This window comes from Zhongshania aliphaticivorans, from assembly GCF_902705875.1.
Lineage (GTDB): Bacteria > Pseudomonadota > Gammaproteobacteria > Pseudomonadales > Spongiibacteraceae > Spongiibacter > Spongiibacter aliphaticivorans_A.
This window is the reverse complement of the sequence record NZ_CACSIK010000001.1, coordinates 2,249,183-2,306,853: the sequence shown is the minus strand read 5'-3', so window position 1 is coordinate 2,306,853 and position 57,671 is coordinate 2,249,183. Positions and strand designations below refer to the sequence as shown.

Annotated in this window: 54 protein-coding genes (2 of these 54 running past the window's edge); 43 read left to right on the top strand and 11 right to left on the bottom strand. The window is 45.6% G+C overall.

What is annotated here, in order from left to right:
* Positions 1–1,070, top strand: the 3' portion of a protein-coding gene (locus AELLOGFF_RS10535) for a protein-glutamate methylesterase/protein-glutamine glutaminase (RefSeq protein WP_159268705.1). Its footprint begins 37 nt before the window's first position; the window shows 1,070 of its 1,107 coding nt (coding positions 38–1,107); its start codon lies beyond the left edge, outside the window; it ends in the stop codon at positions 1,068–1,070.
* A gap of 19 nt (positions 1,071–1,089) precedes the next feature.
* On the opposite strand, the gene AELLOGFF_RS10530 is transcribed toward AELLOGFF_RS10535, so the two are convergent.
* Positions 1,090–1,371, bottom strand: a complete 282-nt coding sequence (locus tag AELLOGFF_RS10530) for a late competence development ComFB family protein (RefSeq protein ID WP_159268704.1) — start codon at positions 1,369–1,371, stop codon at positions 1,090–1,092.
* Between the two features lie 113 nt (positions 1,372–1,484).
* Entirely contained in the window at positions 1,485–1,898 is a 414-nt protein-coding gene (gene arfB, locus AELLOGFF_RS10525; protein WP_159268703.1) for an alternative ribosome rescue aminoacyl-tRNA hydrolase ArfB, read from the bottom strand.
* Positions 1,899–2,065: 167 nt separating this feature from the next.
* On the opposite strand from arfB, the gene AELLOGFF_RS10520 reads away from it, so the two are divergent.
* The 6 genes from AELLOGFF_RS10520 (at position 2,066) to eda (ending at position 8,554) form a co-directional block, all read left to right on the top strand.
* Positions 2,066–2,977 (top strand): alpha/beta hydrolase, encoded by a 912-nt coding sequence (locus AELLOGFF_RS10520; protein ID WP_159268702.1) that lies wholly within the window; start codon positions 2,066–2,068, stop codon positions 2,975–2,977.
* Between the two features lie 302 nt (positions 2,978–3,279).
* Positions 3,280–4,617 (top strand): hypothetical protein, encoded by a 1,338-nt coding sequence (locus tag AELLOGFF_RS10515; protein WP_159268701.1) that lies wholly within the window; start codon positions 3,280–3,282, stop codon positions 4,615–4,617.
* A gap of 156 nt (positions 4,618–4,773) precedes the next feature.
* A complete protein-coding gene (locus AELLOGFF_RS10510; RefSeq protein WP_159268700.1) occupies positions 4,774–5,751 on the top strand; it encodes an HlyD family secretion protein in 978 nt (325 codons plus the stop codon).
* Positions 5,744–6,673, top strand: coding sequence for an ABC transporter ATP-binding protein (locus tag AELLOGFF_RS10505; protein ID WP_159268699.1), 930 nt, complete (start codon positions 5,744–5,746; stop codon positions 6,671–6,673). Before AELLOGFF_RS10510 ends, AELLOGFF_RS10505 begins: the two co-directional genes overlap by 8 nt.
* Positions 6,670–7,824, top strand: coding sequence for an ABC transporter permease (locus tag AELLOGFF_RS10500; protein WP_159268698.1), 1,155 nt, complete (start codon positions 6,670–6,672; stop codon positions 7,822–7,824). Before AELLOGFF_RS10505 ends, AELLOGFF_RS10500 begins: the two co-directional genes overlap by 4 nt.
* Positions 7,825–7,936: 112 nt before the next feature.
* Positions 7,937–8,554, top strand: a complete 618-nt coding sequence (gene eda, locus AELLOGFF_RS10495) for a bifunctional 4-hydroxy-2-oxoglutarate aldolase/2-dehydro-3-deoxy-phosphogluconate aldolase (protein WP_159268697.1) — start codon at positions 7,937–7,939, stop codon at positions 8,552–8,554.
* A 52-nt stretch (positions 8,555–8,606) separates the two neighbouring features.
* Here the strand turns inward: eda and zwf (AELLOGFF_RS10490) are convergent, their stop codons facing one another.
* Positions 8,607–10,067 carry a glucose-6-phosphate dehydrogenase gene (gene zwf, locus AELLOGFF_RS10490; protein ID WP_159269363.1) on the bottom strand — a complete coding sequence of 487 codons (1,461 nt, stop codon included), beginning with the start codon at positions 10,065–10,067 and terminating at the stop codon, positions 8,607–8,609.
* Positions 10,068–10,247: 180 nt separating this feature from the next.
* Here zwf (AELLOGFF_RS10490) and AELLOGFF_RS10485 point away from each other — a divergent pair, with 180 nt between their 5' ends.
* Positions 10,248–10,841, top strand: a complete 594-nt coding sequence (locus tag AELLOGFF_RS10485; protein ID WP_159268696.1) for a GNAT family N-acetyltransferase — start codon at positions 10,248–10,250, stop codon at positions 10,839–10,841.
* A 12-nt stretch (positions 10,842–10,853) separates the two neighbouring features.
* On the opposite strand, the gene flgN is transcribed toward AELLOGFF_RS10485, so the two are convergent.
* The 3 genes from flgN to flgA are packed head-to-tail and all read right to left on the bottom strand — an operon-like array spanning position 10,854 to position 12,300.
* On the bottom strand, positions 10,854–11,279 hold the full coding sequence (flgN, locus tag AELLOGFF_RS10480) for a flagellar export chaperone FlgN (RefSeq protein ID WP_159268695.1): 426 nt from the start codon (positions 11,277–11,279) through the stop codon (positions 10,854–10,856).
* Between the two features lie 5 nt (positions 11,280–11,284).
* Positions 11,285–11,587, bottom strand: a complete 303-nt coding sequence (flgM, locus tag AELLOGFF_RS10475) for a flagellar biosynthesis anti-sigma factor FlgM (RefSeq protein ID WP_159268694.1) — start codon at positions 11,585–11,587, stop codon at positions 11,285–11,287.
* A 59-nt stretch (positions 11,588–11,646) separates the two neighbouring features.
* A complete protein-coding gene (gene flgA, locus AELLOGFF_RS10470) occupies positions 11,647–12,300 on the bottom strand; it encodes a flagellar basal body P-ring formation chaperone FlgA (RefSeq protein ID WP_159268693.1) in 654 nt (217 codons plus the stop codon).
* A 378-nt stretch (positions 12,301–12,678) separates the two neighbouring features.
* Between flgA and flgB the strand changes: the two genes are divergently transcribed.
* The 11 genes from flgB (at position 12,679) to flgL (ending at position 22,562) form a co-directional block, all read left to right on the top strand.
* Positions 12,679–13,092, top strand: coding sequence for a flagellar basal body rod protein FlgB (gene flgB / locus AELLOGFF_RS10465; RefSeq protein ID WP_159268692.1), 414 nt, complete (start codon positions 12,679–12,681; stop codon positions 13,090–13,092).
* Between the two features lie 3 nt (positions 13,093–13,095).
* Positions 13,096–13,497 (top strand): flagellar basal body rod protein FlgC, encoded by a 402-nt coding sequence (gene flgC / locus AELLOGFF_RS10460; protein WP_159268691.1) that lies wholly within the window; start codon positions 13,096–13,098, stop codon positions 13,495–13,497.
* A 10-nt stretch (positions 13,498–13,507) separates the two neighbouring features.
* Positions 13,508–14,173: a flagellar hook assembly protein FlgD gene (locus tag AELLOGFF_RS10455; RefSeq protein ID WP_159268690.1), complete on the top strand. Its 666-nt coding sequence runs from the start codon at positions 13,508–13,510 to the stop codon at positions 14,171–14,173.
* A gap of 56 nt (positions 14,174–14,229) precedes the next feature.
* Positions 14,230–15,447 carry a flagellar hook protein FlgE gene (gene flgE, locus AELLOGFF_RS10450; protein WP_159268689.1) on the top strand — a complete coding sequence of 406 codons (1,218 nt, stop codon included), beginning with the start codon at positions 14,230–14,232 and terminating at the stop codon, positions 15,445–15,447.
* Between the two features lie 34 nt (positions 15,448–15,481).
* Positions 15,482–16,225: a flagellar basal body rod protein FlgF gene (locus tag AELLOGFF_RS10445; RefSeq protein WP_159268688.1), complete on the top strand. Its 744-nt coding sequence runs from the start codon at positions 15,482–15,484 to the stop codon at positions 16,223–16,225.
* Positions 16,226–16,238: 13 nt separating this feature from the next.
* Positions 16,239–17,024 carry a flagellar basal-body rod protein FlgG gene (gene flgG / locus AELLOGFF_RS10440; protein WP_159268687.1) on the top strand — a complete coding sequence of 262 codons (786 nt, stop codon included), beginning with the start codon at positions 16,239–16,241 and terminating at the stop codon, positions 17,022–17,024.
* A gap of 75 nt (positions 17,025–17,099) precedes the next feature.
* Positions 17,100–17,801, top strand: coding sequence for a flagellar basal body L-ring protein FlgH (gene flgH, locus AELLOGFF_RS10435; RefSeq protein ID WP_159268686.1), 702 nt, complete (start codon positions 17,100–17,102; stop codon positions 17,799–17,801).
* Positions 17,802–17,812: 11 nt separating this feature from the next.
* Positions 17,813–18,946, top strand: coding sequence for a flagellar basal body P-ring protein FlgI (locus AELLOGFF_RS10430; protein ID WP_159268685.1), 1,134 nt, complete (start codon positions 17,813–17,815; stop codon positions 18,944–18,946).
* Between the two features lie 27 nt (positions 18,947–18,973).
* Positions 18,974–19,396 (top strand): rod-binding protein, encoded by a 423-nt coding sequence (locus AELLOGFF_RS10425; RefSeq protein ID WP_159268684.1) that lies wholly within the window; start codon positions 18,974–18,976, stop codon positions 19,394–19,396.
* A 10-nt stretch (positions 19,397–19,406) separates the two neighbouring features.
* Positions 19,407–21,296: a flagellar hook-associated protein FlgK gene (flgK, locus tag AELLOGFF_RS10420; protein ID WP_159268683.1), complete on the top strand. Its 1,890-nt coding sequence runs from the start codon at positions 19,407–19,409 to the stop codon at positions 21,294–21,296.
* Positions 21,297–21,374: 78 nt separating this feature from the next.
* Entirely contained in the window at positions 21,375–22,562 is a 1,188-nt protein-coding gene (gene flgL, locus AELLOGFF_RS10415; RefSeq protein ID WP_159268682.1) for a flagellar hook-associated protein FlgL, read from the top strand.
* An 81-nt stretch (positions 22,563–22,643) separates the two neighbouring features.
* Here the strand turns inward: flgL and AELLOGFF_RS10410 are convergent, their stop codons facing one another.
* Positions 22,644–23,114, bottom strand: a complete 471-nt coding sequence (locus AELLOGFF_RS10410; RefSeq protein ID WP_159268681.1) for a hypothetical protein — start codon at positions 23,112–23,114, stop codon at positions 22,644–22,646.
* Between the two features lie 791 nt (positions 23,115–23,905).
* Between AELLOGFF_RS10410 and glk the strand changes: the two genes are divergently transcribed.
* From glk to AELLOGFF_RS10380, 6 genes are all read left to right on the top strand, one after another.
* A complete protein-coding gene (glk, locus tag AELLOGFF_RS10405; RefSeq protein ID WP_159268680.1) occupies positions 23,906–24,877 on the top strand; it encodes a glucokinase in 972 nt (323 codons plus the stop codon).
* A gap of 29 nt (positions 24,878–24,906) precedes the next feature.
* Positions 24,907–26,577: a glucose-6-phosphate isomerase gene (gene pgi, locus AELLOGFF_RS10400; RefSeq protein WP_159268679.1), complete on the top strand. Its 1,671-nt coding sequence runs from the start codon at positions 24,907–24,909 to the stop codon at positions 26,575–26,577.
* Between the two features lie 182 nt (positions 26,578–26,759).
* Positions 26,760–28,571 carry a phosphogluconate dehydratase gene (gene edd, locus AELLOGFF_RS10395; RefSeq protein ID WP_159268678.1) on the top strand — a complete coding sequence of 604 codons (1,812 nt, stop codon included), beginning with the start codon at positions 26,760–26,762 and terminating at the stop codon, positions 28,569–28,571.
* 84 nt (positions 28,572–28,655) lie between these two features.
* A complete protein-coding gene (gene zwf / locus AELLOGFF_RS10390) occupies positions 28,656–30,125 on the top strand; it encodes a glucose-6-phosphate dehydrogenase (protein ID WP_159268677.1) in 1,470 nt (489 codons plus the stop codon).
* Positions 30,125–30,829, top strand: a complete 705-nt coding sequence (gene pgl, locus AELLOGFF_RS10385) for a 6-phosphogluconolactonase (RefSeq protein WP_159268676.1) — start codon at positions 30,125–30,127, stop codon at positions 30,827–30,829. The genes zwf (AELLOGFF_RS10390) and pgl overlap by 1 nt, the downstream gene beginning before the upstream one ends.
* 113 nt (positions 30,830–30,942) lie before the next feature.
* Positions 30,943–31,572, top strand: coding sequence for a bifunctional 4-hydroxy-2-oxoglutarate aldolase/2-dehydro-3-deoxy-phosphogluconate aldolase (locus AELLOGFF_RS10380; protein ID WP_159268675.1), 630 nt, complete (start codon positions 30,943–30,945; stop codon positions 31,570–31,572).
* 6 nt (positions 31,573–31,578) lie between these two features.
* Here the strand turns inward: AELLOGFF_RS10380 and AELLOGFF_RS10375 are convergent, their stop codons facing one another.
* A complete protein-coding gene (locus AELLOGFF_RS10375; protein WP_159268674.1) occupies positions 31,579–32,472 on the bottom strand; it encodes an SIS domain-containing protein in 894 nt (297 codons plus the stop codon).
* 231 nt (positions 32,473–32,703) lie between these two features.
* Between AELLOGFF_RS10375 and gap the strand changes: the two genes are divergently transcribed.
* Together gap and pyk are read left to right on the top strand one after the other, a co-directional pair.
* A complete protein-coding gene (gene gap / locus AELLOGFF_RS10370) occupies positions 32,704–33,747 on the top strand; it encodes a type I glyceraldehyde-3-phosphate dehydrogenase (RefSeq protein ID WP_159268673.1) in 1,044 nt (347 codons plus the stop codon).
* Positions 33,744–35,192: a pyruvate kinase gene (pyk, locus tag AELLOGFF_RS10365; protein ID WP_159268672.1), complete on the top strand. Its 1,449-nt coding sequence runs from the start codon at positions 33,744–33,746 to the stop codon at positions 35,190–35,192. The genes gap and pyk overlap by 4 nt, the downstream gene beginning before the upstream one ends.
* A gap of 84 nt (positions 35,193–35,276) precedes the next feature.
* On the opposite strand, the gene AELLOGFF_RS10360 is transcribed toward pyk, so the two are convergent.
* Complete coding sequence (locus AELLOGFF_RS10360) at positions 35,277–35,684, bottom strand: methylglyoxal synthase (protein ID WP_159268671.1); 408 nt, start codon at positions 35,682–35,684, stop codon at positions 35,277–35,279.
* Positions 35,685–35,853: 169 nt separating this feature from the next.
* A complete protein-coding gene (locus tag AELLOGFF_RS10355) occupies positions 35,854–36,663 on the bottom strand; it encodes a polysaccharide lyase family 7 protein (protein WP_159268670.1) in 810 nt (269 codons plus the stop codon).
* 782 nt (positions 36,664–37,445) lie between these two features.
* Here AELLOGFF_RS10355 and AELLOGFF_RS10350 point away from each other — a divergent pair.
* The 7 genes from AELLOGFF_RS10350 (at position 37,446) to AELLOGFF_RS10320 (ending at position 48,270) form a co-directional block, all read left to right on the top strand.
* Positions 37,446–40,487 carry a TonB-dependent receptor gene (locus tag AELLOGFF_RS10350; RefSeq protein WP_159268669.1) on the top strand — a complete coding sequence of 1,014 codons (3,042 nt, stop codon included), beginning with the start codon at positions 37,446–37,448 and terminating at the stop codon, positions 40,485–40,487.
* A gap of 89 nt (positions 40,488–40,576) precedes the next feature.
* Positions 40,577–42,796 carry a polysaccharide lyase 6 family protein gene (locus tag AELLOGFF_RS10345; protein ID WP_235035657.1) on the top strand — a complete coding sequence of 740 codons (2,220 nt, stop codon included), beginning with the start codon at positions 40,577–40,579 and terminating at the stop codon, positions 42,794–42,796.
* Positions 42,789–44,975, top strand: a complete 2,187-nt coding sequence (locus tag AELLOGFF_RS10340; RefSeq protein WP_159268668.1) for an alginate lyase family protein — start codon at positions 42,789–42,791, stop codon at positions 44,973–44,975. The genes AELLOGFF_RS10345 and AELLOGFF_RS10340 overlap by 8 nt, the downstream gene beginning before the upstream one ends.
* The gene (locus AELLOGFF_RS10335; protein WP_159268667.1) at positions 44,962–45,138 is read left to right on the top strand and encodes a hypothetical protein; all 177 of its coding nucleotides are present in this window, start codon (positions 44,962–44,964) and stop codon (positions 45,136–45,138) included. Before AELLOGFF_RS10340 ends, AELLOGFF_RS10335 begins: the two co-directional genes overlap by 14 nt.
* 10 nt (positions 45,139–45,148) lie before the next feature.
* Complete coding sequence (locus AELLOGFF_RS10330) at positions 45,149–46,432, top strand: MFS transporter (protein WP_159268666.1); 1,284 nt, start codon at positions 45,149–45,151, stop codon at positions 46,430–46,432.
* 126 nt (positions 46,433–46,558) lie between these two features.
* Positions 46,559–47,311: an SDR family NAD(P)-dependent oxidoreductase gene (locus tag AELLOGFF_RS10325; RefSeq protein ID WP_159268665.1), complete on the top strand. Its 753-nt coding sequence runs from the start codon at positions 46,559–46,561 to the stop codon at positions 47,309–47,311.
* 11 nt (positions 47,312–47,322) lie between these two features.
* Entirely contained in the window at positions 47,323–48,270 is a 948-nt protein-coding gene (locus AELLOGFF_RS10320; protein ID WP_159268664.1) for a sugar kinase, read from the top strand.
* Between the two features lie 130 nt (positions 48,271–48,400).
* Here AELLOGFF_RS10320 and AELLOGFF_RS10315 read toward each other — a convergent pair whose 3' ends face one another.
* Positions 48,401–49,153 (bottom strand): FadR/GntR family transcriptional regulator, encoded by a 753-nt coding sequence (locus AELLOGFF_RS10315; RefSeq protein ID WP_159268663.1) that lies wholly within the window; start codon positions 49,151–49,153, stop codon positions 48,401–48,403.
* Between the two features lie 478 nt (positions 49,154–49,631).
* Between AELLOGFF_RS10315 and AELLOGFF_RS18125 the strand changes: the two genes are divergently transcribed.
* The 9 genes from AELLOGFF_RS18125 to fliF form a co-directional block, all read left to right on the top strand.
* On the top strand, positions 49,632–51,116 hold the full coding sequence (locus AELLOGFF_RS18125; protein ID WP_159268662.1) for a flagellin: 1,485 nt from the start codon (positions 49,632–49,634) through the stop codon (positions 51,114–51,116).
* A 140-nt stretch (positions 51,117–51,256) separates the two neighbouring features.
* Positions 51,257–51,754 carry a flagellar protein FlaG gene (locus AELLOGFF_RS10305; RefSeq protein WP_159268661.1) on the top strand — a complete coding sequence of 166 codons (498 nt, stop codon included), beginning with the start codon at positions 51,257–51,259 and terminating at the stop codon, positions 51,752–51,754.
* Between the two features lie 161 nt (positions 51,755–51,915).
* Positions 51,916–53,313: a flagellar filament capping protein FliD gene (gene fliD / locus AELLOGFF_RS10300; RefSeq protein ID WP_159268660.1), complete on the top strand. Its 1,398-nt coding sequence runs from the start codon at positions 51,916–51,918 to the stop codon at positions 53,311–53,313.
* A 104-nt stretch (positions 53,314–53,417) separates the two neighbouring features.
* The gene (fliS, locus tag AELLOGFF_RS10295) at positions 53,418–53,855 is read left to right on the top strand and encodes a flagellar export chaperone FliS (protein WP_159268659.1); all 438 of its coding nucleotides are present in this window, start codon (positions 53,418–53,420) and stop codon (positions 53,853–53,855) included.
* 76 nt (positions 53,856–53,931) lie between these two features.
* Positions 53,932–54,279, top strand: a complete 348-nt coding sequence (gene fliT, locus AELLOGFF_RS10290; protein ID WP_159268658.1) for a flagellar protein FliT — start codon at positions 53,932–53,934, stop codon at positions 54,277–54,279.
* 196 nt (positions 54,280–54,475) lie between these two features.
* Positions 54,476–55,570, top strand: coding sequence for a sigma-54 interaction domain-containing protein (locus AELLOGFF_RS10285; RefSeq protein WP_235035656.1), 1,095 nt, complete (start codon positions 54,476–54,478; stop codon positions 55,568–55,570).
* A gap of 458 nt (positions 55,571–56,028) precedes the next feature.
* Positions 56,029–57,024 (top strand): sigma-54 interaction domain-containing protein, encoded by a 996-nt coding sequence (locus tag AELLOGFF_RS10280; RefSeq protein ID WP_159268657.1) that lies wholly within the window; start codon positions 56,029–56,031, stop codon positions 57,022–57,024.
* Between the two features lie 11 nt (positions 57,025–57,035).
* A complete protein-coding gene (fliE, locus tag AELLOGFF_RS10275; protein ID WP_159268656.1) occupies positions 57,036–57,383 on the top strand; it encodes a flagellar hook-basal body complex protein FliE in 348 nt (115 codons plus the stop codon).
* A gap of 42 nt (positions 57,384–57,425) precedes the next feature.
* On the top strand, positions 57,426–57,671 hold the 5' end (the start) of the coding sequence (gene fliF / locus AELLOGFF_RS10270) for a flagellar basal-body MS-ring/collar protein FliF (RefSeq protein WP_159268655.1). Its footprint extends 1,389 nt past the window's final position; the window shows 246 of its 1,635 coding nt (coding positions 1–246); it begins with the start codon at positions 57,426–57,428; its stop codon lies off the right edge, out of view.

Genomic DNA, 57,671 nt, shown 5'->3' with positions numbered 1-57,671 from the left:
GCATTAAAGTCCTAGTGATTGATGACTCGGCACTTATGCGGCATGTTTTGTCGGAAATTCTTAGTTCCGATTCGGGCATAGACGTGATCGGCGTCGCCTCTGACCCCTATGATGCGCGTGAGAAAATAAAGCGCCTAAACCCTGATGTGCTTACCTTAGATGTTGAAATGCCTAAGATGGATGGTCTCCAGTTTCTCAAGAACTTAATGAGATTGCGGCCGATGCCGGTGGTAATGGTGTCGTCATTAACACAAAGAAATGCGGCGGTTACACTAGAAGCATTAGCCCTTGGGGCTGTTGATTTTGTGAGTAAACCTGAAATCGATATTGCCAGTAAGTTAAAAGAATACGCGAGTGAGATTATCGAAAAGGTGAAAGTCGCTCGCTTAGCCACTGTAACCCAGTTAGTCGATGATGGAGCAATACTGGGCAGAAAACACAGCACGTCGATTTTATCGGTGGCGAAGACAAGTAATCTACATTTCAAAACAACAGATCAAATTATCGCTATTGGTGCCTCTACCGGAGGTACTGAAGCAATACGCGAAGTATTGGAACGCTTACCGATTGATACCCCGGGCACTGTCATTGTTCAGCATATTCCCGGCATGTTTAGCGGACCTTTTGCCGAAAGGATGAACAAGTGCAGCGCTATGACGGTTTGTGAGGCGCAAGATGGTCAGCGTGTTTTACATGGTCACGCGTATATTGCGCCTGGTGATTCTCATTTGAGCTTGCGACGCGATGGCGCGAGATACTATTGTGTGTTGAGCGACCACGATCCGGTAAATCGTCACCGGCCCTCTGTCGATGTGTTGTTTAATTCAGTGGCGCAATATGTCGGTAAAAATGCGGTTGGTGTCATTTTAACGGGCATGGGAAAAGATGGTGCTGCGGGCTTAAAAGCGATGCGTGAGGCAGGAGCCAATACCGTTGTGCAGGACGAGGCGTCATCGGTAGTCTGGGGTATGCCCGGCGCTGCTGTCGCGTTGAATGCCGCAGATGAGGTGTTGTCGTTGACGAAAATTCCGAACAAAATAATGGCCCTATATCAAGAGAAGCGGCCGTAAAAGTGGCCTGTTTTTACATTTAGTTATTGCGCACAGTGCCGCGACGATTAGCGTGTAATATCTCATGACCCATATTCATTGCAGTGGTTATTTTTTGTGCAAGTTCACCGCGGTGTTCCGGTGTAAGGTTAATTCTTACATCTATTGTGCTGCGCACATAATGGGGAGGTAGCTGGTTTAGGGTAATACAAAATAAGTCTTGAACATATTCGGTATCGTGCTTGTCAGCAATTCCCTGAGCGTCAAATTCTTCTTCGACTAATATCTCAATAAAGTTAGTAATATCTTCATTTAAAAGCATGGTAAAGCCTTGTTGGAAAGGTTGTTATGCCGTTATTTTGGGATGGATATTGGGGTTCGGCTATACGATAAAACCGAGGGGTGATATTGAGGTTCAGGGTTTTGCCAGGTTCCTTAGTCGTCTACTCTGCCTCTGAGGGCTTTGATTTTTCCGCGTTGAGACTTGCTGTCCATGCGTCGGCGTTGAGAGCCCTTGGTTGGCTTTGTTGGCCGTCTTGGTGGAAGAACTTTACTCGCTTGTAGAATCAGTTCTTGTAGTCGCAGCAAGGCATCGTCGCGGTTTTTCTCTTGGGTGCGAAACTGCTGGGCTTTAATAATAATAACGCCCTCTTTATTTATTCGTTGGTCGCGTCGTTCTAGCAATCTTTGTTTATAAAAGTCGGGGAGCGATGAGGCCTTTATATCAAACCGCAAATGTATTGCAGATGATACTTTGTTAACGTTTTGGCCGCCGGAACCTTGCGCACGGATAGCGCTTAGTTCAATTTCGTCGTCTGGAATGGTAATTGACGGCGATATGGTAACCATACTTGTTGCTCCTCAGTGTTGTGTAGCTTTTGTCTGGTGCATGACCGGCTGACATTGCTAATAATCGTTCGATAAATCAACTTCACAGGTGTTATTGTAACAGACGGATTTTCGTGGGTGGCGATTCATTGAGAACAATAAGGTAGTGATTAATAGGGATATATAAAATGAAACAGAGCATTCGCAGTAGGTTGTTTAATTTGTTGCTTAGGTTAATACGGCGGCCGATTTCGAATATGCGTCAATTGACGGCACTACGCCTACGTTTCGCTAAAATAGATAAGCGCGCTGAGGGTAAGGCAGAGCGTTTATGTCGAATTAAGCAGATAGCACAAACCCATTGCCAGGTGGATGTTCTGCAACCGTTGGACTTTGCAGAAGAAGAGTGTTCGGCCAAGCATGTATTGTTCTTTCATGGTGGCGCGTATTGCTTACGATCTCCCAATAGTCATAGAGAAATGCTGTCAGCGGTCTGCACTAACCTTAGTGCGATAGGTGTCTTGCCGGACTACCGCTTGGCCCCAGAAGATCCGCATCCTGCCGCGATTGATGATTGCTTTGAAAGCTACCAGGCGCTTCTTGATCGCGGCGTATCGGCTGATCGCATCGCCCTGCTGGGAGATTCTGCCGGTGGCGGTTTATTACTGTCAATTTTGGTCAAAATTCGTCTTGCAGGCCTAGCCATGCCGTCGTCCGCTAGCTTGCTGTCGCCGGCTGGTGATTGGACGCTTTCAGTCCCTTCGCTTTATGAGAATGAAGGTCGAGACCCCATGTTTCGACTCAGCTCATTTCTATTTTTCCGTAGTCTGTATCTGGCGGGCTATGATGCAAATGACCCTGTGGTTTCCCCATTGTTAGCCTCTTTTGATGGCTATCCGCCAATGTATTTCTCCGCGAGTAGTACAGAATTACTCCGCGATGTAGCCGTGTTAGGTGCACAGAAGGCCCGCGAAGCGGGTGTGCCTGTCGAGATAGATTTATGGCCTGGGCATTGCCATGACATACAGTTAATGGCAATGCTGCCAGACAGTAAGATTGCGCGTAATAAACTTTGTGAGTTTATTGCCAAACATTGGTAAGGTTTCTGTGCCAGATTAAGGCCACTATTTCACTTGGTGTATTGAGTTGGTGCTTCATGCTCTTTAATGAAAAGTTACGTGCGACGGGGGCTGTAGGGTTGTTTGAGGATTCATGCTAATACTCTACGTAACATGAGGTGTGATTGTGTTGTTTTCCTTCAACTTGGTGAATTTTTAAAGTGTGAACTAGAGCACATTTTTGGGTAGGTATAAACCCTTACTATCGCAGCACAGAACAAGCGTCAGTCATTTATACTGTGCAGGACGCAACACGATAAAAATTTAATATGAGCGCGCGAATCATGAAAAAAACTCAGTTATTCAAGAAAACATTAATGGCAGGTTTAATCGGTACAGCTAGCGCAGTGCAAGCTGGTCCATTGGCTGTTGTCATTACGCCAATCTCTGATGCTACCGCTGGTACACCTATAGATGCATTGGTAATCCAGCTGGTTGAGATCGATAACCAGCTTGGTGCTTTATCCGATGGTGGCTTGCCAGGCTTAGACTCGCTACCAGGTTTGGATGCATTACCCGGCCTTGACGCCTTACCAATTCCGAGCGGCGACGACAGTGGCGATGCAGGATTACCTGGTTTAGATGCTTTGCCAATCCCAGGGCTTGATGCTTTAGCGGGTGGCGGCCTTCCAGGTTTAGATGCGTTGCCAATTCCAGGGTTGGATGCGTTGCCGATTCCAGGTGCTGATGGTGGTGGCTCTGATGGCGGTGTACCCGGATTAGATGCCTTGCCTTTTGATCTTGCTGCCGGTACAGAAAAATTATTGCAACTGACATCAACGCTAGACATTGCACTTAATGATGTTGCGGGTATTGATGGTATTACCGACAATGTGACTGACCTTATCGACTCATTGCCGACGGGTGATGTAGAGCTGCTTCAAACCGACTTTTATGAAATCGGCGTGCAAACTAGAGCAACCGTAGATCACTTAACGTCAAATCTTATGGAATTAGGTGGTGGCGATGCGATTCCTGGTCTAGATGCCTTGCCTGGTTTAGATATTCTTACTGGATTAGGTTTACCTATTCCTGGTTTGGATGGCGGCGGTGCTGAAATGCCTGGTTTAGATTCACTACCCATTCCAGGGCTTGATGCGCTTCCTTTAGACTCATTAGCTGTTGCCGGTGATGCAGATGCGGCTGCCGTACCTGGTTTAGATGCATTACCTATTCCAGGGCTTGATAGTCTGGCAGATGGTGGTGTGCCAAGTTTAGACGCGTTGCCAATTCCAGGCTTGGATGCTTTGCCTATTCCTGGTTTAGGCGGTGATTCAGGCGGAGTTCCGGGTTTGGATGCGCTACCATTTGACCTGGCTGCTGGTACTGAGAAGCTACTGCAACTTACCTTCACTTTAGATACTACACTAAATGATGTTGCTGGCTTCGATGGTGTTACTGACATGTTGACTGATGTTGTTGACGCATTGCCAGGTGCAGATCCAGCAGTGATTCAAGCTAATATCTTTTTGGTTGGTGATCAGCTTCAACTAACGGTAGATCACTTGACCACTAACTTGATGGCGTTAGGTGGCGGTGCTGATATCCCAGGTTTGGACTCACTACCTGGTTTAGATTCACTACCTATTCCTGGCTTAGATGCACTACCTCTACCGATCTAAGCCTGAACGTGGGGGTATCTTAGCCCACGTAATAGCTTAGTCATTAAAAAGGCCAGACCGGTAACGGTCTGGCCTTTTTGATTTTAGCTATCATCACATAGTTTAATACTTATAGCCTTCAGAGCGGTGCTAAGGTGAATAGAGTATAGGTAGCTTATGAAACGTGGATTGGCTTTTTTAAAGTATCTCGCTGTATGTATTGCAGTCATTACCCTGTTTGCTTGCGAACACTCATCACCAGAGAACCAATTTAGTGGCTATATTGAGGCTGAATATGTATACGTTAGCGCCTTGGAATCAGGTTGGATTACCACGAACGCGGTACGTGAGGGAGATATGGTTGAAGAGGGTCAAGTCTTATTGACACTTGATGAAACTCGCCAATTTATTGAATTAAAAGCAGCTAAAGAGCAAGTCGAAAAAGCGCAGGCACAATATCAAGACTTGGTAACCGGCGCGCGTCCTGATGAGATTAATCGCCTGAATGCTCAGCGCAAAGAAGCGATTGCTGCAAGGGCGCTGGCAGGGGTAGAGCGGCGTCGATTAGCAGCATTGCGAACCAAAGGAGCGACAGCTCAGTCTAGTGTTGATCAGGCCATCGCAGAGTTTAATGCCGCAGATGCGCGGGTTGATAGTATTGATGCAGAGATTCGCTTAGCCAAGTCAGCTTCCCGTGAAAATACAATAGTCGCCGCAAAAGCGGCTTTAAATATTACTAAAACAGCGGTTGATAGCGCGCAATGGCGTTTAGATCAGCGGACTGTTTACGCAAGACGCGCAGGTAGAGTAGAGCAAGTTTACTTTCGACAAGGTGAGCAAGTCGCAGCCGGAGCGCCAATACTGGCACTGCTCCCCGACGATGCCTTAAAAGTAAGATTTTTTGTGCCGCAATCTAAGTTAGCCAATTTTCCCATTGGTATGACAGTATCTGTAAAACAAGATGGCGTGACTGAGCCTGTAACAGCGCAGGTAGCCTATATCGCTAACGGCCCAGAATACACGCCCCCCGTTATTTACAGCGTGGCCTCGCGACAAAAACTGGTATTTTTAATTGAAGCGGCTTTAAAGCCTGGCAGTGCTTTACGGCCAGGGCAGCCAGTTGATGTGCTGTTAACGGGCATGAGCAATGACTGAGCTTGTCATTGATGTTCAGGGCTTGAGTAAGCATTTTGGCAACAAAGTAGCCGTTAATGATGTGAGCTTAAAATTGCCTAAAGGGCAGGTTTGGGGCTTTCTAGGGCCAAATGGATCCGGCAAAACTACGACAATAAGAATGCTGTGTGGGTTGCTAAAGGCAAGTTCGGGGGAAGGGCGTTGTCTTGGCTATGACCTCCGTCGAGATGCCGAGTTAATTCGACGTCACACTGGGTATATGACCCAGAAGTTTTCATTTTGGAATGAACTAACGGTGAGGGAAAACCTAGAGTTTGTCGCCCGTATTTACGAGTTAAAACATCGCCGCCGCTGTGTAAATAACACCTTAGAAGTTCTAGGTTTAGAGCACCGTCAGCATCAATTAACAGAGGCTTTATCTGGGGGCTGGAAGCAACGCTTGGCATTGGCTGCGGTTACCATGCATGAACCCGAATTGTTATTACTTGATGAGCCTACTGCAGGTGTTGACCCTCAGGCGCGTAGAGATTTCTGGGACCAGATACATAGGCTGTCAAATCAAGGTATGACCGTGCTGGTGTCCACTCATTATATGGATGAAGCGGAGCGCTGTGACCATATCGCTTATCTCGCACATGGCAACTTGATCACAGAGGGTACGGTTCCGGATATTGTTGATCAATCAGGCTTAATTAGTTTTCGCGCAGAAGGACCACAGGTTCGGAGCTTGGAACCATTGCTGGCTAGCCGAGAAGGAGTTGAATACGCTGCTTATTTTGGGGCAGGTCTACACATCAGTGGCCATGACCGAGTTTTATTAGAACAGGCTATGCAGTCTGTTGCCGATAAAGGTTATCACTGGCAGGAAATTCGCCCTAGTTTAGAAGATGTGTTTATTGCTTTGATGAGTGAGTCTGGAGCGGATCAGCGGAGTCACGTATGAGTCGCCAGCACGTTCGTAAGCGGGGATTAAATTTTACGCGAATCAATGCGGTGTTTGTTAAAGAGCTAATTCAAATGCGCAGAGACAGATTAACCTTTGCGGTGATGTTAGCTATCCCTATTTTAGAGTTGGTATTGTTTGGTTACGCCATCAACACCGACCCAAAACATTTACCAACGGCGGTACATATAGAGGAATACACCCCGCAAGTTCGGAGTATTGTTACCGGTTTAGTGCATTCTGAATATTTTGATATAAATACAGAAATTGCAGATTCACGTAGTGCCGAGCATTTGCTTGCCAGCGGTGACGCGGTATTTGTTATTGAAATTCCTAGCGGATTTACCAAGCGTTTAATCAGAGGGGAGCGGCCCTCGTTATTGGTGGCGGCGGATGCCACTGATCCGGTGGCAGCCTCGAACGCTATAGGCAGAATTAATACCATTGTCAGCCAAGCTTTGAGTAAAGATTTAACAGGTGCTTTATCGCATTTACAGGGCGATGCCGGTCCCGTGGAGGTGGTAGTTCATCCACGTTATAACCCTGAAGGTATCACTCAATACAATATTGTTCCTGGCCTGCTTGGCGTCATATTAACAATGACCTTAGTGATGATTACGGGGGTCGCCATGACGCGGGAAACCGAGCGCGGCACAATGGAAAATCTATTGGCTATGCCAGGCACTCCCTTAGAGGTGATGATCGGTAAAATCCTACCCTTTCTGGGTGTCGGGGCCGTACAGACAGTGATTGTTTTATGTGTTGCGCACTGGATGTTCTCCGTACCTTTCGTTGGCAGCATTGGCTTATTGTTGATCAGCGTTGCCCTTTTTATTATTGCTAATTTGGCGCTGGGATTTACCTTTTCGACGATTGCTAAAACACAAATTCAAGCCATGCAATTGACGGTGTTTTTCTTTTTGCCCTCAATGTTGTTGTCTGGTTTTATGTTCCCGTTTCGAGGAATGCCTTTGTGGGCACAAATCATTGGCGAGGGTTTGCCCTTAACCCACTTCCTTAGAGTTGTACGTGGGATTATGTTGAAGGGTGCTGGTTTTAATGACTTACGAGGCGAGTTAGTCGCGATTGTTGTTTTTATGGTGGTCGTCGTTTTAATCGCAATGCTTCGTTATAAGCGAACTTTAGATTGATCCTTCTCTGAGGTTGCTATTGCTGCCCCTCAATCTGTAGAGTGGTGCAAGACAATGTGGCAGTCATTTAAATTAATGCCTGCGAGCTATAAATAGCCCTGGGAGGATTTTGATGAGCGATGCGCTGAGAGTTTTACAAGGCGCAGCACCGGTGATGGCCGTTGCTAACTTTAGTTCAATGGGTCATGCACAAGCTTGTGCTGAGTTGTTTGCCGAGGCCAAAATACCCGCGATACAAATAACACTTAGCGATCGTCAAGCTTGGCAGATGGTAAAACTGTGTAAAGACATGATGCCCTTTGCCAAGGTCGGCGTTGGGTCAGTGCTAAGTCGCAGGCAGATGTTGCGGGTAGCAGATGAAGCTGATTTCGCCGTTAGCCCGGGTTTTTCTCAAGAGTTGTCGATACTCGCTAGAAAGACCTTAACGCCCTATATTCCCGGCGTAGCCACTGCCAGCGAGATAATGGCTGCGATGAATGAAGAGCATCGTGTACTTAGTTGTTTCCCTGCTGCAAATGTGGGGGGCGCTAGCTTATTAGAGTCACTTTCTGCTGCGTTTCCCGATGTCACTTTTTATCCTGCAGGTGGTATATCCGCCACTGATTACCTCGATTATTTGGTGCTTGAAAAAGTGGCCTGTGTAGGGGGGAGTTGGATGGTCCCTAGTGAGCAGGCAATTACGAGTAACCGTGATGATATTTTAGCTATGCTCAGGCAGATATATGGCTAAACCTCTGCCAAGTTTAAATGGCCACCATGACACAGCGTCTTTGTAATAGGGGTTATTCGTGCCAGCTCCTCCCACTTTTTTCGGGTAAAGCGAGAGACGCATTGGGCCCCATAGAGCCAGCCGAATAAGGCTTGGCTTTAGTGCCCGCATTTTGCCAAGCGTCAATAATACTATCCACCCATGCCCAACAGGCTTCAACTTCATCACGGCGCATAAAGAGGGTCTGATCGCCCTCTAATACATCCAGCAACAGCCGTTCATAAGCTTCATGTGCTTGCAGCTCGTCGTGTATGTCGGCGTCTAGGTTGAGCTCAACCTGTTCAAGTTTCAATTGTCGGCCCAGCCCCGGTTTTTTATTCACTTTATATAGGGTGATATTTTCTTCAGGCTGTAAGCGAATCACCAATTTATTTGGCAGGTCATTGGGGTCGCCTTCAAATAAGCTGAAAGGGTGCTTTTTTAACTCAACAATAATCTCAGAATAGCGTCGCGTTAAACGCTTGCCCGTGCGCAGGTAAAATGGCGTGCCTTCCCAGCGCCAATTGTGTACATCGGCTTGCAGCGCGACAAAGGTTTCTGTGTTGCTGCTGTCTTCAAATCCGGCTTCATCCAAGAAGGCGGACACCGCCGTTGTTTTTACCACGCCGGCTGTATATTGCCCACGTACGGTTTTGGCTTTGACATTGTCAACGGTGATTGGACGAAGCGCCTGCAATACTTTGACTTTTTCATCGCGAATCGTGTCTGCGCGAAGGTTGGCGGGAGGCTCCATGGCGACTAAACACAGCAGTTGCAAAATATGGTTTTGTACCATGTCCCGCAATGCACCGGTTTTCGCATAAAAATTACCGCGGCCTTCTACCCCAATATCTTCTGCTACTGTGATTTGAATGTTGTCTATATATTGACTATTCCACAAAGGGCCAAAAAGCGCATTGCCGAATCGCAAAACTAATAAGTTCTGTACGGTCTCTTTGCCAAGGTAATGATCGATACGGAAAATATTACTCTCGGGGAATACCTGTAATACCTCGTGGTTTATTTCAGTACAGCTAGCTAAGTCATGCCCTAAGGGTTTTTCTAGTACAACACTGGAGCGGGGATCTACTACGCCGATACTGTGTAAATTGCGGCATATGCTGGTATACAGTGTTGATAAGGTAGCAAGGTAAAATACCGTGCGGCTATTAGGGTATTGATGTATGGCGTCGGCTAATACGTGATAGTCCTTCAAGGTATTAACGTCCAAGCTGATATAGCGTAATTTTGCGGCGAAGGCTTGCCAGTGCTGTTCGCTCCAGAAGTGCTTAGGTAAAAACTCCTGCATCTTAGTTTTCACTTGCGAGCGGTAGTTGTCGTTGCTATTGGCACTGCGACCTAAGGCAATAATCGTGGTGACATCATCAAGTAGGCCTTCGCGTTGGAGTTTGTAAAGTGCGGGTTGGAGTTTGCGTAGCGCTAGATCGCCGGTGCCACCAAAAATAACCAGTTGGGATGCAGAGGAGTTATTCATCACGATGTGCTTCCGTTTTAACAGGGTTAATCGTAGTACTGAGAGTTTGTTGCAAGCGGAAAATGACTGTCATTTTATTTCAGCATAGAATGTTTTTAGGTTTATTAACACTATCAATAAGCGTTTTTGGCCCTCAAACTAGACATACCATCTACAGGGCTTGGACCCTAAAGAGACGCTATGATGATACGAAAAGCTGTAAGCAGTGATAAGGAACAGGCTTGTGGTCTAGTTTATTCTTCTGGACCTGCCGCGTTTGAGCATATTTTTAATCGTCGTCACGGACCAAGCGTGATTGATTTTTTGAGTGCAGAATTCGCTAAGACAAAAACGATGTTTAGTCACCGTCATCATTATGTGTATGAACTTGATGGTGAAGTTGTTGGCACAATTGGGTGTTTTGATGCCGCGAGCCACGGCGGAACCTTCTTGGCTAACGCCAAGGCCGTTTTTAGCAATTATGGTTTGCGCGGTATTTTGAAGGGGCTATTATTTGAGTTGCGTTTAATGAAAGCGCCTCGGAAGCATTGTTTATATCTTTGTCATGTTGCTGTCGATCCAGCTTATCAAGGGAAGGGTATAGCGGCTAAGATGATTAATTTCATGAGAGCCAAGGCAGAGGAGAAGGGAGCGACTTACCTTAGCTTGGACGTTGCTGAACAAAACACCAACGCACTTCGTTTGTATCAGCAAATGGGGTTTAAGCTTGTTAATAGAAATAAAAGCTACAGTGCGAAATTAGATAATCATTTATATATGGAGTTAAGCCTTTAACGCAAACTAGCGTTAGGCTTTACCTAGTGCCTGTCCAGCGCTGACAGTGCGAGTGGCGCCACTGGCACTATACAGCGGGGTTTCTGTTCGCGCATTACTGAGAATATCCAAGGCACGTTGTTTATAGCGTGACTGTACCGCAATGTCGGCCCCAGCTTGATTGTTCAAAATTTGGCAGCGAGCCAATATGGCTAGGGTGCTTTGCCAATCAGTGTCCTGATTTTGTAAGTCGAGATTAGCGGGTACTTGTATTAACTGTTTGCGGCGGACCGCTAATTGATCCAGGGTTTGTACCAAGTCCATTTTTTGAGTCGCCAAAGTTTCAATTTTCTCAACTGAAGTTGGCTCTTTTAGGTGACCTGCCTCTTCAATTAACACTGCTTCTAGTGCATTGGCGTGTTTATGAATTAATTGAAGTACATCGCTGAGTTCAGTCATAGTGATTAAGCGCCTGTCAGTGTTTCCATGTTAACCATTGCTTCTGCTACTTTAGACGCATCGATATTAAACTCACCGTTGCGGATAGCGGTTTTAATGGCGTCAACTTTCTGGCGGTCTACACCGTCGCTATTGTTTACTTGCACGCGGGTACGCTCCATGAGTGGGGTTTCCGTGATTGATGACGGGTTGCCACTGCTTGCTGATATGGAATCAGTGCTTACGCTGTCCGATTTTTCGCCATTGCCTCTTCCACCCTCGATTTTGCGGAGCTGGCTTAGCGATGAGCCATCTATTCGGTCAACCATGTCAGAATCCTCTTTTAATTTAGCCTATGCACGTAATATCGGCAGCACAGCAGTAAACTTTAGTTAAGTAGTACAATATTTTCAGATTTCACCACGCCCTCTAGTTGTTTACCAGAGTTTAGATTTTTGACCAGTATTCGCGAACCCAAAGAGCCACTTTGCATCGCAACACCCATCATACTGACGCTGACTGGGCCGGTACTACTATTGAGCTGCACACGTTGGCCCTTGCTAACGATGTCGCTTGCTCGAACCATATTGGGTGTTAATACCGCGCCCTGTGAAATGCTACGTCGGCTGCGGTAACCACCGTGTTCTCCTAAAGACTGCAGATAGCCATACCCAAGTGCTGATATATCACGTTGCGACCAGCTAATATCGCGGGCGGTAATGTCAGTGTTCGGTGGAATAGGATGACGAGCAACCATGACCTTGGCGAAGGCCTCAACTGTTACGGGTAAGTAAATTTTCCATGGTTTACTTCCTTTGCAGCGCACACCCACCGTAGTACGACGTTTGATTCTTGCTCCCGTCGATAAGAATGCCTCTAGTTTGGTAGAGCATTTAGCAAGCTTGGTCCTAGGGTCTAATTCTTGAACATTAATAGTATGTTGCATGTGCTGCCAAGGGTGACGGGCGGCAATATAAGCACGCGCTGTGCTGGCTATCCGCGCATGACTTTCAGTGGCCCCCGCAGTTAGTGGGGGGCTCATGGCCACGAGGAATCCAATAACTAAAGTGGCTGCAATATATTGTTGATGTTTTGTCATAGCAATAATAGACGTCAAAGTTTTGTCGTTTGCGTGTGTGTTGCAATGCCTATGCCAGCGTTATGTTGAAACGGGCTTAAAAAGTAAGGGTTTATACGGAGGATGGGGGCTGCCGGAATTTTGCCATTGTTGGAAAAATGGCGCCGTATTTTTGGCGTGAACTACATAATAATAATATAACTATTTGAATAATAAAGATTATTTTTTATGGCACGAGCCTTGCCTTAGGTGTTAGTAGACGGCGAGTATTGCCGATATGAGTCACCGTTACACTATATAGCGGCAGTGACCATAAAAACTTTAGAAAGAATGGGTTAAAAAATGTCTATTAATTTTGACAAGGCACTGGGGATACATGAACAGGCGCTGAAGGTACGGCAGCAGCGACATGATGTGCTGGCGACGAATATAGCAAATGCGGATACCCCTGGATACAAAGCGCAAGACATAGATTTTAAAGCTGTGTTATCTCAGTCGGCAGCGAGTAGTCAATCTCAGTTGGCACTGAAGACCACCAACAGCGGCCATATGCAAGTGGGGCAGGCAAATGCGGATGGTTTGCCGATAGATTTAAAGTATCGCGTTCCCACCCAGCCATCCGTAGATGGTAACACCGTCGATACGCATTTAGAGCAAGCTGAATTTGCTGATAACTCTGTGCGTTACCAGGCGACTTTACAATTTCTAGGTAGCCGTTTTAGTGGCATGAAATCTGTTCTTCAAGGGGGTAATTAATTCATGGCGAATTCATTGAACGTTGCCGCATCAGCGATGAATGCACAAATGCTAAGGCTAAACACAGTTGCCAGTAATATGGCTAACGCAGATACCGTGGCGGGCTCTGAGGCCGAGGCCTATCGATCTCGACAGCCTGTCTTTTCAACCGTATTGGATCAGCAGCGAGATGTCGTTGGCGTGGCCGTTACCGGTGTTGTAGAAAGTGATGCACCTGTTACCAAGCGTTATGAGCCCGGCCACCCGCAGGCCGATGGTGACGGTTATATTTATAGCTCTAACGTAAACACGATGGAAGAAATGGCTAACATGATGTCTGCCTCTCGTTCTTATCAAAATAATGCGGAAGTTTTCTCCACTACTAAAACTCTTATGCTGCGAGCCCTGCAGCTTGGTCAGCAATAGGATATAAGCAATGGAAATTCGCACTTATGAAGAGTTGCAATTACAGACAGCAGCAAGTACCGCTAAAAAAGATGCCTCTTCGCTAGATCAAGATGACTTCATGACGCTAATGCTCCAGCAGCTCAAGAGTCAAGACCCGTTAAATCCTACTGATAATACCGAGTTTATTAGTCAAATGGCCCAGCTAACGTCAGTTAGTGGCATTAGTGAAATGAATGAAAATTTGGCGGGCTTAGCGGATTCTTTGTATTCCGCTCAGTTACTTGATGCGTCATCACTCATTGGAAAAGATGTTTTGTTAGAAACCGATGTGGCCGCGCTACCTTCTGATGGCAAGGTGCAAGGGCAGGTGAATTTACCAACGAGTACCGCTGCTTTAGACATTGAAATTCTCGCCCCCACAGGTGAAGTCATCGGCAAGGTGCCACTCGGTCCACAAAACGCGGGCACGGTTGCTTTTGAGTGGGATGGGGTGGGCGTGAATGGTGAGCAGATGCCGCCAGGAACTTACCAAATTAGGGCAAATTATTTAAATGGCAACACGGTTGAAGCCATTACCACTGAAGTTCGCAGCGAAGTATTAAGTGTCAGTGTACCCGCCGGCGGTGGTTCGCCTTTGGTACAAGTACAAGGACTAGGCACCGTCAGTATGGCGAACATTATCGAAATTAGCTAAATGGTAAGACCACTATTTAGCCATAAATATTAGTTTTTTGACCAGGAGTAGGCCTTATGAGCTTTCGTATTGCACTGAGTGGATTAAATGCCGCATCGGCACAACTAGATGTTACTGCAAACAACATTGCCAACGTTAATACGACCGGCTTTAAGGGGTCGAGGGCAGCGTTTGCTGACGTTTATGCAACGTCGAATAACGACGTAACAAAAACTACACCGGGTGCGGGTGTGCGTCTGAACACGATTACCCAAGAATTCTCTCAGGGTAATATCGATTTTACCGACAACAATTTAGATCTCGCCATTTCTGGCGAAGGTTTTTTTACCATGAAAGGGTCTAGCGGCGTGACATATAGCCGAGCTGGGGCTTTCAGTGTTGATCGTGATGGTTATGTAGTGAATAACAGCTTAGAGCGTTTACAGGTCTTTCCGCCGTCAGGAGATGGTAGCTTTTCCACAGGTTCTTTAAGTGATTTACAGCTAGAGGTATCTGAAAACGCACCACAAAGTACAGAGCGAGCAGAGATTGGTGTAAATTTACCGGCAGATGCGCCGGAGCCTGCGGTATCACCTTTTGATCCCTCTCTGCCCACCAGTTACAACCATTCAACCTCGATGACAATTTACGATTCTTTGGGGACGCAACACACCGCTACTATGTATTTTGTGAAAGACTCCGCAGCCAATAGCTGGAATCAGCAATTGTATGTTGATGACGCAGCAGTTGGCGGGTTTAACTCCATGAGCTTTAGTAATTCGGGCGAATTACAAGTACCAACTTCTGGCTTAATTACCTATCCCTCGTTTGACCCAGGTACGGGTTCTGAAAATTTAGATCTTAGTTTTGACTTCACCTCGACTACGCAATATGGCCAAGAATTTGGCGTTAATAATTTGCAGCAAGATGGTTATACCACAGGCCGTTTAACCGGTATTGAAGTTGACACATCTGGGGTGGTTTCTGCTCGGTTTACCAATGGCCAATCCAAGGAGTTAGGCAAGGTGGCGATGGCTAATTTTTCTAATCCCAATGGATTGCAGCAGCAGGGTGATACCTCTTGGGCAGAGACTTATGCCTCTGGTAGCCCTCGTGTTGGTGAAGCCGGATCATCAGATTTTGGTTTGCTGCAGTCAGGCGCGTTGGAAAGTTCGAATGTCGACCTGACATCGCAGTTGGTTGAGATGATTACCGCTCAGCGAAACTTTCAAGCCAACACCCAAATGATTTCGACGGCAGATGCCGTAACCCAAGCCATTATCAATATCCGATAGTCATCTTTATTTAGCAGACTAACCGGGAGGGTTTATGGATAAGTTACTTTATGTAGGCATGATGGGGGCTAAAAATACCCAGCAAGCGCAGGCTACAAACGCGAATAATCTCGCGAATGTGAGCACGGCGGGCTTTCGTGGTGACTTTCAAAATTTACTTTCTCTGCAAGTTGACGGGCCGGGTTTGGAAACGCGTTTTAACCCTGTTCTAGAAGGGCAGGTAAGCGATTTTTCAACGGGTGTGGTAACCACTACGGGTCGTGATTTAGATGTTGCGATTCGCGGCGAACAAGGTTGGTTTGCGGTACAGGCTAGTGATGGTAGTGAAGCCTATAGCCGTCGTGGTGATTTTCGGATCAGCGCTGACGGCATGTTATTGAATGGGGCTGGTCAGCCTGTGATGGGCGATGGTGGGCCGGTGGCGATACCTGAGCATCAAAGTTTAATGATTGGCGAAGACGGAACGGTTTCTATTGTGCCATTGGGCCAGGGACCGGAATCCGTGGCAACGGTGGATAGAATTCGTTTAGTGGATGCCGCGCCTGCTGATTTAGAAAAAGGCGAAGATGGTTTGATGCGTATGCGTAATGGCGGCGTAGCAGAAACCTCTTCAGAGATCAGAATCAGTGCCGGCAGCTTAGAGTCGTCAAATGTTAATACGGTCGACGCCATGGTGACAATGATTGCTTTGGCACGACAATTTGAAATGCAAGTTAAGGTCATGAGCGCAGCGGAATCTGTGGCTGAAACCGGCAGCCGTTTGCTGCGTTTGGAATAAGAGGAAGTAAATTATGAATTCATCACTTTGGGTTGCAAAAACCGGACTCGACGCACAACAAACGCGTATGCAGGTTGTGAGTAACAACTTGGCCAACGCTAACACAACGGGGTTTAAGCGTGACCGCGCTTCTTTCGAAGACCTGCTTTATCAGAATATGCGTCAGGTAGGTGGTCAGACCTCACAGCAAACACGGTCACCCAGCGGGATGCACGTAGGCACCGGGGTGAGGGTTGTTTCTACTGAAAAAATCTTCCAACAAGGCACCATGACGCAAACGAATAACTCCTTAGATTTAGCTATTGATGGCAATGGTTTCTTCCAAGTACAAATGCCCGATGGCACCCAAGCCTACACCCGCGATGGATCGTTTCAATTAGATGATCAAGGTCAGATTGTTACTAACACAGGTAATGTAGTTGATCCCGGTATCACCGTTCCTGAAGGCGTGTTGAGTGTCACGGTAGGTTCTGACGGGGTTGTCAGTGCGGTGTTATCTGGCAGTGCTACGCCGGTGCAGTTGGGCAGTTTTCAGATTGCTAACTTTGTAAATGCGTCTGGCTTACAAGCTCGCGGTGAAAATTTGTATATGGAGTCTGCCTCCAGTGGCGCGCCGCAAACGGGAACCCCAGGCTTGAGTGGTTTAGGGACTATTCAGCAGGGTTCATTAGAAGGGTCTAATGTGAATGTCGTTGAAGAGCTGGTGAATATGATCGAAACCCAGCGGGCTTATGAAATGAATTCCAAAGCCATTTCAACTAGCGATCAGATGATGCAATACGTCAATAACAACTTGTAATTTATAAGCGCTTAGAAACTATAAAGCAAAGACAATATGAGTGAAGTTTTACACATCATGCAGGCGGTATAAGGAATGAACATAACAGGATTAAATCTAAATTATATAAAAGCGTTCATTGCGATTGTTATCGTCAGTGTCGTATCCGCCTGTTCTTCTGCGCCAACACGGGATGACTCTGAGGCATACACCTCGGCAGCGCCAGCGGCAGTTAACGATGATGTTAATAATATGGGCTCAATATACCGCTCTGGTTACGGTATGAGTTTGTTTCTTGATCGCCGCGCGCGACAAGTTGGTGACATTATTACGATCACCCTAGAAGAGAAAACCGACGCCTCTAAATCATCAAGTACCGCAACGGGCAAAGAAAGTAATATTTCGGTACCAACAGTGACCTTGTTGGGGCGCGGTGCTACTTATGATGGTGTACCTATTTTATCGACAGGGGTGTCAACAGACCAGGACTTTTCAGGGCAGGGCACCAGCAGCCAAAGCAATAGTTTAACGGGCAGTATCACCGTCACAGTATCGGAAGTTTTGCGCAATGGCAGCTTACGAGTGCGCGGTGAAAAATGGGTGACCATTAACCAAGGCGAAGAATTTATTCGTATTAACGGTATTGTGCGTCCAGAAGATATTGGCGCTGACAACGCGGTGCCATCTTACAAAGTAGCTGATGCCAGAATTACCTATAGCGGTAAAGGTGCATTGGCTGACGCTAATTCAATGGGCTGGTTGGGACGTCTGTTCCAGTCTGTATTGTCGCCCTTTTGAGGATCAATCTGATGTCGATATTTAATTTTACATCCCACACACACCGGATTGCCCTTGCAGTGCTCATTATGTTGAGTGGGTATTTACCATCGGCACAGGCCGAGCGGGTTAAAGATTTAGTTAATGTGGCAGGGGTTCGTGAGAACCAGCTAGTTGGGTATGGTTTGGTGGTGGGTTTGAGTGGCACTGGTGATCAAACCAGCCAAGCACCTTTTACCATTCAAAGTATTCGCAATATGTTGACGGGATTTGGTGTACGCGTGCCTGACAACGTAAATCCACAGTTAAAAAATGTGGCGGCTGTGACCGTACACGCCAGTTTACCGGCTTTTGCAAAACCTGGTCAGACCATTGATGTGACAGTGTCTTCCATTGGTAATGCAGCTAGTTTGCGTGGCGGCAGTTTATTAATGGCGCCAATGATGGGGGCAGATGGTCAAGTATATGCCGTCGCCCAGGGTAGTTTGTTGGTTGGTGGCTTAGGGGTTTCTGGCGCTGATGGTTCACGGGTAACAGTCAATATCCCCAGTGCAGGTCGCATTCCAAATGGTGCCATTGTTGAACGTGCAGCACCTAGCATGATGTCATCTAACGGTGAGATTATGCTTAATTTAAAGAAGTCAGATTTCACCACGGCCCGTCGTTTAGCTGAAGAGATAAATTCCAAATTTGGTGCGGGTACAGCCAGTGCGATGGACTCTGCAACGGTAAAAGTTCAAGGGCCAAGTAACCCTGATCGCAGCGTGACCTTTATTTCTATGCTCGAAAGCTTAGAAATAACCCCGGCAGAGGCGGGTGCGCGAGTCGTCGTTAATTCGCGTACTGGCACCATTGTTATTGGTGGCAATGTCCGAGTCCTTCCTGCGGCGGTTAGTCACGGTTCATTAACTGTCTCGATCTCTGAAGACGTTGAAATTTCACAACCGGGGGCGTTTTCTCGCGGTGGTCAAACAGTGGCGGCTCAACAGTCAGAAATAGAAGTACAGGAAAGCGGTTCACGTATGTTTCTGTTAGATGCGGGTGTGACCTTAGAAGATATCGTGAAAGCCATTAACAATGTGGGCGCTTCGCCAAGTGATTTGGTGGCAATACTAGAGGCTTTAGATCAGGCGGGTGCATTACGTGCTGAGCTGTTGGTCATTTAGGTTCTGGTCATTAAAAGGTGATACGTAATGGACGTTAAGGCATCTTCAAATTATCACGATTTCTCAGGCTTGGCATCGCTGCGTCAAGAGGCCGACAGTACGCCTAGTGAAGCGATAGAACCTGTTGCTAAACAATTTGAAGCCTTGTTTTTACAGATGATGCTCAAGAGCATGCGTGCCGGAGTGCCGGACGGCGGCTTATTTTCAGAGAGTAGTGTAGACATGTACGAAGAGATGTTAGATAGCCAGTTGTCGGTAACACTCTCTGATCAAGGTGGAATTGGTATGGCCGAGTCAATTGTTGATCAGCTTGAAGGTTCTTCAGGGGCGTCGACACAGGACCTCAGCGGTGAAGGGCTGGCGCTGCGTAGCCGTTTGCAGCAGCTGGGTGGCGTTGAGCGTAGTCTTCAAGAATATAGTCTGTCAGCCGATAGTTTGACGGGCAAATAAGGGGTAGTTTATGGGTGATATGTTAGGTAATGCTTTGTCCGGCTTGGTGTCTTACCAGCGCGCATTAGCAACGACCAGTCATAATATTGCCAATGCGGATACCGAAGGTTATAGCCGCCAGACAGTGGACTTTTCTACACGCGTTCCTCAGCAAAGTGGCGACCTTACCATTGGATCTGGTGTTAAAGTTTCTTCTATCAGTCGGGTATACAACAGCTTTACGGTTGATCAGTTACGTAATGCACAGGCGTCGTCGGCGCAGGCAGACAGTTATTATCAGTTAACGGGGCAAATTGATAACAGCTTGGCAGACACCGAGTTAGGTCTCAGCGCATCGCTGTCACGTTTTTACGATAGCTTGCAAGATGTAGCAGATAGCCCATCGTCTATTTCTGCACGACAGTTAATGTTAGCGGAAGCGCAGGCCTTGGGTGAGCGTTTTTCAGATATGTCCTCACAATTGGATACCCTGAATAGTGAGGTCAACACGCGTATATCCGCTTCGGTGAGTGATATAAACGATCTCAGTGCACAAATTGCTGATATTAATAGCATGATTAGTAAAACACAGGGGCAATTTAGCACTGGGGCTAACGATTTACTTGATCAACGCGATCAGGCGCTACTGTCATTGAATGAGCTTATAGGGACCACTTCAGTAGAGCAAAGTGATGGCACTGTGAGTGTGTTTGTGGGAAGCGGTCAAGCACTCGTTTTGGGTGAACGCGCGATGTCCATGAAGACAGTAAGCAATGAATTTGAGCCTGGCCGTGTTGAAATTGCTATGGATTTGGGGGGGAGCGACGCGGTTATCAGTGACAGCTTAAGTGGCGGCAGTCTTGGTGGAACTCTCAGTTTCAGAGATGGCGTGCTTAATGATACCCGCAATGAATTGGGCAGAATCACTGTTGCAATTGCAGACACCTTGAATGAGCTTAATCGCTCAGGAATGGATTTAAATGGCGAGCAGGGTGGCGACATTTTTTCTATCCCTGCGCCGGAAGTGTATCGTAGTAAAAATAATACTAGTGGCGCTGAATTCACTGCTCAAATAACTGACGTATCGTCATTAACAGGGGACAACACGGTTATTCGTTTAGACAGTGCTGGCTGGCGGTTTTTTGATGAGGCCAGTGGCGCCGAGTTGACGAATGTAACGGGCAGTGGCAGCACAGCGGATCCGTTTGTTATTGATGGTGTGTCGGTGAGCTTAAGCTCGCCTGCGGCTCAGGGAGATCAGTTTTTACTTCGCTCTACCCAAGAAGCCGCGGGTAGTTTAACGGTAGTGATGACGGATCCAGCGGGTATTGCAGCCGCCGCCGCAACACGAAGTTCTGCCGACTTAAATAATATTGGCTCGGCAGAAATATCTGAGACCGATGTGGTTGATAGCAGCAATCCCAATGTCCTAGATAGTGTCGATATACAATTTTTATCGGCCAATAGTTATCAAGTAAATGGTACAGGTACTTATAGTTATACCTCAGGTTCACAAATTACCATTAATGGTAATGCTGTGACGATAACCGGTGTTCCAGAAGCGGGAGATAGCTTTAGTATCGGCGCAAATACCAACGCCTCGGGAGATAACCGCAACCTCTTGAAAATGGCAGAGGCTGAGAGTGAAAAAGTCCTTAATGGTGGCAGTGCAAGTATTCAAGACACAGTAAATGGCCTCGTTGGCGATGTTGCTGTGGCCACCCGCAGTGCCCAAATCAATCAGCAATCACAGCAAAACCTACTTGCTCAAACCCAGGCAGATCAACAATCTGTATCGGGCGTCAATTTGGACGAAGAAGCTGCCAATTTATTAAGATTTCAGCAGGCGTACCAAGCTGCCGCGCAGGCGGCAAGTATTGCAAATAGTATGTTTCAGTCCTTAATTGGGGCGTTTAATTAATTATCGAGTCAATGGGTTATGTTTGCTGCTGCATTGTTATGGCAGTTAAATTAGCTGTAAGACATAGAGAATAGTGAAATGAGAATTTCGAGTAGTCAAATGTACAGTGTTACAAGCATGCTCAATCAGCAGGCTAAGTTGGCAGAAACGCAGCTGCAATTGTCTACTGGTAGCCGTATTCTTAGCCCCTCAGACGACCCCGTTGGTGCAGTGCGCAGTCTTGAGTTAAATCGTGCTCAAGATCAAACCGAGCAGTATTTGCGCAATGCCGATTTGTTGGATAGCCGCCTTCGGCTTGAAGAGAGCGTTGTTGATAGTAGTATCGATGTTGTTCAGCGCATCCATGAACTTACCATCCAAGCTAATAATGACTCCCAAAGTAATGAAACGCGACAGAGTATTGCCACAGAATTACGTCAACAGTTAGATAACTTATTGAGCCTTGCTAATACCAACGACAGTGATGGGCGCTTTATTTTTTCCGGATATCAAGAAGAGACTACACCCTTTACCAAAACAGAAAATGGCTATGTGTATAACGGTGATGATGGTCAGCGTGAACTGCAGATTGGCCCTTCTCGTCGCATGGCAGATGGTGATTCTGGTTCCGAAGTTTTCATGAATATTAAAAATGGCAATGGTCAATTTTTGGCAAGTGCATCTTCAGCTAACACTGGATCAGGTGTTATCGACGCCGGCAACGTCACTGACATACAAGCCTATGATCGAGATTCAGTGACGATCCGTTTTAGTACAGGCAGTCAGTACGACATCCTCGATGAAAGTGGCGCGGTGATTGATAGCGGTGCTTACCTGAGTGGCGGTGATATTACTGTTGGCGGCATGACGGTAAGCATAGATGGGGATCCAGCAAGTGGTGATGAGTTTTCTCTCGCCCCTTCACAGCGGCAAGATTTGTTCTCGATGGTAGAAAATTTAGCGACATCCCTAGAAACTCCAAGAACCAACACTGGTGAGCGTTCAGCACTGCATAATGAAATCAATACGGCGCTCTCTGGTTTCGATCAGGCATTAGATCACCTCATAGAAACCCAGTCAGATATTGGCGCGAGAATGTCGTCCCTAGAGCGTCAAATTGATATTAATGAAGGTGCAAGTTTACAGATTTCAGAAAACCTCAGCGTAGTGAACGACCTTGATTACGCCGAAGCAATTTCAAGGTTTAGCCAACAACAAACTGCGTTACAAGCTGCACAACAAGCCTTCGCAAAGACTCAGGGATTGTCTTTGTTTAATTATTTGTAGAGGTTTTCAAGATTACTGATTATTAGAGGGAATGTATGAGAATTTCGACTTAAGTACACTATGTCATTTGTTGATTTTTGGTCATGTGTTCGCAATATCTTCTAACTCTCCGATGGCATCTTGCAGCCTTTTTCTCAGATTCAAGAACGTTCCTTCCTCAATAGTGGCTATATCCAGATTAGTTTGATCTAGCCTCGCCCTGATGGTGCGCATATTGATTTTGTAGTGATGAAAAAAAGTAACAGTTTTCTCGATTTGCTGGGCATCGGAGAATAAATGAATATTGCTAGTAAATAGGTCGTACAGGAAATTCCCAACATTTAATTCACAATAATTAGTTTCATTGAATATTGCAGAGTTTCCCTTTTTCTCTACCTGGTTCTCTAAGTCCTTTAGAATCATCTTCAAGTGATTGGCACAAAGTTTCGCTAAGTTTTTTCGGTGCGTCGATTGTTTCTTTATCGTAGAAGACTCTTGGAGCCGCGCACCGACAGTGACGCCTAATAAAGACCCTAGGATTCCGACTATGGCTATAAGTATTTCTGAACCCACAGTTGTCACCTATATTATGTGCATAGTAGTTAATTAAAAGGATTCAAACCTGATATTAATTTCGTTTCTGTTTAAAGAAGGGGAATCAATAGAAAATTCAAAATTATTAGGAGTTTCAATACGGGAGTCGCAATTTAAGCGCCACGGTTATATGACGAATATTCCTTAATTCTGCCCCAAAATCCATTTCATTGATCATATACCGACGCCGATATAAATCAATCACTTAGCAAGTCACCAGCTTAATTAAGTATCTGCACGCTGTTGTTTATTGCTTAGTTTGGTGGATTTACTCGCCAAGAGTTCTCATATAAAGCCTGTGGAGGAGGCTTAGTCGAAATAGGCTTCAGCGTGATGTTGTAACTAAGGTCTGTTTTTATGTCTTTGCAGCTTGTTTGTCATCGCTTTGTGTAATTAAATTACATTTGGTGTAGAGTTCGCTCCGGTGTTGAGGCTTATTATTACAAAAATAGTGTTCAGTCACCGTAATGGATTAGGCTGTATAGCAATAATGTAGGTGGTGATATCCCTCATTAGGAGTGATGGCCTGAATCACATGATCATTATGTTGATGATCTCTTTGAATGTGCCGATTAACTACTTTGCCGTGACATTAAATCGATTAAATACCCTGAGGCACTAAAAATTCAGCACATTTTGATATAGCTTGGTCCGATGGTTGCTTTTAATGCTTACTTTAAGTTGGTGTATCTGTGTTATATCGTGAGGGTTAAGGTGTTTGGTATTGTGTTGAAACCGTGGGAACCGCGTTTTAGCAAGGAGACGTTGCCATGAGTGGTGCTATAACACTCTGCAGTGGTAGTGTTGTTGCAGATATTGGCGGTACAAATGCCCGCTTTGCCTATGTAGGGCATGGGGGTGATGTTCTGCAGGGAATTCAATGCTTTTCATGCCGTGACTTTGGTTTTCTTGTGGACGCTATTCAGGCGTATTTGGCTTATGGTTATTTACAGGAAGTAACGCAGATTTGTTTGGCGGTAGCGGGCCCTGTTGATCGTGATCCCATTGATTTGCCCAATAGTCATTGGCAGGTTAGTCGCCAAGTACTAGAGGCTGAGCTGGGCATTTCGGTAAAAATCATCAACGATTTTAGTGCTCAAGTACTCAGCATTGGCAGTATGTCTAGTACAGAGTTGGACTGGATTGGCGATGTTCGCCCTGATCCTAGCTCATCTGGTGTTATTGCCGTATTGGGGCCGGGGACGGGCTTGGGGGTGTCGGCAATGCTGGCGAGCGGTGAGATTGTTCCGTCTGAGGCCGGCCATGTCAGTTTTGCGCCACAAAACCAGCATGAACTTGCACTACTGGAGCAGCTTTGGCAACGTTATGAAAGGGTGTCTGTAGAGCGGCTGTTATCAGGTATGGGATTGGCTAATTTATATTGGGCTAATTGCCGGCTGGTGGGGCAGGACAATGAATTGTCGCCACAGGGCGTGAGCGAAGGTGCTATTGCCGGTGATGAGGTGTGTTTAAAGGCGATCAGGGATTTTTCCGCAATTTTGGGTGCGGTGGCCGGCGATGTTGCATTGATGATGGGCGCGAATAGCGGCGTTTATTTATCAGGGGGTATTTTACCGTTGATAAAAGACCTCATTGATGGTGACTTACTTCGCCAGTGTTTTAATTACAAAGGGCGTTTTACAGAGGTATGTCGCCGTATCCCTGTGGCTATTGTTATGGGAGAACATCCGGGGCTGAGGGGCTGTGTACAAGCGCTGCGACTGCCACGGGATGTGAATTAGTTTTATTTTTAAAGGAAGAAAATATCGTTATGTCAGATTCTTTATCAAACATGTCTTTTCTGCCTCTGCTCAAACAAGATTATGAGCGTTTGCAGTTTACCCACATGCGCGATTTGTTTTCGCAGGATGCTGAGCGCGTAGAGCGCTATTCGCTATCGGTGGCGGATCTATTTCTTGATTATTCTAAAAACCGAATTGATGACGACGCCTTGGCGCATCTTTTTGATTTAGCGCAGACTTCAGGGTTGGAGCAGGCCAGAGAGGCTATGTTTACCGGAAGCGCTATTAACAATACGGAAGGGCGGCCTGTTTTACATACGGCTTTGCGATACACCGGGCCAGATGCGGTAATGGTTGATGGCGTTGATGTGATGCCGGCAATCAGAGAACAGCGTCAGCGGGTTGCTGATTGCGCAGAGGCTATTCGCAGTGGCGAATGGCGAGGCATGACCGGCGAAAAGATTTGCGACGTTGTAAATATTGGCATTGGTGGTTCTGACCTAGGGCCGGCGATGGTGACGCAATCGCTGGCACCCTATGGGCGTACGGGACCAAAGCTGCATTTTGTTTCTAATGTCGATCCTGTGCTAATTGGCGATATTCTTGCCGATTTAAATCCCGCGACCACCTTATTTATTATTGCCTCTAAAACCTTTACAACCCAAGAAACCTTAGCAAACGCGGCGATGGCAAAAACCTGGCTGATGTCGGGACTGGGTTTATCCGAACAGGATGATGGCTGGCAGCAGCACATGCTTGCGGCCACGGCGCGCCCAGAGACGGCGAAGGCCAGCGGCTATCGCGACGAACAGATATTCAGCTTTTGGGACTGGGTTGGCGGACGCTATTCCCTGTGGTCTGCGGTGGGGCTGCCGATTGCTATATCAATTGGCTCAGAAGCGTTTTCTGAACTGTTGGCGGGTGCAGAAGAAATGGACGATCATTTCCGTTCTGCGCCGCTAAAAGACAATATGCCGGTGATACTTGCGGTGCTTGGAATTTGGTATCGCCAGTTTTTTGCCTCACAAAGTCATGCGGTACTACCATATAGTCAGCGTTTGGCGCGCTTACCTGCCTATTTACAGCAGCTAGATATGGAGAGTAACGGTAAGACGGTGCAAAAAGATGGCTCGCCTTCGGCGTGGCTGACGGGCCCGGTTATTTGGGGTGAGCCGGGAACCAACGGCCAGCATGCCTTCTACCAGTTAATACATCAGGGGAACGATATTATTCCCTGTGATTTTATTGTCTCTACGACGCATGAGGCGCCGGAGCATGCGCAGCAACATCAAATTCTGATGGCCAATGCCGTCGCTCAGGCCGAGGCTCTAATGTGTGGTAAGTCTGAGCAAGAGCTTAAAGTGGAGTTGGCTGATTCGTCGCTGTCACCGGAGCAGCTCGAATTATTGATTGCCCACAAGACCATGCCAGGTAATCGGCCGAGTAATTGTTTATTGGTTCCTGAGTTAAGCCCGAAGGTGCTCGGCAGTATCATTGCGCTTTATGAGCATAAGGTGTTTTGTCAGGGGGTTATTTGGGGGCTTAATTCTTTTGATCAATGGGGGGTTGAGCTTGGCAAACAGTTGGCGTCGCGGATATTGAATGAAATCAACGCGGAAACCCCGTTGGATGCGGCATGTCACGATCCCTCAACCCAAGCTTTATTAGCACGCTTACTACAGCTGCGCGGCAATGGTTGAGGTGCGGCTTTTAGAAGAGAAGGGAGGCCCTCGTGATTGAGGGCGTCTACTTAATGCATCTATGTAATTAAATTACTTTATTTTTGTTTTTGTGTGTTGGTGTCTGCTATTATGTAATTAAGTTAAAATAAAGCGTCATAATGATGTGCCAATGAGATTCTGGTCCAGTGAGGGTAAACAACGTGCTTAATGAAGTTATTAGTAAGGTTACTCAGGCTGTAATCGAGCGCAGTACCGTTAGCCGGCAAGCTTATTTAGATAAGATTCGTCGTGCGCATCGACCTGGCGTGTCTCGGGGACACTTATCATGCGGTAATTTAGCGCATGGTTTTGCAGCATCTGATGCGCATGATAAGTCGGCACTGGCTATTGATCGCGCAGCAAATTTTGCCATTGTGTCGTCTTATAACGACATGCTGTCAGCCCATCAGCCTTTTCAAGATTACCCTACGCAAATAAAAGAAGCTGCGCGGGAGCTTGGTGCCGTAGCCCAATTTGCTGGCGGTGTACCGGCAATGTGTGACGGTGTCACACAGGGTCGCGAGGGCATGGAGTTGTCGCTTTTTAGTCGAGATAACATTGCGATGGCAACAGGTGTTGCGTTATCCCACGATATGTTTGACGGCGTTTTCTGTCTTGGTGTTTGCGACAAAATTGTACCGGGCTTGGCGATAGGCGCCTTGGCTTTTGGGCATTTACCTTGCGTATTTGTGCCTGCAGGGCCGATGGAGTCGGGTCTACCAAACGCCGAGAAAAGTCGGATTAGGCAGCTCTATGCTGAGGGCAAAGTGGGGCGTAAAGAGTTGCTCAAAGCAGAGAGCGAGTCATACCACAGTGCTGGAACCTGTACATTTTATGGCACTGCTAACAGCAACCAAATGCTGATGGAAATAATGGGTATGCAGCTACCGGGAAGCTCCTTTGTCAATCCCGGCACCGCAATGCGTAAAGCCATGACGCGGGCGGCAGTCGCAAAGCTTAATCAATTATCACCCCTTTCCCCAGACTATATGCCATTGGGTGAAATGATCGATGAAAAAAGTATTGTGAACGGCATTATTGGCTTGTTAGCCACTGGCGGTTCGACTAATCACACCATCCATTTGGTCGCTATCGCAAGAGCTGCTGGAGTAATTATTAATTGGCAGGACATGGCTGAACTGTCTGAGGTGGTGCCCTTACTTAGTCGCATCTACCCCAATGGCCTTGCTGATGTGAATCATTTTCAAGCTGCTGGCGGCATGCCCTTATTAATTAAAGAGCTGTTGGATAATGGCTTGCTTCACAACGATGTTGCCACGATTGCAGGCGAAGGTGGTATGCGCCGTTACTGTGATGAGCCTTTTATTACTGAGAGTGGCGAGCTGGAATGGTTAGCAGGGCCAAGCACGAGCTTGGATGAAAATATTATTGCTAGCTGCCAAAAACCATTCAGCAAAGAAGGTGGTTTACGGTTGTTGCAGGGTAATCTGGGTCGCTCTGTGATTAAGGTGTCTGCTGTTAAAGAAGAATACCGTGTGCTGCAGGCACCGGCAGTGATATTTAACGATCAAGACGAAATTAAAGTACGTTTTGATGCCGGTGATCTTGATCGTGATTTTATCGCCGTGGTTCGTTTTCAGGGGCCGAAAGCAAATGGAATGCCTGAGTTACATAAATTAACGCCGATACTTGGTGTGTTACAAGACCGTGGATACAAGGTTGCTTTAGTCACTGATGGCCGTATGTCTGGCGCATCGGGCAAAGTCCCTGCGGCAATCCATTTGACGCCGGAGGCCTTGGACGGTGGTCCCATCGCGCGTTTGCGAGATGGAGATATGATTGAATTTGATGCTGAGCGCAGTGTATTACGCTTCTTAGATGATTCGGTATTAGAGCGTGACGCGGCGCAATACGCGGGTGGTCACGCTGAAGGTATGGGACGAGAATTGTTTTCTTGTTTCAGGGCTTCAGTCAGTAATGCGGAAAGTGGTGCCTCGGTAATCGACATGTAATGGCCTTGGGCATGCTCCTGGCGTCAGTTGCTGCTAAGTTCAGCGGCGGAGGGAGATGAGTATTGAACGTAATTAGGAATCGGTATGAGTGAGCCCTTTGATATAGTTATTTTTGGTGGTGCAGGAGACCTTGCTTATCGCAAGATTATTCCCGCGCTATATCGCAGCTATTGCGAGGATAAATTACCTGCCAGCTCTAGAGTCATAGCTTGCTGTCGAAATGAAGATGAGCAGTTATCGTATCTCAGCCATGTTGATGAAGCGTTGCAGGAACATCTTGCAGAGGGTGAGTATCATTCTGATCACGCGATGATTTTTGCCGAGCACGTTCACCCCGTTGTTCTGGATATTGCCGAATCGGGCGAGCGTTGGCAGTCAATGGCGGATTTATTAAATACCTACAGTCAGCGTGTTCGGGTGTATTACCTCGCCATTCCTCCCGCTATTTTTGGTGTCTGTTGTCAGCATTTATCTCAGTACAATTTGGTGGATGAGCACAGCCGTGTAGTTGTTGAAAAACCCCTCGGTTATAACGCCGCCACTGCGAATGCAATTAACGAAGAAATTGCCCGCTATTTTGATGAGTCTGCCATTTATCGAATTGACCATTATCTTGGCAAAGAGACGGTTCAAAATTTAATGGCATTGCGTTTTACCAATGTTATTTTTGAACAGCTGTGGGATGCAAAATCTATTGATCATGTGCAGATTAGTATTTCTGAAACCGTTGGTTTAGAAGGTCGAGCAGGGTTTTACAATGAAGCCGGTGCCTTGCGTGACATGGTCCAAAATCACTTGCTGCAGTTATTATGTTTGGTGGCGATGGAGTCACCTCATAAAATGAATGCCAGCAGTATTCGGGCAGAGAAAGTCAAAGTATTAGAGTCCTTGCGGCCAATGAGTGGCGAAGAGGTAAAGCGTCATACCGTCAGAGGTCAATACGTTGCTGGTAATCACAAAGGTAAGCTTGTTCCCGGCTATTTAGAAGAGTTGGATCAAGCCCATAGCAGCACCGAAACCTTTGTTGCTTTACGGGCTTATATTGATAATTGGCGCTGGGCGAGAGTGCCGTTTTATTTGCGTACAGGCAAGCGCATGAAGCACCGATGCGCTGAAATTGTTATCCAATACAAAGAGGTTTCTCACCGTGTGTATGGCGGTGATACGGGCGCGTTGGCACCTAATCGTTTGGTCATTCGTCTGCAGCCCGAAGAAAGTATTCAGCTTACATTGATGGCAAAAGACCTTGATACTTTGGATATGCGCCTACAGCCAGCCAACCTTAATTTGAACTTCTCTGATACGTATAAGCACTTTAAAAGTGATGCTTATAAACGCTTAATTTTGGATGCCGTGTCAGCAAATTCTAGCTTGTTTATTCACCGCGACGAAGTGGCTCATGCATGGGCATGGATAGACCCGATTATTGATGCTTGGCAAAACGCTGCTCAGGAACCTCACCTCTATCGAGCGGGGACTTGGGGGCCGGTAGAGTCAGATGAACTGCTTGCCGAGGATGGTTTTACCTGGTTTAACGCGGGAGAACAGCGTTAATGGCGGCGACTGAATTTTTTTATACCAACCGGCCGGAGATGGTGGCGGCCTTAGTGGAAGAGATTGCAGGGCTTCTCAATGAGGCGATTGCGGCGAGAGGTCAGGCTAGTTTCCTCGTTTCTGGCGGCAGTAGTCCGCAAGCAGTTTACGACGCCTTAGCCGAACGGCAGCTTGATTGGTCTAAAGTTATTGTGGCCCTTGTTGATGAGCGGTGGGTGCCTTCAGATCACTCTGCTAGTAATGAGGACTTTATTAGCCGACATCTCCTGCGTGGTCCTGCGGCAGACGCGACGTTTTTAACCATGAAAACGGACGCGTTAAATGCGGCCGAGGGACTGACTGAATGTGAAGCACGTTATGCGGCTTTACCTAGTCATGCCGATGTGTGTTTGTTAGGTATGGGAGGAGATGGTCATACCGCCTCACTATTCCCTCACGCCGAAGGTTTAGCGGCAGCCATGGCGCAGGACAGCGAGATGCGCTGCGCCGTGATTGAGGCAAAGCCTAGTGAGGTGACAGGCTCACACACTGAGCGGATGACGTTGACTCGCCGTTATATAGCTGCTGCTCGTAAACGTCTGCTATTAATTGCGGGGACTGAAAAACAAGAGGTCTATCACCTCGCTAAAGCGTGTGAGGACAGCAACGCCATGCCTGTTAGTGCGGTGTTAGCAACAGAGATTGATGTGTATTGGGCGCCGTGATTTTAGTATTAAGTTAGTTGCTGGCCTCTTATAAATGGACGAATTAGTAACTCTGTGGAGTGTTGTCATTGCTGGCTGCTCCTAATATCAACATAAAAATTTGGAAAAGTAGAATGAAAAACTTAGATGAAATAATGACAATGTGTCCCGTTATTCCGGTAATTGTAATTGACCATGCGGAAGACGCTGTGCCTTTGGCGACTGCGCTTTATAACGGCGGTCTTAAAGTCTTGGAGGTAACGCTGCGTACCGAGTTTGGTTTGGGGGCAATCAGCGCAATTAGTAAAGCCTTGCCTGATGCGGTTGTTGGTGCTGGCACTGTTATTACGCCTGAAGATGTGCGCAAAGCAAAGGCGGCGGGTGCTGAGTTTTTAGTTAGTCCTGGTTGTACCTTGTCTTTGCTTAAGGCTGCCCAAGAAGAGCAAATTCCTTTGCTGCCAGGTGTTAATAGCCCTAGCGAGGCGATGTTATTGCTTGAGCACGGCCAGCGTCACTTAAAATTCTTCCCCGCTGAGGCGGCTGGTGGTGTGCCGATGTTGAAATCGATACTTGGTCCTTTACCGCAGTTGCTTTTTTGCCCTACAGGCGGTGTTAACCCCGGTAATGCAGCAGAGTATTTAAGTTTGCCCAGTGTTGCCTGCGTGGGCGGTACTTGGATGTTGGATAAGGCTGCTATTGCCGCAGGCGATTGGGCCGAAATTGAGCGCTTGTCTCGCTTGGCTGCGGGTTTGGCGACCAGCTAAGCCAGCTTAATTGTGTTGTGAGGGAGGCTGATCTGTTTCGGCCTCTATGTCAGTGTTTAGCTCAAGTTTGGTACCGTCAAGACTGTGTTTCACTTTCTTTAATTGCGCTTCAATTTCCGGTCCTTGAGCTAGGGCTAGGGCGGTTGAGATGATATCAATGATGGTTAGAATGATAATTCGCGTCGTCATTGGCACATAAATCGTCGTGTCTTCGAGTTCGTTACCTGATGTAATAGTGATGTCAGATAATGCCGCAAGTGGCGATTCGGGGGTGGTGATTGCTATTAGCGTTGCGCCACTTTGTTTTGCCAGTTCCGCGATCTCTATCATCGCCGTGGTGCGGCCAGTAACGGAAAACGCTAAAAAACAGTCTTGTGTGCTAGCTCCTGCTGCTGCCATGCGCATCATTAAATGGTCGTCATAAGCAACTGTTGGAATTCCCAAACGAAACAGTTTGTGCTGCGCGTCTTGCGCTATGGCGGCGGCGCCACCCATGCCGGCAATGATAATCTGCCTTGCTTGTCCCATTGCTTGTACAGCGGCATCCACGGCGCTAGCGTCTAGGTGACTGCGAAGATACTCAAGTGCTGCTTGATTTGCGTTGATGCGTTTTTCAATGACGGTATGCGCTGGGTCCCCTTTAAAGACTGACTCACTGATAAAACTGGCACGGTGGGCCAGGGCCTTAGCAAGCTGTACTTTAAATTCAGGAAAGCTATTACAGCCTAAGCTGCGGCAAAATCGAGACACCATTGGGTCACTTACACCGGCTCGGCGAGCGAGTTCAGCAGTTGGCATATTGATCATGTCATCAGGTGCGGCCAGTATTTCATCTGCAACTTTAGCCTCAGCTTTACTGAGTTGATCACGTTGTATTTTGACGAGATGCAGAATATTCATGAATTGTGTTCCGATCTTGGCGGAGTGTAACCGCAAATTAGAATAAGTTAAGCAGCGCACATTACCCGAATTCTTAATGTTTTCAATAAGCTGGTGCTTGATAGGGTAAATATAAACAACACTAGCACTATACTTTGTGTAATTTAATTACATTACGGTGTTTTAACCTGCTTTTCAAAGTGTTATCTTGTAATTAAATAACGCTATCGAAAGTGACAGGGGGTAATGGCTATGAAAATTCGTGCTGCAATCAATGGGTATGGCCGTATCGGTCGTAATATTCTCCGAGCGTTGTATGAGTCATCTTATAACGACACCATCGAGCTGGTGGCGATTAACGATCTGGCTGACAACGCCATGAACGCGCATTTAACACGCTATGATTCAGTTCATGGCCGTTTTAATGGGACGGTTGAAACAGAAGACGATGCGCTTATCGTAAACGGCGATAAAATTCGTACCTTCGCGGAAAGAAACCCAGCTGACTTACCTTGGAAAGCATTAGCTGTGGATGTTGTTTTTGAGTGCACAGGCTTGTTTACCTCCCGCGAAAAAGCGGCGGCTCATTTAGCCGCAGGTGCAACTAAAGTTATTGTATCGGCACCAGGTAGTGGAGTAGATGCGACGGTTGTATTTGGTGTTAATGAAAATGTTTTAAATGCAGATAGTAAAATTATTTCGAATGCCTCATGTACAACCAATTGTTTAGCACCGCTGGCAAAAGTGTTAAATGATGGTATTGGCATCGAGCAGGGTTCGATGACGACTATTCATGCCTTTACCAATGATCAAAACTTACACGACGTTTATCACAGTGATGTCTATCGTGCGCGAGCAGCTGGGCAATCTATGATTCCGTCAAAAACCGGTGCGGCTTCGGCTGTGGGACTTGTGCTACCAGAATTGGCCGGTAAACTAGATGGCATGGCAGTTCGGGTTCCCACTATTAATGTGTCACTGGTTGATTTTAACTTTATAGCAAGCCGAGAAACCTCAATAGAAGAGGTGAACAACCTTATTCAGACTGCTGCAAATGGCGCAATGTCTGGCATTTTGGTCTATAACGAAGAGCCTTTGGTATCCATTGATTTTAATCATCAGTCTGCGTCGTCAATTTTTGATGCTGCGCAAACTAAGGTTAATGGCCGGATGGTAAAAGTTATGGCTTGGTACGATAATGAATGGGGTTTTTCAAACCGGATGTTAGATAATTGTAAAGCGCTTATGGCTGTCGCTAAACCAGCTAAAAACGACCAAGGAAGTCACGCAGCATGATTCGACGCACAAAAATAGTTGCAACCTTAGGGCCTGCTACAGATGGCGAAGGTGTACTAGAAAAGCTTGTTCTTGCGGGTGCTAATGTTGTGCGCTTAAATTTTTCGCATGGGTGTGCAGACGATCATCGCCGTCGCGCCGAAGAGGTGCGGGCAATTGCTAAAAAGCACCGCCGGAGTGTCGCTGTACTCGGTGATTTACAGGGACCAAAAGTTAGAATATCGCGGTTTTCTAATGGCCCAGTTGAATTAGAAAATGGCCAAATATTCGCATTGGATGCCAGCCTACCGAGTGATGGCGGTGATGCTGAGGCGGTTGGCTTGGATTACACCAGCTTGCCGGAAGAAGTCTCGGTCGGTGATAGGTTATTACTTGATGATGGTCGGCTTGTTCTTGAAGTAGAAAACAAGATTGGGACGAGAATTGTGACGCGCGTTATTGTTGGCGGTAAGCTGTCTAACAATAAGGGGATTAATCTTGAAGGTGGTGGCTTGGCTGCAAGTGCCTTAACTGAAAAGGATTTTAGTGATATCCGCCTCGCTGCTGATATTGATGTGGACTATCTTGCTGTTTCCTTTGTTCGCAGCCCTGACGACCTTAATCGTGCGCGTAAGGCATTGACAGATGCGGGTGGCAATGCCGGCATAGTGAGTAAAATTGAACGCGCGGAAGCGGTTCAGGACCATGATTTGCTCGACGATATTATTCGTGCCTCAGACGTAGTGATGGTTGCACGAGGTGATCTTGGCGTAGAGATTGGTGATGCGGCATTAATTGGTGTTCAAAAGCATCTGATCAACCGAAGCCGAGCTTTACAAAAAGTGGTTATCACTGCCACTCAAATGATGGAGAGTATGGTTGATAGTCCCTTGCCAACTCGTGCTGAAGTTTTTGATGTAGCCAATGCGGTGCTCGATGGAACAGATGCGGTCATGTTATCTGGCGAGACAGCGGCGGGGCGTTTTCCCGTTGAAGCGGTTGCGGCAATGGATCGTGTGATTTTGGGTGCAGAAAAACATCCAGATGCAAGAATGTCATCGCATAGGCTTAATGAAAACTTTGTTGCTGCCGATGAGTCAATTGCCATGGCGGCAATGTATGTAGCAAATCATATGCAGGGTGTGTCGGCTATTATTAGTTTGACTGAAACCGGTAATACACCACTATTAATGAGCCGTATTTGTTCCGATACGCCAGTGTTTGCCTTTACACCAAATGAAAAAACAGAAAGCCGTGTTGCCCTGTATCGAAATGTGATGCCGGTGAGTTATCAGGTGGCAGAGGTGCCAGCAGATAAGATGAATGAAAATGTCGTTGCTGAACTTCAGCGTCGCGGCTTAGTTAACGAGGGTGATTGGGTGATTCTTTCAAAGGGCGATTACAATAACGTCCACGGTGGAACCAACACGCTTAAAATAGTTACTGTCGGTGGCTGCCTAGGCTAAAAGCTGAGGTTTAGCTCAATCCCTTTATCGCGCTTTATGCGCGATTTTTTTTGCCTGTAAACTGGCTTCCTTTCCCGAATCTATTCATATATTAGGGATGTCGCGTTTGTATGTACCTTCAAAGAATAAGGGCGAGGTGATTAGCATGTCGGCCGTTGCGGTATTGCACGCAACAGGAAGATTCCAGACTGAACAAAGTCGAAGAAGTGCTTTTACATCAGGGTCGTGGGGGGCTGGATTAAGTGGGTCCCAAAAGAAAACTAAACAATCCAATCTACCTTCTGCAATGAGGGCGCCAATTTGTTGGTCGCCACCAAGTGGGCCACTTTTGAAGCAGGTGATGGGGAGGTTTAATGCTTTATGTAGCAAACCGCCAGTAGTTCCAGTTGCAACAAGTGCATGTTTTTCTAGCTCAAGTTTGTGCTCAGTTGCCCAGTGAATCAGCTCAGGCTTTTTGTGGTCGTGAGCAACTAATGCGAGAGTCTTTTTCATGTATGGCCTCATTAGTTTTTATGTTTAAAGAGAAAATAATATTCATAATATCATTAGTTTTTGTAATTTATGATAATAAAAATGAGTTAATAACATTGTTAATAGAAAAAATTAAGATGATTGTCTGAATACCTTAGCCACGATTAATAATGCACTATTGCTAGTAGTATTAACTGCGGTGACTTATGTGTAAATTACTAAAGTGAACTTCAAAATTTCCGCCGCTGTATTTATCAGCTTGGACATAATTTCCGGCTTTGAAATAAAACACATGATTTCGCCAGTCTCCGCTCATACCCTGAGAGCCAAAGGTAACGGATTTGCTAACTGTTGCTTCATCGCCAGTGACAGAAATTGTTAAGGTGTTGTTCTCAAGGGTAATGAGATAACGCCATTCTTTACTTCCTGGTATCAGGCCCATGTCGATACTGAAAGGATTTCCATGTGATGGGTCGGTATTAATGATTGCTCTGAGAGCGGCGCTGGGGCCATCCCATTGTAATTTAAGTAAGGCTTTTTCGGAATTTTTGGCGTGAATTTGTCCAACGACCGTTTGTGGATCTTCAGCGTAATAGTCTACGACTTTTAGTGTGGCTGAAAGTGAATGGCTACCGTTTGATGACCAGTTTGCGGTGCTATCATCTCCGCAAGGCTGCCAATTGTAGAGTTCTCGTAACTCACTACGAACATATTTTGACGATATCGTAGAGGCCCCACCAATAAGCGGAACTTTGAATATCATTGCTCCCTTAGACGAGGAGTAAAAGTAGTTTTTATCTTGGTAACCACTATCCAGAGGCTGACCTAAATAGTGTGAGGTGTTGCAATTTTCTCCTGGTAAAATTTCCGCGGCGGACTGGTCATCGCTACCGAAGTAATAATTTTTACTCACGGGTAGCGTAATTTTCCATTGTTTTAGATCAAAATTTTCAGATGGAGGGGTTGAGGCCTCTTTACTCGTGGGCGTGTTTTTTTGCATTTGTGCTATATCTTGGGGCTGTGTCCAGGCCTTGCATGGAATTAGTGCGTATGTTGCTAGGGCCATTTGTATCACTATTAACTTGCGCATGATTCTCCAAATATTTGTGTTGTTTTTCAGAGTATAAAATATCAATCAATGACTTTTTTATTACGTATTACGGGCTTTCTCGTTAAATGGTGATGCTGATCGTTTATTACTTAAAGGATGCTAACGAGAGCGTGATACCTAATTTGGTGAGATTTAATCATGCTCATCGCCTTTATTTTTCTAACGTGTAGCTTAATTGCATATTTCCTTCGGTGAGCTGGGTGTGCCTGATCTGATGCTATTAGCTTATATTGTTAGTGAAGGGGGTGAAGTCTGTAAATATATAAATAACTCGCTTCGATTGTGGTTTTACGTTTTTGAACTACATTGATAGTAGTGACGTTTAAGATGCTGGAATGCTTGCTTAATGTTCTTAGTGCTTAATGTTTTTAATGTTTTGGTCTGATCAATTTTTATTGTGCACGGAATTGGGGCTTTTTTGTAATCTTTAGTTACTCAGGTTTAAATATGAAACTTAGAAAGATTTTAATGGGGTTTCTGTGAGTTTGAGTTCTGGAGTGCGTTTCTAATTTTCCTAAGTCTATGTAATTTCAGTATTTTTTATAAAAACATAAAACAATAAATAAATGATAATTCCTGGTTCTAATTTCGGTCAGATGGATTGGTTGACCTTAATATCTGACTTGAGTATAGTTCGGGCCAAAGAAAATCATAAAAGTGGAGCTTCACTCATGATAACTAGATCGATTGATCAAACATCTTCGTCGGCCGTTAATCAGCAAACCTTTTTTAAGCCTCGGCCTCTGGCGTTTTGGGTTAAAACCATTTTATATGCGGGAGTATCCAGCTCTTTAATGTCGGGCGTGACCCTTGCGCAAGAGTCGTCTTCGGCTCAGGCAATAGAAGAAGTGGTTGTGCTCGGTACCCGAAAAATCATTCAGGATCAGATTGGTATCAAGCGTGATGCTACGTCTATTGTTGAAGGTTTGTCAGCGTCAGAAATTGGCGCTTTGCCGGCCTTATCGATCGGTGAAGCCTTAGAATCTATAACCGGTGCAGCTTCACATCGTGAGAACGGTGGCGCAACCGAGATTTCAATTCGAGGCCTTGGGCCCTTTTTGAGCGCCACTACGTTTAATGGCCGTGGCGCAACCAATGGTTCAGGCGATCGCTCGGTGAATTTTTCGCAATTTCCGTCAGAGTTAATGAGTAAAATTGCAATACACAAAACCCAGGATGCCAGCATTATAGAAGGTGGTGTGGCTGGTGTTATTGCACTTGAAACGCTGCGCCCGCTAAACGCGAGTGACCGAGCATTTCAAATTGATGCCAAAATGAATTACAACCCCGATGAGGCAAATGTCGATAATTCACTTCAAGATGATTTCGGCTTTCGTGGTACCGCTAGTTATGTTGATCAATTCGAGTTTTCTAATGGCTCTGCCTTTGGTGTGTCGCTGGGTGTGCAGAGTAGTTCAATGTCACAATCAGAAGCTGAGTATCGCAGCTCAAGCCCTTCAGGTAGTTCACTGTGGGCGTGCTTAAACGACCCAAGTAATACCAATGAAGGTTTTTACCGTGAATCAGCGGGTGATTGTGAAGATCAAGTTGCTGGCTCTAGTAATCAGGGCTACAACACGGAAATCGATCCAAATACTGGCGAAGCCTACAGTAGCGGTACTCCTTATGCTTGGACTGGCAGTAGCCGCGGTTTTAGACAAAATGAAACCTCGGATGAGCGCGATTCATATTTCGCAGCCTTCCAGTTTCAGCCTAATGATGACTGGGATATCAATCTTGATATGCAGTTTTCTGAGCGTGTTCAGGCTGAAGAACGTCACGACTTAATCTTTGAGCAGAAGCGTGTAACACCGGGTGTTACTGGTTCTACCTTGGTCACCACCGAAAGTGGTGTTATTAAGCATTGGGAAGGGACTGTTCGACCTGATATACAGGGTGAAAGCTATAGCCGTGAAGAAGATTACAAGGGTGGGGGATTGAATATATCTCACCGTGTAACAGATCGTTTACGGGTTGATTTCGATGCGTCTTACTCTAAAACCAACCGTATTGAAGAGCAGATATCTGTTCGCAGTCAGGGTAGTCGAGTCCCTGTAACGTGGACGATGGGTTCAGAAATCCCCACTTTCACAGTGCAAGATTTTGACGTAACCGATCCGAATAACTTTATGGATGGCTATCGAGCACGTGTTGATCGTGAGAATGTTGCGGAAAATATTATTACTGCATTTCGATTGGATTTAGATTACGACCTTCAGAATGAATTCATTCCTACTATTCGTGGTGGTATTCGTTCGTCCAAGATGACCTATTTACGCTTGGGTGGCAATCAAGGTAATGGCTCTAGAACAGAGTATGGTGGCAGTGTTACGGGTGATACCCTAGTTGATGGCGAATCTATTATAGATGCTTGCGCTATCTCATTTCCTGAATCAGATTTCTTAAGTTCAGTTAGTGACGGCAACTTGATTACCAATGTCGATGCAAATGGCGATACCATTTCACAGGGTACTGGCAGTAGTTATGCGGCATTTGATAATAAGTGTATAGCGAATGCACTTGCCTCATTAGAGGGTGAAGCATTTGCGTACCCTGATGTCATTGAGCAAAGCGCAGGGACGATAGATGTTACTGAAGAAACCTTAGCGGCGTATATCATGGCAGATTACGAAGCCAGCTTTTTAGGGCGCCCCATACACGGTAACTTTGGTATAAGAATTGTTCAAACAGACGTGACATCTGTGGGTTATCGTGTTGCCTATGAAGTTGTTTCTGCTGATCCCAATACCAATGGTTTATTGCTACAAGAAATTGATGGCGATGTTGAGCGTATAAGTAGTGGTGGTAGCTATACCAAATATTTACCTAGTGTAAACTTTGTTTGGGAATACGATGAGACAGTTATTATGCGTGGCGGCCTGTTCCGTGGTATGTCTAGGGCAGATCCGGTTAACTTAGGATATAGCCGCTCATTTGATTCGGATGAAACTGGTACAGCTACGTCGGTATCGGACTTGGTTCAAGGTGCTAATGGGTCTGGTAACCCAGATACTCAACCACTAATGTCCTGGAATGCTGACTTTTCTCTTGAGTGGTACCCTAACGACGATACAATTTTGTCGGCAGGTATTTACTATAAGAAATTTGTGGGTGGCTATGAGCAGCAAACAGTGATCGAAAACTTTGTTGTTGGTGGCGAAACTGTTGCACTTCCAATCACAAATACCGTAACAACTGAAGATACCAGCGATATCTATGGCTTAGAGTTAACTGGTTCGTACCGTTGGAATACGGGTATTGGTGTGAAGGCAGGCTACAACTATTCCGATAGTAACTTTAAGTTTGAAGATAGCTTGTACGGTGACACATATACCACTGATGAGAATGGTGTGAAAACGCAGTTAACAGAGGGTATTATCGCGCCGGCAAATATTCCAGGCTTCTCGAAACATGTATTTTCTGGTCAGGTTTATTACCAGATTGGTGAATTTGACGTAGCAGCAATTTATAAGTATCGCAGCCAATATTTCCAGCCTTACACAAGTAATGGTACCCGTATTCGTTATGTAGATGATGCCGGTGTCTGGGAAGCTAGAGCGTCTTATAACGTGTCTGAAAACGTTAAAATTAAAATTGAAGCGATAAACCTGTTCAGCGAGCCTAAGACACAGTACTTCTTTACCGAAGATAACTTGGGCGAGGTTAATGATTACGGTCCACGTCTGTTCGCTGGTGTGACAGTGAAGTTTTAATGAGAAGAATACGGTGGCGGACAGAAAGTCCGCCATTTTTTTAATTTCTTTTTATTAAGTTAACTTTCATTGGGTGAGATATCGGTAATATGAGAAAAATAAAATTAGCGCTCTTGTTAATGTTTGTCCTTTCTTTTGTCACTGCTTGTTCAAAGAGTAATGGCGATATATTTGTTTCTGATGAAGCCGAGTTGGTTGATGCAATTGCGACGGTTAAAGCAGGCGAAACAATTATTCTGCGCAATGGTGTTTGGTCTGATGTGGAAATTCAGTTTGAAGCAAATGGAAGTGAAGGGAGGCCCGTAACATTACGAGCAGAAACGGCAGGTGAAGTAATTATAAGTGGACGCTCTAACCTCACTTTGTCCGGTGAGTATTTGTTAGTGAGCGATTTGGTGTTTAAAGATGGGCATTCGCCAACAGATGCCGTGATCAGCTTCCGGAAGGATTCTAAGCATTTAGCAAATCATTCCCGCGTTACTAATGTGGTGATTGATCGTTTTAACAAGCCCGACAGGTTTGACTCTGATAGTTGGGTTCTGATGTATGGTAGGGATAACCGTTTTGATCACAATCACCTAGTCGGTAAGATGAATAAAGGGGTGACGCTTGCTGTACGCTTAAATGATGAAGCGAGCCAGCAGAACCATCATCGTATTGACCATAATTATTTTGGGCCTAGGCCAGTTCTAGGATCGAATGGTGGTGAGACCCTGCGTATAGGAACTAGCCATTATTCATTAACAAACTCACATACCGTTGTTGAAAATAACCTGTTTGATCGTTGCAACGGAGAAGTAGAGATTATTTCCATAAAGTCAGGCAGTAATATCATCCGCGATAATCTTTTTTGGGAGTCAGCGGGGACACTTACTTTAAGACATGGCAATGGAAATCTAGTTGAAGGTAATGCCTTCATCGGTAATGGTAAGGCGCATACCGGGGGTATCCGAGTTATTAACGCTGACCATAAAGTGCGTAATAACTATCTAGAAAATTTGACTGGAACACGGTTTGGCGGTGGCTTTGTTATTATGAATGGTGTGCCAGACTCACCGATTAATCGCTACCACCCTGTCAAAAATGTTCTTATTGAGAATAACACGCTGGTGAATGTTGATCATATTCTACTGGCAGCTGGAGCGGATGAAGAACGTAGTCAACCGCCAGAAAACACGGCGATTAGTAATAACCTCTTTGTTGCAACACGTACAGGAACATTAGGCGTTACTGCCTTTGATGATATATCTGGTATTACATTTAACGATAATGGTTTAAGTGGGGCGGATGTTGAGTTTGACTTTAATGCGAGTCCTGTGGAAACAGTAAAAAGAAATAATCTATATTTTGATAAGAATGCAAAACTCGGAAGCTCAATAAAAGGGCTGCTTAATACTGACGAGGTGGGCGTTACCTGGTATGCCAAGGGCGATTTGCGAGCTAAGTTAGGGCAGGGCAAAGAAATACGTGTATCTCCAGGGAAGAATAGTATCGCTTTAGCTTTGGAGACCGCAGCCGGTGGCGATACCTTAGTGCTATCAGAGGGTGAATTTTCGGTTAATAGTGTACTGGAAATTGCCTCACCGATTAGCTTTGTAGGCGCGGGAAAAGGAAAAACTACCCTAAAGTATACTCGGAATGCACTTTTTGAACTTAAGGACGGCGCTAGCTTAGGTTTAAAGGGGATCGCAATTGATGGTTCTGAGAGTGACAATGTAGCGGGGGATACCCTTATTCGTACCAGCCGTTTGGGTATGCTGAATAATTATCGTTTGTTGCTTGATGATGTTCATGTCATGAATTTAGATGTAAATCATTCGTATAGTTTTTTAAAAGCTGAAAAATCGACTATGGCGGATGAAATACATATTAATAATAGTGAATTCAGTAATGTCAGTGGGGACTTATTAAAGCTAGACGCTGAAATTGATGATAAAGGTATTTTTAATGTGGATTATCTTCGTATTGAAAATTCATCATTTAAAAATGTTGCTGGACGAGTGGCCTCCATATATCGCGGTGGCACCGATGAAAGTACATTCGGCCCCCATGTGTCTTTACAAGCTAACCATTTTGACGATGTTGGTCGTAGTGAACTTAATGAGAGTAAGCTCGCCTTTGATCTTCATGGAGTACAGCTATTAACTGTTAAAGAGAACCATTTTGTGTCTAGTGGTGGCGTCAATGTAAGTGCCAGTGTTGGTGAGCCAGTTTATCAATTCTTTAATAATGCAATGGGTGGAAGTGAGTTGGCGGTTAGCTATAAGGACCGTGTAATTGATCCAAAGGAGTACTTGGCGGGTGAGTAAATTAGTTGGATTGATTTTTATAAGTTTTGTTGTTTTGTTGTCGGCGTGTTCTTCATCTGAGGCGACGGTGAGCATGTCATTATCGATAGAAGACGCAATGAACATTCGTAAAAAGTCGAATGAGCTTCCTTTGTTAGAAAAAAGTATTAATACAATGGAGGCTGAAGTTAATGCGTTAATGGCTCAAGAGATTGACGTGCCTGTACCGCGTGACGCTGGTGGTGGTTATACCCATGAGCGTCATAAAAAGAATGGCGCAGCAATATATCAAGCCGCTACGCTCTACCAAGTTACAGGTGATGAAAAGTACGCTGATTTTGCAACTGACCTGTTGTTAAAATATGCGCAGCTTTACCCGCAGCTGGGACCCCATCCACAACATAAGCATCAGGCAGCTGGAAAGTTGTTTTGGCAAATACTCAATGATGCCGTTTGGTTGGTCTATGTTATCCAAGGTTATGACCAGCTCCAGGCGGTTTTAACAGAAGATCAAAAATCGATTATAGAAACAAATCTGCTGCACCCCTACGTTAAATATTTATCAGTGGATTCAAGTGAGACCTTCAATAAAGTTCACAATCACGGTACTTGGGCTGCTGCAGCGGTAGGTATGACAGGTTTGGTGCTCGGCAATCAAGATTATGTGGACATTGCGTTAAAGGGTAGTGATAAAAGTGGTAATAGCGGATTTTTAAAACAGATTGATAGTTTGTTCTCTCCAGATGGTTATTACACCGAGGGTCCATATTATCAACGCTATGCGCTAATGCCCTTTGTGGTATTTGCAAGAGCGCTAGATCGCGTCCAGCCTCAATGGGAAATATTTAAGTACCGTGATGGCGTATTGCTTAAAGCGATTTATGCGTGCATTAATCTTAGCTACAACAACCGTTTCTTTCCGCTCAATGATGCCATTAAAGATAAAGGGCTAGATACTATTGAGCTAGTTCATGGTGTAGATATCGCCTATGCGCTAACCAAAGACCCGGGCTTACTCGCGATTGCTGAAAATCAAAATCAGGTGATCGTCAATGGTGACGGCCTGTTGGTTGCTCAAGGTATAGCGGCTAAGCAGAAAAAAGACTTTATTTTCAAAAGCATTTTATACCGTGATGGTGCTGCTGGTGATGAGGGTGGTGTTGCTGTACTGCGAAGCAATAATGCTGAGTCTGCACTCGTTGTGAAAGCAGCGGGGCAGGGCATGGGCCATGGCCATTTTGATCGGCTTGGTTTCCTTTATTACGATCATGGCACTGAAGTCATTTCAGATTACGGTGCAGCTAGGTATTTGAATGTCGTAACTAAGCGAGGTGGGATTTACCTTCCGGAAAATAAAACTTGGGCCAAGCAATCCATTGCTCACAATACCCTGGTGGTGGATGAACGTAGTCATTTTAACGGTAAATTGGCAAAGGCATCAGAGACAAGTGGGCAGGTTACTTTCTTTTCGGGTAAGTTAAATGCACTTACTGCAAGTGAAAAAAATGCTTATCCGGGTGTGACCTTTGAGAGAACAATGGGGCTTATACACACCACTCTGCTAGATAGCCCTTTGCTGATAGATATTATGAAGATTAATTCTTCTGAGAAGCATCAATACGATTTACCTTTTTACTATAACGGCCAATTAACCTTTATTTCAGGTAAGCCTGAAATAGCGATGAATCGCATGGAAACACTTGGTGAAGACAATGGCTATCAGCATTTATGGAACAAAGGGCAGCTTTCTGTAGACAACAGTACTACGCAGTTAACTTGGCTCAATGGCAATCGTTTTTATAGTTTAAATACTTTGCTGCCTAGTGATGGTGAAGTGATATTTGCTGAGCTTGGGGCCAATGATCCGGAGTTTAACTTGCGTCGTGAGAATGCACTAGTGCTTCGGCAGGCTGATCGTAGCGATGCGTACTTTGTGTCAGTGATAGAAAGTCATGGGGAATATAACGGCGTCAAGGAATACACCCTTCAACCTACAAGTAATGTAGCAAGTCTTTCTCATCAAATGGAACAGGACGCCTCACTATTGTTTGTTAACTTGGTTGGTGGTGGTCGTATCGTGATTGCCAAGGCTGATGAGGTAGATGCTTCGCTACAGCATACGCTTTCTGTCTCTGGAAAAACTTACGAGTGGCAAGGCCATTTAGCTGTATTTGAGGAAGCCACTAATGAGTCTGAATGAGAAACATAGTGGCTTTAGTCATGGCCTGTTGAAAAATTTGGGTGTTGATTGCGCTTATATTGCCAAGCTTGAAGTAAGCCATGACGGATATTTATCTTGTACCGATTTACTAAGCAATGGTTTCAGCCCGCTGGTTGATAACTATTTATCTAGCGATTATTGAGGGTCGTAATATGAAAGCAGTCAAAGGATTACGTTGGGCAATAGTCAGTATGGTGGCACTGGCAACAGTGGTTAACTATATCGACCGAAATGCACTTGCTGTCATGTGGCCCGGCATGTCGGAAGAAATGGGGCTTGGGAAGGAAGATTATGCGCTTGTCCTTAGCTTCTTTATGGTTTCATACGCGTTTGGTCAATCTTTGTTTGGAAAATTATTCGATGTGCTTGGCACTCGTTTTGGTTTTCTGTTGTCGATTGGTGTTTGGTCGATTTCGATTGCATTGCACTCTCTAGTTAATGGGGTTGCATCATTAGCTATTGTGCGATTTTTTCTTGGTTTAGGTGAAGCCGGAAACTGGCCAGGTGCTACTAAGGCAAACGCAGAGTGGTTCCCTGTAAATGAGCGAGCTTTAGCGCAGGGAATATTTAATTCTGGCGCATCAATTGGTGCCATTGTATCAGCCCCGCTTGTTGCAATTTTTTATGTATGGATTGGTTGGAAGGCTACATTTATTCTGATTGGTTTACTTGGCGTTGTCTGGATGGTGCCGTGGTACATCATTTATAAAGCCGGCCCCGATGCTCACCCTTGGATAACGCCAGAAGAGCGCGAGTACATATTGTCTGGCCAGCGCAAAGATATTGTCGATGTGGAAGTCGAAGTTGATAATGATTTCGCCCCCGGTTGGCTAGAAATGCTGCGTTATAAAGAAACCTGGTCTGTTATTCTTTCTCGCTTTTTTCTCGACCCTGTTTGGTGGTTATTTGTTTCTTGGTTGCCCATTTACCTTGCGGATCAGTTCGGCTTTGACGTAAAGCAAATTGGTATGTTCGCTTGGGTTCCCTATGTAGGCGCGGCGATAGGCAGTGTTTTTGGTGGCTGGTTGTCAGGTCGATTAATACGCCGTGGTTGGAGCGTCAACGCAGCGCGTAAAACTGCCATTGTGTTGGGAGCGGTAGTGATGCTGCCCTCATTGTTATTTACCGCTGTAGCCAGTACGCCATTAAGCGCCGTGCTCCTAATTGCGCTAATTCTGTTTGGTTTCCAAGTTGCCATTGGCAATATTCAAACGCTACCTAGTGATTTCTACTCTGGTAAATCGGTGGGTTCACTTGCCGGTTTGGGTGGCACTGCGGCTGTGCTAGGGGTGCTGATTACTATTTGGTTGGTCCCAGTGATGACGAAAGAATCGTATATCCCATTCTTTGTCATGGGGGCTGCATTGGTGCCAATGGCGATTATACCAGTGCTCTTTTTAGCTCGGAAAATAGGGCCTGTTCAGCAAAAGAAATAGAAATTTGCATTTGGTCAGACTAATTGGTTGACCATAATATCAGATGCAAGTATATTGAGTTATGGGTTGCTATCGTCGAGTGAATCGATAGCTGGATTGTTATCTTTATAAGAAAAGGTTAAGGATATGTCAGACAAATTAAATGGAAAGGTTGTTTTAGTTACCGGTGGTGGTCGTGATATCGGTGCTGCATGTGCCTTGGAAAGTGCTGCTGCTGGCGCAAAAGTTGTATTGACTTATATGTCGAGCGCAACCGGCGCTGAAGCTGTTTGTAGCGAAATTGAAGCTGCTGGTGGAGAGGCCTTGGCCCTGAAAGCAGATTTAACGAAAGCTGCTGATGTTGATGCGGTAATTGCTGCTGTGTCTGACCGTTTTGGTGCTTTAGATGTTGTGATGCATGTTTCTGGCGGTTTAGTAGCTCGCAAGACAATGGCTGAAATGGATGTTTCTTTTTGGCAGGAAGTAATGGACCTAAATGTCACTTCGCTCTTTATGGTGTGTAAAGCTGCACTCCCTATTATGCGTGACGGTGGAGCGATAGTGACCTTTGCTTCACAAGCAGGACGTGATGGCGGCGGCCCAGGTGCAGCGGCTTATGCAGCCTCTAAAGGTGCGGTAATGACTTTTACCCGTGGTTTGGCTAAAGAGCTGGGTCCACGTATTAGAGTTAATGCGATTTGCCCAGGTATGATCGATACTGGTTTTCATGACACTTTCACCAAGCCAGAAGTGCGTGAGAAAGTGGCAGGTGGTTCAGCGCTTAAGCGTGAAGGCGTTTCTGCTGAAGTGGGTAAATTAGCGGTTTATTTAGCATCAGACGATGCCTCTTATGTCACGGGTGCTAATGTTGATGTTAATGGCGGCACTTATTTCTCATAGGGTGTAGCTATATGGTAACGGCGTCAGTTGCGGTAATCGGTGAGTGTATGCTGGAGATGTCTTTGGCATCTGGTGGGCGAGCTTTAAGCTCGTCTACCTTACCCGCTAGCTTATCTTTTGGTGGGGATGTGCTTAACACGGCGGTATATTTGTCGCGTTTGGGTGTAGGTGTAGACTTTGTTACAGCTGTTGGTGACGATAAGTTAAGTGATTGGCTTATCGATCAATGGCAGCTAGAAGGTGTTGGCTGCCAATATGTATCGCAGTTTAGCAATAGCTCTCCAGGTTTATATTTAATTTCTACTGATGATAGTGGCGAACGCAGTTTTAGCTACTGGCGTGAATCCTCGCCTGCGCGAAAATTGTTTGATGATCCGCAGCGAGCCAGTGAGCTTTATCAGGCCTTAAGTCAATATCCGTGGCTTTACCTTACCGGTATCTCCTTGGCTATTATGTCCCCTGAGGCGCGAGAAAGTCTGTTTGGTTTTATCGATACTTATCGCGCAGCAGGTGGAAAGGTTGGCTTTGATAGCAATTACAGGCCTCGGCTTTGGTCTGACGTAACGCAAACTCGTGCTATTTTTTCGCAGATGTACAAGCGTTGTGATCTTGCATTATTAACCTTAGATGATGAAGAAGATCTATTTGGTGAGTGCACGGCAGATCAGCACATATCACGATTGTTGGCTGAAGGTATTGTTGAGCTAGTATTAAAGCAAGGGCCAGAGGGTTGTCTTGTCATTGTTGATGGAGAGGAGCTGGCTGTTCCTGCACAAAGTGTTAAACCAGTTGATACAACATCGGCGGGTGACTCCTTTAATGCAGGTTATCTTGGGCAGAGAATTAATGGCGGTAGCCCAGAGCAGGCGGCGAAATTTGCTCACAACTTAGCGGGCATTGTTATTCAACATCCAGGAGCGATAGTGGCCAAAGAGTTTACTGCGGGTCTTAACTGCTAGTAATTAAAATGTTTTTGGCGGTGATGACTTTACGCCGCTTTATGTAGGTAATGAATTTCCAGGGTTGGCCGCAATTTGCGGCCTTTTTTTGGTTTAAAACTTACTGCCTATTTAAAAAGCCTTTGAGGTTTTATTTATTTAGCAGGTGATTTAATGAAAATTGTTGCCGGCTTTTTAGCGCTTCTTTACGCGCTTCTTCTATGGCTTGCGCCTCGGTGACGTGGAGTAAAGCATCAATCAGCCTAACAAAATGTGCATGCATTGCTTTACGTGCGGCGGCAGCATCCCCAGCTTTTAGGGCGTCGTAAATAGCCTTGTGTTCTTGTAACCTGTCTTTGCCATCTAAATTACATACGCCTTCATAAGCGTTTTTAACGCGCGCTGAACTCTCGCGAATTTCCCACAAGTGCTTAATCGTCATCAGCAGGGCGGCGTTGTTTGTTGCCTGGGAAATAATCAAATGAAACTGACGGTCTGCTTCTTTAGACGCTAGGTCACCTTCGGCGTTTTCTTGCGCCATTAGGTCTAGGGACTTTTTAAGCTCTTTGAGTTGTTCGGTGGTGATCATGCTTGCTGCTATCGCCGCGGCTTCACCCTCGATGACTGCTCTCGCCTGAGTTAACTCAAAGGGGCCTATTGCTGATAGGTGAGAAGCAGAATTTTGTTCTGGGTCTTTAACATAGACACCAGATCCGGTTTTCACTTTTACTTTGCCCAGCACTTCAAGGGCGATGATGGCTTCGCGTATGGTTAAGCGGCTTACCTCAAAGCGGTCAGCTAGGTCTCGTTCAGGAGGGAGGCGGCTACCGGGAGGGTAGTCACCTGATCCAATAAGTATTTCAATTTCATCAACAACGTTTTGATAAAGGCGTCGTGCGCTCATCGGTGCTTCCTATCATTTTATTGCTTGGGCTTAAAGCCGCTGATCGCATTATCTGTCTGATCAATTCTACTGTACAAACAATACTTTGCCTATATATATGACTTATACAATGACGATAAATAGGCATATTTAGTTGCCTAAAATATAAAGTCACTTATTGAACGCAGCATTAGTAATAAAAGCATGAGCATTTGTCATAGTGATTGTAGAAGTGAGTCGCGTTTTAATGTTCAGGTGGCGCTTTAGTTATTANCTTTTGGGTCGATAAATACTGTAGCGAAGCAAGTGCTAATTAAAGGGAGCTCTTAGCTAGCTGGTGATTACGGAGAAAGATGCGTACATCTACTTAGTAAATAAATTTAAAGAATTTCATTGATGAACCGTTATATGGGGTGAAAGCAAATTACAGCCAATCAGGCTGGTGCTTAATCAAAGACATTTAGTCTTTATACCGCATAGAGTGGAAAGGAGATTTACCATGGCACTAAGCATCAATACCAATGTTGCATCATTAAATGCACAGCGGAATCTGCAAAAGTCGCAAGAAACTTTGAACACCTCACTGCAGCGCCTTTCTACTGGTCTGCGTATTAATAGCGCGAAAGATGATGCTGCAGGTTTGGCCATCTCCACCCGCTTCACCACCCAAATCAATGGTTTGAACCAAGCAGTACGAAATGCGAATGACGGTATTTCATTGGCGCAAACGGGTGAGTCTGCTCTAGATGAGATGACCAACAACCTTCAGCGTATTCGTGAGTTAGCGGTACAGTCAGCTAACGCGACTAACTCTGACTCTGACCGCAACGCACTTGACGCGGAAGTACAGCAACGTTTGTCTGAGATTGATCGTATTTCTTCACAAACTTCATTTAACGGCAGTAAGATCTTAGATGGTTCGACTGGTAATGCCCAGTTCCAGATTGGTGCCAATGTTGGTGAGACAATTACTCTAGACCTGTCTTCTAGCACGCGTCTTGATTCAGTGGGCGCTACGGCAACAGCGACCTCAGTAAGTTTGGCTGGCAGCGATGAAGTTCCAGCTACTTCAGGCTCAGGTGTGTTTGATGCCACCTCGCTACTGGCAGACTTTAGTTCAGAAACTGTTAGCTTTGATGTAAGTGATGGTACAACTACAACGGCTGTTACTTTAGCTGCAGATTACTCCGGTGCAGGTGGTATCGACGACCTTGTGACTGATTTAGGCACCGCACTTGGCGCTGACTTCGCAGTTACTAATGATGGTGACGACATTACTATCACCAGTGCATTGACTGGAGCTGGCACAGAAGTTTCGGTTGCCAGCTTTGATGCCGATGCAGATGGTAATACGACTGACTCTGCTGTGACAGCATTTCCAGCGGTTACAGGCACTGATGGTGAAGACCTAGTCGCTGCTGTAGCAGGTGGTTTGACTGTTGATGGAGACTTTAGCATTGCAGTTGGTGATGCTGACGCGGTGGCGGTTGCCGATGGTACCTATGCATCTACTGAAGAGTTGGTAGTGGCGATTAACACTGCGCTTGGAAGCAATGGAACCGCCGAAGCAAACGATGACGGTACATTTACCATCACTTCAAATGAGGCTGTCACCTTCACAGGTACTGCGGCTACAACAACAGCGGGACTGACTGACGCGGCTCTGACAGGTAGCTTGTCTGGTAGTAGCGTACTGACGGTAGCTGATTCAAACGACATGATTCGTCGAATCGATGCCGCACTGACCACAGTAAGTGATCGTCGCAGTGACTTTGGTGCGGTTCAAAACCGCTTCGAGTCTACTATTACTAACTTACAAACCATCTCTGAAAACTTGTCTGCATCACGCGGTCGTATTCTTGACGCTGATTTTGCATCAGAAACGGCAAACCTGACTAAAGCGCAGATCTTGCAGCAAGCTGGTACCGCCATCCTTGCTCAGGCTAATTCGCTTCCTCAGGCCGCCTTAAGTCTACTGCAGTAAGCGTAAACCCAAAATATCCCGCGCCTATTGGCGTGGGATATTTTGGCCCAGAATGGGAGTGAAAGGGAAAGATTTAAGGGGCTATTGGGCTCTGTTTGTGTTTTCTGAATAGCTGTTTGAAAGGGTGAAAGGTTAAGATTATGGACACCAATTTAAGTATACAAACTAGCGCAACAGGCTCTGTTTCGTCGTTGGCAAGTGTAGGGAAGATCTCTCAAGGTGTGGGCGTAGCTAGCGCTATTGTTTCGGGTTCCTCGAAGGGCAATCTTCTGCCTCAAAGTACCGAATCAGGCAACAATTTACCGCTTACAGCCAAGCAAGATGGGTCGGCTGTTAGTTTATCCAGTGATTCCCCTGGTGGTGAATTGAGTCGTATGGCGATGGCGTTGGTAACCGAGTTAGGCTCTTCAGAGAATATCGAACGTACTGAGCAAGCTGTAGCAAAACTTAATGAAATTTTGAAAGACCGCGAACGCGACCTAGAGTTTTCGGTAGATCAAGATACCGGCCGCACCATACTCAAGGTTATCCATGCTGAATCTGGTGAGGTGATAAGGCAGCTTCCACCAGAGGAACTGCTTAATATTGCAAAAGCATTTATTGAGGGAACGGGTAGTCTGATCGATGACCAGGCATGATTGGCTTAATACCTGCATTGTATATTTGAGAAAGTGATAGTGTTGTGAGTTTCACTTCAATTTAGCGACACTTTAGTAGTGTTAGTAAGTATATATTGGTATGGCCATACAGAAATATCAATTCATAATGTACTGTTGAACGTAGCGGCTGGGAGATTAATATGGCATCTGTTACCGTGTCGGGTATCGGTTCTGGGCTTGATATTAGTAGTATCGTCTCGCAGCTTGTCGAGGCGGAGCGCAGTCCCACTGAGACACGTTTAAACTCTAAAGAATCGCTCATTCAAGCAAGGCTATCTGCCTATGGCTCACTTAAATCTGCGTTAACTAACTTTCAGAGCAGTCTTAGTACCCTTAAAGATGCTGAAACGTTTACAAAAAATAATGCCGTTGTCTCTGACTCTAGTGTTTTTACTGCGAGCGTCACTGATGAGGCATCTGTAGGTAGCTATTCGGTGCAAGTAGAGCAGTTAGCGACCAACCACAAGATTGCCTCACAAGCCTACACAGACAGCGATACTAGCGTGGGAAGTGGTGAATTAGATATCAGTGTAAACGGTGAATCCTTCTCAATAACGGTTGCTGAAGGTGAAGATTCACTGACACAAATTCGAGATGCGATTAATTCTGCAGAAGATAATACTGGTGTTAGCGCTTCAATTGTCAATGATCAAGATGGCGCTCACCTCGTTTTTTCTGCTACCAAATCAGGTGTAGATAATGCCATTAACATCAGTGCTGTAAATGGCGGTAGCGGTGATTTAAGTCAATTAAATTTTGATGCATCACTAGAAACACAGCTTAGTAGCATGGTTGAAAAGACTACCGCGGTGGACACTATTGTTATTATTGATGGTTTCACCCAGACCAGTTCCGACAACACAATTAGCGATATGATTGAGGGTGTGACATTTAATGTACTTGAAGCCTCACCTGGTGATGAATTTAGTTTAAATGTTAGCCAAGATAAGGATGTTGTCGAATCAGCGGTTGAAAATTTTGTCACAAACTACAATACATTGATGACAACGATCAATGACCTCACAGCCTATGATGCAGAAACAAACACTGCAGGTTTATTGCAAGGCGACTCTACGGTGCGTAGTGTCGCCAATCAATTACGGCAAGAGATGGGAACCATTGTGGGTGATCTGGATAGCGAGTTAGATTCGCTGTCAGAGATTGGTATTACAACGGGAGATGCAGGCAAACTTGAGCTTGATGAAAGCACGCTTAGCGACATTATTAGTTCAGACTTTAGCAGCTTAAGTGGGATATTTTCTAGCGATAATGGTTATGCTACTCGATTAGATAGCCTGATCGAAGATATTACCGCGAGTGATGGTATTTTAGAAAATCGTACCACTGGTCTGTCATCACAGGTCGATACTATCACCTCTCAGCGCGAAGCATTAGATTTGCGAATAGAGGTGATAGAGGCGAGATATCAAGCTCAATTTAGCGCGTTAGATAGTTTGTTAAGCCAGCTAACCACCACGGGTGATTTTCTTACTGAACAATTGGCTAATCTACCTGGATCGGTTTACTCAAGCTCGTAAGTGAAAGTATTAAATACGTATAAATACGGCAATAAAACGCTAAAGAAAACCACTGAAAAGTCGTCAATTAGGATAAGCAACGGGGCTTATCAAGAGGAAAGAATATGAGCTATTCAGCAGGTAGAGCGACTCAGGCGTATGCATCGGTAGGCGCTCAATCTCAAGTGTCGGCAGCGAGTCCGCATCGCTTGATTCAACTTTTAATGGATGGAGCACTTGCTCGCTTAGCCATAGCAAAGGGGCATATGCAACGCCGTGAAGTTCCTCAGAAAGTAACAGCAGTTAATCGTACTATGTCGATTATAGATGGTTTGCGGATGAGCTTGGACCATAGTATTGATTCTAGCATGAGTGACAATCTTGAGAATTTGTACGACTACATGAATCGTCGTCTTTTACTCGCCAATATTAACAATGATATAGGCGGTTTAGATGAAGTATCGTCCCTGTTGCGAGAATTAAAGGAAGCATGGGATGCTATACCAAGTGGGCTTCAGGGCGCTGATTCAAATAGTGAGAGCTTAACCGCCGTCACGATGTAGTAACACTCTTTTTATGTTGTTTGTTGTCCCGCTTGTGACACGCAGGTCATATGCGGGGCAATTTTAAAGGTGAATAATGAACAAGATTGAAAATATAGCTACAGAACTTAGTGAAAGACAGCAGAGTCTGCAGGCATTGATGTCGCTAACTGTACATATTAGAGAGCTTGCAGAGAGTAATGATTGGGTGGCAGCCCTTGAAGAACAGCGTCGGCGCAGGATCATGATGGATGATTTCTTTGCTATGCCGTGTACACCTATGGAGAGTGGTAACGTAGCTAGTGTTATTGAAGGTATTCTTGCTATTGATCAAGAAGTTAGCGATATGCTTTACCGGCAACGGGGCACGATGAGGCAAGAAGCAAACCAATCACGCAAGAACATTCGCAATGTAGATCGTTATTTAAGCAATAGCCCAGCTTAATCCGTTTTTCTTTTTGGATTAAATTGGGACCTTGGTCCTAACCTAGGACATTCACGTATTCACCCCCTCCGTAAAGTCTTGCATTATAGGTCAACAGGCAGTGCAATTAGTCAATTGCATGTGATGGGACTTATCTTGCGACAGGCAATCAATTTCGCATGATAGGTGCTACTTACATAGAGTGAGAGACCTTTCAATGCAACAGAATAAAAAAATGATCCAACAGGGTTACAATACAGTTGCTAAAAAGACAATGGAGTCACCCGTAATGCGCGAACTTGATGAATTGATTTCTCAGGTATCCACATTCGACACCTTGGTCCTTATTCGCGGTGAGTCTGGTAGCGGTAAAGAAGTGGTCGCAAGACGTATTCATGAAGCTTCACCCCGTGCAGGTAAGGCATTTGTTCCCGTTAATTGTGGAGCGATCCCCGCAGACTTATTAGAAAGTGAGTTATTTGGACATGAAAAAGGCGCGTTCACTGGCGCTGTAGCCACTCGTCAAGGACGGTTTGAGCTTGCTGAAGGCGGAACCCTATTTCTTGATGAAATTGGTGATATGAGCCTGCCAATGCAGGTGAAACTACTCAGAGTATTGCAAGAACGTTGTTTTGAGCGTGTGGGTAGCAATGAAACCAAGCACTGTAATGTCAGAATTTTGGCTGCAACTCATCGAAATTTAGAAGATATGGTCGCAGAAGGGACTTTTCGACAAGACTTATTTTACCGCTTAGATGTTTTCCCTATCGAAGTGCCTGCGCTTAGAGAGCACACCGAAGATGTTGCCGCGTTAATGTCGATTTTTATGGAAAAGCTTGAGGCGAAAGGAATGCGCACACCAAGATTTTCTACAAGTGCAATGAGAGCGCTTAAAGTCTATGGTTGGCCTGGAAATATTCGCGAATTAGAAAATTTAATGGAACGGTTGTCGATCACCCACCCGGGTAAATTGATTGGCATGAATGACCTACCTAAGCAGTTTCGTACTTTGGGTATGGTTGAATTAAAGGTTAATGACGAACGAGCAGATCAAGATGCTTTGATGACATCGTTATTGGCTCGCCCGAGTGAAGATGATTTCGATGTTGCTTTAGAGGTCTCACCCGCCAATGTCAAGCCACCATTGCCGGTAGAGGGAATTGACCTGAAGTCTTACTTACAAGATATTGAACAGTGGTTTATTTCTGAAGCGCTACGTAAGGAAGATGGTGTTGTCACTCGTGCTGCTCAATTACTTGGCTTACAACGCACTACTTTAGCCGAAAAAATGAAAAAATTAGGTGTGCTATAACTTCATAAGGAAATGACTGTTTTTCAACACTGAAACTCTTGTATAGTCACTAACTTCTAGTTAGTTTCTCTTTCAAAACCTCTCTCCAAAATTATCTTATCTGTTCTTTTTAGCTTCTACCTAGTGACGGTATAGCAACGACTTATCCGTTGTTTATAGGTGCCAAAAAACCTTCGCCAAAAAACCGTCTATCTACCCTTATTTTTTATTAACTCATTGAAATACAATGTATTTTTGTGATGGCACAAGGATTGCTTTACAGTCTGTATACAACTGAAGTGAGCCTATAGCGATGGTTAGCGTAAACAGCAAAAATAATGTGGATAGCAAAAAAAGCAATGTAATAGAAATGCATTGCTTTGAGCTTTTTCATAAAGAGATAGCATACGCTAGTCAGCGTTTACATAAGGAGCTATCTATCGCAAAAGGCCTTGCTTCAGTTAATGGAGGCCGAGCCAATGTCTAATCTAATTGTGGCAGACAGAGCATCGAAAGCAGTAAAAGATTTGGCTGATCGTGTTGCTAAAACCGATGCAACAGTATTGATCAGCGGGCAAAGTGGTGCAGGTAAAGAAGTCTATGCTCGATATATCCACTGTCAATCTCGACGTGCGGAAGCGCCATTTATTGCTTTAAATTGTGCCGCGATTCCAGAAAATATGTTGGAAGCGATGCTATTTGGTTATGAAAAAGGCGCATTCACCGGCGCGATAAATAGCCACACAGGGAAGTTTGAACAAGCTCAGGGCGGAACCTTGTTATTGGATGAAATTTCCGAGATGGATCTTGGCCTGCAAAGTAAATTACTGCGTGTGTTGCAAGAGCGGGAACTGGAGCGTTTGGGGAGCCGAAATACCCTTCAGTTAGATGTCCGGGTAATTGCAACAAGCAACCGTGATGTGCGGGCTGCGGTTAGAGAGGGTGATTTCCGGGAAGATTTATTCTATCGACTTAATGTTTTTCCTTTGCTCGTACCTAGCTTGGCTGAACGACGCGGTGATATTTTGCCGTTAGCTCACTATTTTTTGAGTCAGGACAGCAGCGTAACGGATCCTAGCATCATGTTAAGTGATGAAGCGCTACAAAAGCTCAAGAGTTATTCATGGCCGGGCAATGTACGGGAGTTGGATAACGTCATTCAGCGAGCGTTGATACTTCGCCAGCAAGAGATCATTACCGAGTGGGATATCCAGTTTGAAACAGGCCTTAGCTTTATCAGCGATATTAACCCACGTAATGAAATTGTCACGCCAGCACTTAATGAGCTTGAGCAACAAGCCGATGACAACGGGATTTTGGGTGGCTTTATGAGGGATCAAGAGCGTCGCGTGATAAGTGACGCATTAAGGATGGGGCGATCGAAGAAAGAGGCTGCTGAAATATTAGGTATTAGCCCTCGCACTTTACGTTACAAGCTTGCGCGTCTGCGTGAACAAAGCTACATCGCCAACTGAGGGTTAGCACTATGTCTGATATGAAAGTAGACCAGATTCTCACACAGATACGCTCTCTACGTGATCAAACGGGAATAAATCGCACGGAAGCAGACCCCAGTCAACTGGGAGCCATTAATGTTGGTGCTACGCCAAAAGTCGATTTTGGTTCTATGCTTAAGCAATCTATTGATGCGGTTAATGAGACGCAAAAGAACGCTAGCGCGCTAACGGCTTCGTTTGAGCGGGGCGACCAGGATGTCAGCTTGACGCAAGTCATGGTTAACATGCAAAAGTCAGAAGTGAGTTTTAAGGCCATGGTTGAGGTGCGCAATAAGTTTGTAGATGCTTATCAAGAAGTGATGAGGATGTCGATGTAATGGCAACAATTAGCAGCGTAGTAGCGGCAGTGGAGATTCATCATGGCTGAGACCAATGTAAGCCCTTCTGCCAATTTATTGGCGCAGCTGGCGGGTAATGATGTTCTTCGTCAGTTATTAATTTTAGTCGGCATTGCTGCCAGTGTCGCAGTCGGTGTGGCTGCGGTGATGTGGACTCAAGGCAGTGATTACCGAACCCTCTATGCCAATGTGGAGCCTCAGCGGGCAGCTGGTGTGGTTGATGCCCTTAACGCTGCGGGAATTCCTTATAAGATTCAGGACAGTACT

Bases quoted from the DNA above. Each gene is read 5' to 3' on its own strand.
- AELLOGFF_RS10530 (WP_159268704.1), bottom strand. From the start codon at position 1,371: ATGCTTTTAAATGAAGATATTACTAACTTTATTGAGATATTAGTCGAA.
- arfB (WP_159268703.1), bottom strand. From the start codon at position 1,898: ATGGTTACCATATCGCCGTCAATTACCATTCCAGACGACGAAATTGAA.
- AELLOGFF_RS10520 (WP_159268702.1), top strand. From the start codon at position 2,066: ATGAAACAGAGCATTCGCAGTAGGTTGTTTAATTTGTTGCTTAGGTTA.
- AELLOGFF_RS10515 (WP_159268701.1), top strand. From the start codon at position 3,280: ATGAAAAAAACTCAGTTATTCAAGAAAACATTAATGGCAGGTTTAATC.
- AELLOGFF_RS10510 (WP_159268700.1), top strand. From the start codon at position 4,774: ATGAAACGTGGATTGGCTTTTTTAAAGTATCTCGCTGTATGTATTGCA.
- AELLOGFF_RS10505 (WP_159268699.1), top strand. From the start codon at position 5,744: ATGACTGAGCTTGTCATTGATGTTCAGGGCTTGAGTAAGCATTTTGGC.
- AELLOGFF_RS10500 (WP_159268698.1), top strand. From the start codon at position 6,670: ATGAGTCGCCAGCACGTTCGTAAGCGGGGATTAAATTTTACGCGAATC.
- eda (WP_159268697.1), top strand. From the start codon at position 7,937: ATGAGCGATGCGCTGAGAGTTTTACAAGGCGCAGCACCGGTGATGGCC.
- zwf (WP_159269363.1), bottom strand. From the start codon at position 10,067: ATGAATAACTCCTCTGCATCCCAACTGGTTATTTTTGGTGGCACCGGC.
- AELLOGFF_RS10485 (WP_159268696.1), top strand. From the start codon at position 10,248: ATGATGATACGAAAAGCTGTAAGCAGTGATAAGGAACAGGCTTGTGGT.
- flgN (WP_159268695.1), bottom strand. From the start codon at position 11,279: ATGACTGAACTCAGCGATGTACTTCAATTAATTCATAAACACGCCAAT.
- flgM (WP_159268694.1), bottom strand. From the start codon at position 11,587: ATGGTTGACCGAATAGATGGCTCATCGCTAAGCCAGCTCCGCAAAATC.
- flgA (WP_159268693.1), bottom strand. From the start codon at position 12,300: ATGAGCCCCCCACTAACTGCGGGGGCCACTGAAAGTCATGCGCGGATA.
- flgB (WP_159268692.1), top strand. From the start codon at position 12,679: ATGTCTATTAATTTTGACAAGGCACTGGGGATACATGAACAGGCGCTG.
- flgC (WP_159268691.1), top strand. From the start codon at position 13,096: ATGGCGAATTCATTGAACGTTGCCGCATCAGCGATGAATGCACAAATG.
- AELLOGFF_RS10455 (WP_159268690.1), top strand. From the start codon at position 13,508: ATGGAAATTCGCACTTATGAAGAGTTGCAATTACAGACAGCAGCAAGT.
- flgE (WP_159268689.1), top strand. From the start codon at position 14,230: ATGAGCTTTCGTATTGCACTGAGTGGATTAAATGCCGCATCGGCACAA.
- AELLOGFF_RS10445 (WP_159268688.1), top strand. From the start codon at position 15,482: ATGGATAAGTTACTTTATGTAGGCATGATGGGGGCTAAAAATACCCAG.
- flgG (WP_159268687.1), top strand. From the start codon at position 16,239: ATGAATTCATCACTTTGGGTTGCAAAAACCGGACTCGACGCACAACAA.
- flgH (WP_159268686.1), top strand. From the start codon at position 17,100: ATGAACATAACAGGATTAAATCTAAATTATATAAAAGCGTTCATTGCG.
- AELLOGFF_RS10430 (WP_159268685.1), top strand. From the start codon at position 17,813: ATGTCGATATTTAATTTTACATCCCACACACACCGGATTGCCCTTGCA.
- AELLOGFF_RS10425 (WP_159268684.1), top strand. From the start codon at position 18,974: ATGGACGTTAAGGCATCTTCAAATTATCACGATTTCTCAGGCTTGGCA.
- flgK (WP_159268683.1), top strand. From the start codon at position 19,407: ATGGGTGATATGTTAGGTAATGCTTTGTCCGGCTTGGTGTCTTACCAG.
- flgL (WP_159268682.1), top strand. From the start codon at position 21,375: ATGAGAATTTCGAGTAGTCAAATGTACAGTGTTACAAGCATGCTCAAT.
- glk (WP_159268680.1), top strand. From the start codon at position 23,906: ATGAGTGGTGCTATAACACTCTGCAGTGGTAGTGTTGTTGCAGATATT.
- pgi (WP_159268679.1), top strand. From the start codon at position 24,907: ATGTCAGATTCTTTATCAAACATGTCTTTTCTGCCTCTGCTCAAACAA.
- zwf (WP_159268677.1), top strand. From the start codon at position 28,656: ATGAGTGAGCCCTTTGATATAGTTATTTTTGGTGGTGCAGGAGACCTT.
- pgl (WP_159268676.1), top strand. From the start codon at position 30,125: ATGGCGGCGACTGAATTTTTTTATACCAACCGGCCGGAGATGGTGGCG.
- AELLOGFF_RS10380 (WP_159268675.1), top strand. From the start codon at position 30,943: ATGAAAAACTTAGATGAAATAATGACAATGTGTCCCGTTATTCCGGTA.
- AELLOGFF_RS10375 (WP_159268674.1), bottom strand. From the start codon at position 32,472: ATGAATATTCTGCATCTCGTCAAAATACAACGTGATCAACTCAGTAAA.
- gap (WP_159268673.1), top strand. From the start codon at position 32,704: ATGAAAATTCGTGCTGCAATCAATGGGTATGGCCGTATCGGTCGTAAT.
- pyk (WP_159268672.1), top strand. From the start codon at position 33,744: ATGATTCGACGCACAAAAATAGTTGCAACCTTAGGGCCTGCTACAGAT.
- AELLOGFF_RS10360 (WP_159268671.1), bottom strand. From the start codon at position 35,684: ATGAAAAAGACTCTCGCATTAGTTGCTCACGACCACAAAAAGCCTGAG.
- AELLOGFF_RS10355 (WP_159268670.1), bottom strand. From the start codon at position 36,663: ATGCAAAAAAACACGCCCACGAGTAAAGAGGCCTCAACCCCTCCATCT.
- AELLOGFF_RS10350 (WP_159268669.1), top strand. From the start codon at position 37,446: ATGATAACTAGATCGATTGATCAAACATCTTCGTCGGCCGTTAATCAG.
- AELLOGFF_RS10345 (WP_235035657.1), top strand. From the start codon at position 40,577: ATGAGAAAAATAAAATTAGCGCTCTTGTTAATGTTTGTCCTTTCTTTT.
- AELLOGFF_RS10335 (WP_159268667.1), top strand. From the start codon at position 44,962: ATGAGTCTGAATGAGAAACATAGTGGCTTTAGTCATGGCCTGTTGAAA.
- AELLOGFF_RS10330 (WP_159268666.1), top strand. From the start codon at position 45,149: ATGAAAGCAGTCAAAGGATTACGTTGGGCAATAGTCAGTATGGTGGCA.
- AELLOGFF_RS10325 (WP_159268665.1), top strand. From the start codon at position 46,559: ATGTCAGACAAATTAAATGGAAAGGTTGTTTTAGTTACCGGTGGTGGT.
- AELLOGFF_RS10320 (WP_159268664.1), top strand. From the start codon at position 47,323: ATGGTAACGGCGTCAGTTGCGGTAATCGGTGAGTGTATGCTGGAGATG.
- AELLOGFF_RS10315 (WP_159268663.1), bottom strand. From the start codon at position 49,153: ATGAGCGCACGACGCCTTTATCAAAACGTTGTTGATGAAATTGAAATA.
- AELLOGFF_RS18125 (WP_159268662.1), top strand. From the start codon at position 49,632: ATGGCACTAAGCATCAATACCAATGTTGCATCATTAAATGCACAGCGG.
- AELLOGFF_RS10305 (WP_159268661.1), top strand. From the start codon at position 51,257: ATGGACACCAATTTAAGTATACAAACTAGCGCAACAGGCTCTGTTTCG.
- fliD (WP_159268660.1), top strand. From the start codon at position 51,916: ATGGCATCTGTTACCGTGTCGGGTATCGGTTCTGGGCTTGATATTAGT.
- fliS (WP_159268659.1), top strand. From the start codon at position 53,418: ATGAGCTATTCAGCAGGTAGAGCGACTCAGGCGTATGCATCGGTAGGC.
- fliT (WP_159268658.1), top strand. From the start codon at position 53,932: ATGAACAAGATTGAAAATATAGCTACAGAACTTAGTGAAAGACAGCAG.
- AELLOGFF_RS10285 (WP_235035656.1), top strand. From the start codon at position 54,476: ATGCAACAGAATAAAAAAATGATCCAACAGGGTTACAATACAGTTGCT.
- AELLOGFF_RS10280 (WP_159268657.1), top strand. From the start codon at position 56,029: ATGTCTAATCTAATTGTGGCAGACAGAGCATCGAAAGCAGTAAAAGAT.
- fliE (WP_159268656.1), top strand. From the start codon at position 57,036: ATGTCTGATATGAAAGTAGACCAGATTCTCACACAGATACGCTCTCTA.